Genomic DNA, 57,671 nt, shown 5'->3' with positions numbered 1-57,671 from the left:
GAGTACTGGCGATATTTTTTATACCTCTGCATTAGCAAATTTAGAATTAAGCAGTCAAATTTATGGCATTGACTATCACGCTCATGCGATCAGTCAAATTCTTAGTTATGTAATCGACAGTCGCCCAATGTTGCATAGTTGGGGAGATATAGGAGAGTACACATGGATATTTGTTTGGGGTTTTATGCCGATAATTATCGGACGGATTACCCAATCTGTTTGGAAAAATATACTTAGTGTTGCTGTAGCTGGAGTTACTTTGTTTAGCTGCGGGTATGTAATGTTGTGGGTGTGGGGTATATGGATTCCGGTAGCACCTGGTTTGCTGATCTTAGGTGTAAATGGGCTTGGCTTGAGTGCTTTTGCCTTTTACCAGCATGATAAATTCTTGCGATCGCAAATTAACGAACGTCAAAACACAATTCAACACACATTTACCGTAATTCATAATGGCCCTTTGCAAACTCTTGCTTATGGATTAAAGCATCTGCGTGCTAAAGATATCCCTTACGAACAACTGGTTGAGCAATTTGAAAAACTCGATCGCGAAATTCGTGAACTTGGCGATTTTCTTAAACTCGAAGCATTAACCACAGAAGAGAGCTTACGTTTAGGTAGCGGATTAATACTAGAATTAAAACGACCTTTGCACGATTTATTATATGAGGTTTATTCAAGTACATTAGAACGTAAAGATTTTGAACATTTTAAAACCTTAAAAGTTAAAATTCGCAATTTTGAACCGATTGATGATAAATATTTAACTATAGAACACAAACGGGGAATATGTCTGTTTTTAGAAGAAGCTTTATGTAATGTTGGTAAACACGCCCAAGGAGTCAAGCGAGTTCAAGCATCGGGTGTTTATAGTGCAAATAAATACAATTTATCTGTAAGAGATAACGGTTCAGGTATTAAATCAAAACTAGAGAATAAAGGCACAAAATATTTTAAAATGCTTGCTAAACAATTAGGAGGAGAGTTTCGCCGTGAATCGCTTTCTCCACGTGGGACTATATGTGAACTTTGTTGGAAACCTACAAAGGAATTTTAAAAAGGAATAAGGCGTTATATTATGTCTGCTAGATTACTTATTAAACCTGAAAAACCCCACCCCGCCAAAGCTATGCTTTGTCTCCCCTCTCCGGCTTGCAGGGAGAGGCTGGAGGTGGGGTGCAATAGACCTCTTACAAAAATATATTTTTGCACTCTTAGGGAAAAGGGTGCATGTTAAAGGGAAAGGATTTTGAGTTTTTTTACCCTTTTCCCCTGCCCCTTTACCCCGACTTTTGCAAGAAGTCTAATGACTGTGGAAATCATAACTAATTATACGGACATGATATTAGTCGCCAGAATTCTTTAAAAAGTTTTAAATAACCACACAATCAACAGCATTTACCATGAGTCATCAACATTTCGTATTTTGGGAAAATAAGGGCAGATTTACAAGCTTGGTTGTAGGAGTAGTTTTTCTTATGACCGCAGTCCCAGCATTTGCTCAGTTTAAACCACGCGATCGCAAACCAGCCAGCGACAATACCCGTGCAGGTGGTTCGCGTGGATGTTCAGCTAGCGGCATACCACTGACGCAGCTTGCACCTCAGACATTTATCGGTAAAACTGCTTCCATACGTCCAACCTTAGCTTGGTATATGTCAAGTTCTCAAAATGCGCGATTCCAACTATATGAATTTGATTCACCCAAGACAGTTAAAAAAATTGGGCAAGTTAAAGAAATACCCACAACAGTTGGGATTAACAAACTAAAACTTCCCGTTGATTACCCCGAACTCACAGTCGGTAAAACATATTTATGGCAAATTGCAATTGACTGCGAAAACGACACGATTATTAGACGTGCAGAATTTACTGTTATCAATCCTCAATCACTTGCTAAAAATCGATTTACTAGCATTCCAGAAAGTATAAATTATTATACTGAAAATGAACTGTGGTATGAAGCATTAGAAGAAGCATTAAAAGCAACTGGTAATGGTAAACTGGGTCAATCTGGGGCAACTTTAGTTAAAGAACTTGCACAGTCAGAAATGCTTATTGGTAATGACGTAGATCAAAAAAATATTCAACGACGAATTGAATACCTCCAGAAAATTGGCAGCGAAAAAATATAGCAGTTTTCATTTTGATGCAACACACTCTGACCTCACTCCAAACCTCTCTCCTAAAAGGAGAGAGGCTTTGAATCTTACTCCCTTTCCAGCAATAAAAGTTTTTCCGATCCCCTCTCCTAAGAGGCTACGGTGTACACACAAGTCTAAAATAGTTTACTCACTTGGTTTTTCATGTCAGTTTTACCCCACCCTAACCCTCCCCTTAGAAAGGCAGGGCTGTTTCATTCGTTCAGATCGCGATTTTGTCAACAGTATCAGCCAAAAATTTGAGTAAGTTGGTAATCGAAAAATTACGGCTTCAACCGATAAATTTAAGTGCGATCGCCTGGTTTTTGTCTGAATTGGATTGTTAACAACCTGATTTTTTTGACTGATACGCTTGTAAATTAAGGACTTTTAGGGAATGAAACAGCCCTGCCTTAGAAAGGGGAGGGAACTAGATTTCTTATTTCCCCCCTTTATAAGGGGGGATTAAGGGGGGTAATTTGACTTGTGTGTACACGGTAGTTCTTAAGAGGAGAGGGTTAGGGTGAGGTCTTTATTAAACAACTAAGAACCACTATAAAAATAGTAGGCAGAATAGAAATGGTAAAAATTTGGCCGATTGCTGTCACAGGATGGCTGGGATGCGTGGTAGGTATTGCAGTTTCTATTAATCCTGCTTTTGCTCAGTTAACTCCCGATAACAGCCTGGGAACGGAGCGATCGCAAGTCATTCCTATTAATACAAACAATGACCGCATCGAGGGCGGTGCGGCTCGTGGTGCTAACCTATTTCACAGTTTTCAAGATTTTAATATCGGTGAGGGTCAAGGTGTTTATTTCGCTAGTCCACAGGGAATAACAAATATCTTTTCCCGCGTTACTGGTGGTAACTCATCGAATATTTTCGGGACATTAGGAGTATTAGGTAATGCGAATTTATTTTTGCTCAATCCCAATGGCATTTTATTTGGTAAAAATGCCCAGTTAGATATGCAGGGATCATTTGTGGGGACAACGGCAAGTAGTGTAAAATTCGCTGATGGTAGAGAGTTTAGTGCAACTACCCCTCAAAATACACCTTTGCTAACTATTAGCGTTCCTCTGGGCTTACAATTCGGGGTGAATCCTGGAAAAATCACAGTACAAGGATCAGGTCATAATTTAACGTATAATCCATCCACTGCTGGAACCATTAGAACTGATGTTCCCGGATTGCAAGTACAACCAGGGAAAACCCTTGCACTTGTTGGCGGTGACATAAATTTGGAAGGTGGAAATCTGAGGGCTGAGTCTGGACGAATTGAATTAGGAAGCATCGTATCACCGAGTTTAGTTAGCTTGACGCAAAATGATTCAGGTTTATTTTTAGGATATTCAGATGTAAATGCTTTTGGAAATATCCAGCTATCTCAAAAAGCCTCAGCTGATGTCAGTGGAGAAGGTGGAGGTTCTATTCAAGTACAAGCAGGGAAACTATCAGTGCGTGATGGTTCATCGCTTTTCTCTATCACCACTGGTTCAAAACCTGGGGGAGAGTTTAATGTCAACGCTACCGAGTCAATAGAACTGATTGGAGAATCAGCAGACAAAAATTATGCCAGCAGCTTATATACAGAGTCTCAAGGTGCTGGTTCCTCTGGAGAGTTAAACGTTAATACAGGAAAATTAATCGCTACAGATGGAGCTTATATTTCAACTTATACTGTATCTTCCGGTAATGGAGGAAATTTGAATGTCAAAGCTTCTGACTCTATAGAATTGTTTGGCAGGGGTATATTTGGAAGTGGCTTTTATACAGGAACAAGTACCGATAGTAGTGGAAATGCTGGAAATTTGAGTGTCGAAGCTAGAAGTTTGGCTATTAGTGAAGGTGGGGAACTTTTTGCCAGTAGCCCTGGAGAAGGAAATGCTGGAAATATTCAGATAAAAACAGATTCTCTCCAATCAACCAATGGGGCATCTATTGGCAGCAGTATCAATGGTAAAGGCGATGGGGGAAATATTACGATTGATGCTAATGATATTGCTTTTGATAGTGATAGTTCTATTGAGAGCAAAGTGTTTGCTGATGGTGTAGGTAAAGGTGGAAATATCCAGGTTAATACTGGAACCCTTTCATTATTGGGTGGTTCACAAATATCTACCAGAGTTTCTGGGAAAGGTGATGCAGGTAATATCTTTATTAATGCCCGCGACACAATTAAGCTAGATGGGATAGTTGGCTATTCGATTGCTGGTATCACAAGTGATGTGATAGCTGGAGGTGTCGGTAATGGGGGAAATATAGAAATCACAACTGGCTTGCTATCGTTGACAAATGGTGCAATTATTTATACAGGCACAAATGGAATAGGTAATGCAGGTAATATCACCATTAATGCCCGTGAAACTATTAATATAGACGGTTTTGGTAAGGTTTTTATTGAACAACGAGGAGAAAGTAAATTCCCCAGCCGTATTAGTAGTGACGTTAGTTTTGATGGTGTAGGTAAAGGTGGAGATATCCGCATCAATACCAGAGAATTATTCTTAAACAACACAGGTAAAATAAGTTCTGATACCTTTGGGCTGGGTGATGGAGGTAATATTTTTATTCAAGCAGCAGAAAAAATTTCCCTCAGCAATACTAATAATATTGATTTCACTCAAATTAGTTCTACCGTTCTTGATAAAGCCAGAGGTAATGCTGGCAGTATCAACATTCAAGCTAAAGATTTATCATTAGATAATGCTTCAATTAATGGTTACACTTTTGGACAGGGAAATGCTGGTAGTATCTCTATTAAAGTTAAAGATACTTTGTCTTTAAATAATCGAGCATATTTTAGTAGTACAACTTTAGGATTAGTAGGTAATGGTGGAGATATTGATATCCAAACAGGAAAGCTTTCTTTAGATAATGGCTCTTATTTTGTCGCTGGCACTTCTGGTAAAGGAAACGCTGGTAATATCTCAATACAAGCAACAGACACAGTTTCTCTGGCGAATAACAGTAACATAGTTAGCGCCATTTCCGAAACAGGTACAGGTAATGCAGGAAATATTAATATCTTCGCAAAATCATTTTCTCTAAGCGGAGAATCTGCCATTTTTAACAGCAATCTTGATGGTAAAGGTAATGCTGGCAATATCTCAATCAATACAAAAGAGGATGTTTCTTTCACAGGTGGTTCTTCCCTGAGTGCTAGTACGTCAGGTATAGGTAATGCCGGAAATATTAATATCTTCGCTAAGTCATTTTCTATAAGTGGAGGATCTGCCATTTTTAACAGCAATCTTGATGGTAAAGGTAATGCTGGCAATATCTCAATCAATACAAAAGAGGATGTTTCTTTCACAGGTGGTTCTTCCCTGAGTGCTAGTACGTCAGGTGAAGGTAATGCCGGGAATATCAAAATTCAAGCAGATGGTGCTGTGATATTTTCTGGACGCAGTGAAAGACTTAGTAGCGGAATATCTAGCGGCGTGTTGGAAACTGGTGTAGGTAACAGTGGTGATATTGAGATTGTAGCCCGTAATTTAGAGCTATCTGATGGCGCTAATTTGTTTACATTGTCTAATGGTAAAGGCAACGCGGGTAATGTCTTGATAACTACATTGGGTGACACAAAAATCAAAGATAGTAATATAGCAACATTTATTGCCACAGATGGAAACGCTGGTAAAATTGCAATTAAAGCAGGTGGTGATGTTTCTATTTCAGGAAAAAGTTCTTTATTCTCCATTCTTGGGCTAAATGCAGTAGGTAAGGGTGGAGATATTGAAATTCAGGGGCGTAATTTTTCTTTATCCGATGGTGCTGCTCTAAATTCTACTACTATTGGTAGACGCGATGCTGGGAATGTGCTAATAAATACCACTGGTGACATTTCTTTCACAAATGGTTCTAAAATCAATGCTGCAACAATTGGACAAGGAAATGCAGGTAACGTCACCGTTAATGCTGGCGGAAAATTCTCTCTTCAGGGGACAACTCCCAATGGTTTTAACTTTGACACTGGCATCTTTAGCATAGTCGCAATAGATGCAGGATTCACAGGTAAAGGTGAAGGCGGCAATATTAACGTTACATCTCGTGATTTATCTCTCAATGGTGCAGCTTTATCTGCTAGTAGCTTTGGAGATGGAATTGCTGGGAATATTAACATTAATTCAGGTAGTGTAGTACTAGATAATAAAGCGGCTATTAGTGCTGTAACTAACTCTAGTGATGGTGGAAATATTAGCTTAACCGCTACAGATTTATTACTATTGCGTCGTAACAGCAATATCACCACAACTGCGGGGTTAGCCAAATCAGGTGGCGATGGCGGTAACATCAATATAGACTCAAAATTCATCGTCGCCAGCCCTGAAGAAAACAGCGACATCAGCGCCAACGCATACACTGGTTCCGGTGGAAGAGTCCAAATCAATTCGCAAGGAATCTTCGGTATCGAAGCGCGGACAAAACCGACCGAAAAAAGCGATATTACTGCAAGTTCTGAATTAGGTGTATCAGGTATAACAAATATTAACGCACCCGATACCAGTTACATTCAAAACAGCTTTACCGGATTATCCCCAAATGTCATCAATACTAATGCACTGATCGCTAATAGTTGCATTGTTCGCAGTTCCAAACAAGGGGGTACTTTCTTTATCACGGGTTCTGGTGCTTTACGTAGTAGTCCGGGAGATGGATTAATTTCAATCTATTCTACTGGTGAAGTGCGTAATGTTGAACCAACATCGCAGACTTGGAAAAAAGGCGATGCAATAGTTGAACCACAAGGGCTTTATCGACTTGCTGATGGCCGCTTGGTACTCAGTCGAGAATGTCACTAAAGGTTACTGAGGACTGGAAGTGAGGCTTCCGCTACTAAATAAAAGCACAGAGGTTATGGTGAAAATTTTGCGGTTTGCTGTCACAGGATGGCTGGGATGCGTCGCAGGTATTGCATTTTCTATTCATCCTACTTTTGCTCAGTTAACTCCCGATAATAGCCAGGGAAACGAGCGATCGCAAGTCATTCCTTTTGATCAAAAAAATGACATTATCGATGGTGGCGCGGCTCGTGGCACTAACCTATTTCACAGTTTTCAAGATTTTAACGTCGGTGTTGGTCGAGGCGTTTATTTCGCTAATCCAGAAGGGATAACAAACATCTTTTCTCGCGTTACTGGTGGTAACTCATCGAATATTTTCGGGAGATTGGGTGTATTAGGTGATGCAAATTTGTTTTTGCTAAATCCCAATGGCATTGTGTTTGGTAAAAATGCCAGTTTAGATATACAAGGTTCTTTTTTGGGGACAACAGCAAATAGCTTAATTTTTCCCAATGGGGTAGAGTTTAGCGCTATAAATCCCCAAGTACCGCCGTTATTGACTATCAATGTACCAATTGGTTTGCAGTTTGGTTCGCAACCAGGAGGCATTACTAGCCAAGCAGTGATTCAGAATTCTCAAGGAAATGCTGTTGGTGGTTTGAGTGTTGGATCTGGTAGCACCTTAGCATTGATAGGCAGTGAAATTACCTTAGATGGTAGTTTTTTGTTTACTCAAAATGGACAAGTGAAATTGGAAGCAGTCACTGGAGATACAACTGTTGGGTTGAATGTTAATAACTCCTCGTTGGGTTTTAACTTCGCGGAAAATCTAGGACGCACACCCATTAACTTAACGAATGCAACAATTTTAGCTACAGGTGGAAATAGTGCAATTGAGCTATTTGGCGGAAAAATTGGGCTAAACGATTCCTTTCTTTATAGTAGCAATAGCAGATCAATTGTTGTTGATGCGACTCAATTTAGTTTGGATGGCTCTGTAATTCAGAGCACTACTTTTGGTGCAGTGAGGGGGGGGTGATATTCAAATTCGAGCCAGCGATGCAGTGACTCTCGCTAACAGCAGTCGGATTTTTTCTAGTAGCGACAATTCAGTCACAGGTTTGGGTGGTGATGTTACTATTAATGCCGCGAAAATCACAATTGCCGGAGATGGAAATACACAAAATAGCAGTGTTATTTTGGTAAATACAAGTGGTGCAGGTAATGGGGGAAACCTCACTCTTGATGCAACAGAGTTTGTCAACGTCAATGGCGGCTTTGTCTCTGTTATATCTGGAGGTGCAGGTAATGCGGGAAACTTAACAGTGCGAGCTACAAATGATGTCAATATCACTAACCAAGCTTCTTTACAACTTGGAAGCTTGAGTTCTGGTTCAACAGGTAATCTGCGGATTGAAACTGGCACTTTGCGACTTCAAAATAATTTCTCACGGGGGGGAGTAGCAGCAATTACATCTGGTGGTGGAAATGTTGGTTCTATTTCCATTCAGGCTCGGAATGCGATTGAGGTGACTCAAAGTAATATATCTACAAGTGTTTTTCTACCACTAGGAAGTGCAACTCAAGCAACAGCAGGGGATATCACCATTGAAACCCAGCAACTCAATCTCAAAGATGGAGGTTATGTCAGTACGAATACTTTTAGCAGTGCAAATGCAGCTAACATTTTTATTAAAGCTAGTGAATACGTACAGATTAGCGGTTTCTCTAGTGGGGTATTAAGTGGCACCGACTTTGGCTCAGGAAATGGAAGTAATGTAACGATAGAAACGCCTCGACTCTCCCTAACTCAAGGAGGATATATAAGTACCGCATCCAGTAGAGGCAGTGGTAATGCTGGAAATATTACTATCCGGGCCAAAGATGTAGAATTGGATGGGTTTGTTTTCGTACCTAAAGAACAGTTAAATATATTAAATAACCCTCGTGTAGAAGAAATTTTGTCTGAGCCTCTAGCACAAAAAGTTCTGTCTCGGTTCGGGGGTTTTTCTTATATTAGTAACATAACCTCGGATGTGGGTGGAAGTAATGCAGATGTAAGAGGTGGCACGATAACTATTGATACGGAACGGTTGCGGTTGAGTAATGGTGGAAACATATCAGCCTCAGTGTTGCTAGGAAAGGGGCAAGGGGGTAATTTGGTGGTTCGTGCCACTGATTCTATTGATATTACTGGGGCTGGGCCAGAACGAGTAGATGGTTCATTTGCACCATCAGGTTTATTTGCAGAATTGCAAACTGGAGCAATTGGTTCTGGGGGCAGTATTGACGTTACAACAGAACGCTTAAACCTCAGCAATAACGGACAAATTTCTGCCACCACATTAAGTCAAGGTAATGCGGGAAATATTACGATTAATGCCGAGAAAATTGATTTACGAGGAAGTAGCAGCATCAGAACTCAGGTTGACGATGAAGCTAATGGTAACGCAGGCAATATCAGCATCAAAACTCAACTATTAAATGTACAAGAAAAATCACAAATATCATCAGCAACTCAGGGAAATGGAAACGCGGGGAATTTAACGGTAAAAGCTGATAACATTATCCTCACTGGTTCAGACAGTGAGTCTGCAACTGGTTTGCTATCATCAGTTGACGAAGAGGCTAATGGTCAAGGCGGTGATATAGATATTGCTACTAATCGCCTTAGTGTACGCGATCATGCTGAAATTTTCTCCGGCAGCATCGGTACGGGTGAGGCTGGAAATATTAGAATTAAGGCTAATTTTCTGGAAATTCTTGGTAAAGCCAGCGGAATCGCTTCTTTAACAAATGCAGGTAATGGTGGTGATATCACCCTCGATATCGCTGATTTATTACTGCTGCGCGGTGGCGGTTTAATTTCAACCACCGCAGGTAGAAGCCAAGCTGGTGGCAATGGCGGTAATATCAATATCAACTCTAAATTTATTGTCGCCATTCCCAAAGAAAACAGCGATATCAGCGCAAATGCATATACTGGTTCCGGTGGAAACTTCAAAATCAACTCGCAAGGTATCTTCGGTATCGAGTCTCGCCCACAACCAACCGACAAAAGCGATATTACTGCAAGCTCGGAATTAGGCGTTTCAGGTATAACAAATATTAACGCACCCGATACCAGTTCCATTCAAAACAGCTTCACTGGAGCATTTCCCAACGTCATAGACACCAATGCACTCATTGCCAATAGTTGCATTTCACGCAGTTCCAAGCAAGGGGGTACATTCTTCATTACTGGTTCTGGCGCTTTACGTAATAGTCCAGGAAATGGATTAATTTCAGTATATTCGACTGGTGAGGTGCGTAATGTTGAACTAACATCGCAGACTTGGAAAAAAGGCGATGCAATAGTTGAACCACAAGGGCTTTATCGACTCGCTGATGGCCGCTTGGTACTCAGTCGAGAATGTCAGTGAAGCAATTTTTAGATGAAAGGGCGGTTAGAATCCACATTTTACAGAAGTGAAGTTGTTTTACCAAGATATAGCGATCGCCATGACAACATTACTGATAAAATATGCAAAATGCGAGAACTTTACCCAGCGATCGAGCCTTACTTAGAAGGTAGTTTACAAGTTTCCGACCTTCATACTATCCATTTTGAAGAGTCAGGAAACCCCCAAGGTCAACCCATCGTTTTGCTGCATGGAGGCCCTGGTGGTGGATGTCCAGCTTTTTATCGGCAATATTTCCACCCAGAAAAATGGCGGTTAGTCATGTTTGACCAACGCGGTTGTGGTCAAAGTACACCTCATGCAGAATTACGAGAAAACACCACTTGGGATTTAGTCAGTGATATCGAAAAACTGCGCCAACATTTAGGTATAGAAAAGTGGGCGGTTTTCGGTGGTAGTTGGGGTAGCACTTTATCATTAGCCTACAGTCAAACCCATCCCTCTCGGTGCAAGGCATTAATTCTGCGTGGAATCTTCATGCTGAGGCAAAAAGAATTGCGCTGGTTCTACCAAGAGGGAGCTAGCTATATTTTTCCTGATGCTTGGGAAGAATATCTCAAACCAATTCCTGTAGATGAACGTGATGATTTAATCGCAGCATATTACAAACGCTTGACCAATCCAGATTTAGAAATTCAATTAACAGCAGCGCGTGCTTGGTCAATTTGGGAAGGTAGCACCAGTAGACTTTTTTTCGACCCAGAACTCATGCAAAAGTTTGGCGAGAGTAAATTTGCTTCAGCTTTCGCTCGGATTGAATGCCATTACTTTATGAATAAGGGATTTTTGGAAACAGAAGATCAATTACTCTTAAATGTAGACCGTATTCGCCATATTCCGGCTGTAATTGTTCAGGGACGCTATGATGTAGTCTGCCCAATGATATCAGCCTGGGAATTACATCGGGCTTGGCCAGAAGCGGAATTTATAGTGGTTCCTGATGCAGGGCATTCGATGAGCGAACCAGGAATTCGTAGTGCTTTGATTGAAGCAACAGATAATATTTAATTCGGTTGAATATTTAGTTTAGATGTTTTTCTGAGCCAGTTAAGAATGCAATTGTTACTTTCTAAATATCTAAGAAATTGCAGGCTAATGCAATACTGCACGCTTTGTGCATTTTCAACTCGGCATTGGGTTTGGGGAAAAGGTTAAAGGGTAAAGGTTAAAGGTTTTTTCTTTCCCCCCGCCCCTTATACCCAGAGGGGGCCCCACCTTTCCCTTTTCCCCAAAACCCGACAAGTATTGCAGGCTGATGGAATTTTCGGTATAAAAACTTTGATAGCTTTACTATAGATTTAAGTAAGTGGGCGTGAATAAACAAAGTTTTGTAGTAAGGCTTGGAGTGGTTGACTACAAACATTTAATTTATTTTATATTGCATAATATAGTTTGATTTATTCCTGCCACTAATTAACATCGTAATGAACAAAATTGGGATTTTACCTGGAAAAAACCTTTAAGGATTCGTTTGAGTGAATTAAATTTAATCCGCCTAATAGCTTTATTTACTTCTACCCACTGCCGTTTTCTTTTACTTGCTTCTGGATAATCTTCACTCAGCATATCGACTGATAGTAAATACATCTTGACGCAGTAAATTTTGCCTTGTTTGCGGTACTTGTAAGTTCCCAGTTCATTTGCATCTACTTGCCCAATTATTCCTGCTTCTTCCCACGCCTCTTTGGCAGCTGAAGCAGGCGGACTCATGCCATTAGGAATATCTCCTTTCGGAATCACCCAGTGTTGAAAGTCACGGGTTGTTATGAGCAAGATTTCAACTTTACCATTGTTCACTCTGTAAGGAATTACCCCAGACTGTTTAAACACTTTACTGGCTTTTCGACTCATGTAATTTACATCCTGTACGTCCTAGCTTTTTTGTACAATGTTTACTTCAGAAATTCTAGAGCTGATACCGGATAAATTTCGGTTAATCTTAAGTTATGAAAAGGTTAAAAAATAATTTTTACTTATAACAGTTAATTATCGAAACAGAATAAAGGCGTCCACCAGAATTCAGAATGAATTTTGTGCAACTAGCATTAGCGAGTCCGCGATACCGTAGCCTTAGCGTTCGTGCAGCGTTCTCGTAGAAAGGAACAAGCGTCGCATCTGAATCAAGGAGGTTAATGGGACTTAGACAAAAAGTAGCCAGAAAAAGCCTCAAATTTTTTATATGCACAGAGACTTTGACATCGTTAAGCCTAGTTTCTTGATATATCTGGGTTTCAAGCATTTTTGAGTATTTGGTGTATTTTCCTTGCTTTATATAGCTTTGAGTCTTTTTTATGCCTTAAAAATATTTAAGTCCCGATAGTAGAAATCTTCTGGCAACACATTGTGTAGTATAAAGGTAATATAGTTAAACCTTTTATTCTTTCGGGACAAGCTTGTGCCAAATTTGACTTAATTGCACTAAAAGGGCACTAAAAGGAGAGTGGCGATGAAAAAAGTAGCGGTGTTTGGCAATGCTGGAGGCGGGAAATCAACTCTAAGCAAGAGATTATCTGAAATCACTGGTTTGCCACTTTACGTCTTGGACAAGATTAAATATCAATCAGCAGGAACAGAGGTTCCACATGAAGACTATAAGCACGCCCATCAGCAAATTTTAGTTAGTGACCAATGGATTATTGATGGGTTTGGTTGCATGGAAACTCTCTGGCTACGACTTGACGAGGCAGATACTCTGGTTTTTGTCGATTTACCGCTATATGTGCATGGATGGTGGGTAACTAAACGACTAATCACAGGTTACTTTAAACCGCCAGTAGGCTGGCCCTCCAATAGTCCCATATTAAGGAGTTCACTTATGAGTTACCGTGTGCTTTGGTTGTGTTACAAATATTTAACCCCAAAATATCGTGAGTATATCGAGCAGGCTCAAAGCATCAAAAATGTTTATCACATTCGCTCGACTCAACAAATTTCACAATTTTTTGAATTAATTGATGCAGGACACTAACTTTGTTGCTTCTTTCCTGCCTGAATACTTTGACTGCGGAGTTTAAGGCCCATTTCGTAACATTAAGATGTACGTCCCTGGCGGTTTCTCAACAATCTACGTTCCGAACTACTGGCTGTCAACCAAAATTTTGAAAAGGAATCACGATTGTTGATGATGGTTTTAATGCCGCAGTCACACTATTATTACCAGACTGGTTTTATCTTGAAAAGTCAGACTCCTATTCGTCAGTTGCATCCATAAAAGTTGTCAGAAATCTCAGTAATACTGTTGTTCAACTAACTGTAATAACTGTTCCCGCACTCTCGTTGGCTAATCTATCCACTGCACACACGGCATAGGTTCCCGCTTGTTGGACGGTAGCGAAGGTTGTGCCAGCAGACAAAATTCGCTGAATTGTCCAAGTATCGCCACTCAGCCGATAAAGTGTCCACGAACGAACTGGCTGATTATCTCCAGGCTGCCAACTCAGTTTGCGGTTATTGACTTGTAGTCCAATGGGTGGAGATGGTGGTGTTGTATCCTGCCAAGGCAAAGTTGGCGGTAGCGCAGGTTTGTTATAAAGCAGACTTTGGAATTTATCAGCAATGCCCTGACTATTTTCTGTCAAAACACCGACATTAAAAAAGATATTCCCTAGTGATAACTGTGCAGCTTGGCTACGAGTAACTATCACCTGCTTTTCAATCTCATCACTCTCCCGACTCTTATTGCTTGGTTCTGTCAGATTGTTGCCAGCGTAAACGTGTCTTTGTTTTGTGTTTATCTGTGTCCACCACTTTAACAACGCCGAATAACTTTGTTGTGGTTGGTCTGTGCGCCAGTAAAGTTGAGGTGCAATATAATCAATCCAGCCTTCTTCTAACCATTTTTTTGAGTCAGCATATAGGACGTTGTAAGCATCCAACCCAGTAATACCAGCGGGTTGTCCGGGGCGATAAATCCCAAAAGGACTAATACCAAATTTAACGTCGGGTTTGGTTGTTTTAATCCCCTGCCAAAGGCGCTGTACCATTTTGTTAACATTGTCCCGTCGCCAATCGCCAAGGCTGAGTGTACCACCAGCTGCTTTATATGCAGCGTAGGTTTTATCATCGGGGAAAGGTTGTCCTTCAATGGGATATGGATAGAAATAATCATCTAAGTGAATACCATCAACATCGTAACGCTTCACTACATCGAGAATTACGTTATACGCCCTGTCCTGAACTATTTTTAGTCCTGGGTCCATCCAGCGTTGTGTTTTCCACAAATAAACGCTTTCTGGATTGGTAGCTGCGATGTGGGGACGGACTGTTTTAGCTGGGTCGGTGGAGGTGCTAGCGCGGTAAGGGTTAAACCAAGCATGGAGTTCAATATTGCGCTTATGACATTCTGCGATCGCAAACGCTAAAGGATCGTAAAATGGTTCTGGTGCTTTCCCCTGAGTTCCTGTAATCCAAGCACTCCAAGGCTCTAATTGAGATTCATACAAAGCGTCCCCCTCCGGTCGCACCTGGAAAATCAGGGCATTGAAGTTTAGCGCTTGTAATTTAGTAATAATCTCGGTAAGTTCTGCTTTTTGTTGAGCAACAGAAAGTCCCGCTTTGGAAGGCCAATCACCATTCCACACAGATACTACCCATGCTCCCCGGAATTCCCGCCTATGATTTACCCTAACACTACCGACAGGTGTGGGTGTGGGAGTTGGTGTTGGTATCGGCGTGGGTGTTGGTATCGGCGTGGGTGTCGGTGTCGGCGTGGGCGTTAATATCGGCGGCTGCACTAGGTAACTAGAGGCAATTTTTTCTGCCTGACCTAAATACACCAAAGCTTGATAAATAATTGCTGCCACATCTGCACGGGTGGCTGCGAGATTAGGATTGAGTAATTTAATATTTGGGAAACTAACTACTAATCCGGCGCTAGTGGCAATAGCTACGTGATTTCTACCATACTCAGGAATCTGAACAGAATCCTGATAAATTTGTGAGAGTTTTGAGAGTAGGTCAGGTTTTACCTTGGTAGCAATTTCTAAGCCTGCTACCAAGGAAACTAAGACTTCTACTCTAGTAATTCGGTTAGCAGAACGGAAAGTTTTATCAGGAAACCCGCTAATAAATGCTTTTTCGTAAGCTGTTTTGATGGCTGCTGCTGCCCAATAATTTGTGGGTACATCAACAAAGGGAACATACTGCCGCTTCTTGGAAACTGTGCCAAATGAGTTGGCGATAATAGCGGCAAACTCAGCACGGGTAAGTGAGTTATCGGGGCGATAAGTGCCATTAGGCAACCCACTGACAATACCGCGTTGGGCTAAGGCTGTAATAAATGAGCGTGCCCAATGGTTTTGAATATCCGAGAATGGAGTAGCAATAGATACCATTGTTAATTGCAGCTAGCTGGCCTAATTTTGATTTCCTTAGCTAATTTAGCAATTTTGTTGGCGTAGGTGTAGCCCACCTTAGGCATCGCTGCTGCAATTTCTTGTAAACTTTGACTACTCAAGCTTGGGAATGGGGCATCGTGTAAAATAGTTCCGTTAACGGAAGCGGGGCCTTTAACCCGTTCCGAGTGCTGAGTTAGGAGTTATTATTTCTCCCCTGTTCCTCTGCCCCCTACTCCCTGCCCTCATCTCCCCACTCCTTTACTAAGTAGCATTTGCAGCTTCATTAGTAGGATTCGAGGTAGAACGCGCATTGAATGACAGCATTACGCGTGAAACGCCAGTGAAAATAATGCTAACACCAACTAGTGTCCCAAGAAGCCAGGGTGCATTGAAGGGCCACTGGAACCAAATCATTGCGCCTAAGACCAGCGTAATAATCCCATTACCTAGTATCCACGTCCAGTTCTTTTGTGGACGTAACCGGAATGCTAGAATTAACTCGAATGTACCTTCAGCCAGCAAAAAGCTACCAAGCAACAGAGTTAATGTGAGAATACCTGTAAAAGGATAAACAAACAGCATTATACCTGTTGCAATATAGAGTCCGCTCAATAGAAGTTTCCAAATAAAACCTCCTTCGTGGCGGGTTTGAGTGGCATAAACTAGTTTTGTAAATCCAGCAAAAATCAAAATCACCGCAACCCAAGTTTCGGCGAATAAGGTGGTGAAGTTAGGCGCTGCGATCGCAATAACCCCTAAAATACTCAGGAGAACACCACTTATCAGTGACCCATTAACATCCTTTTTAATATCTCTAGAAACATCGGTTGTCATAAAAACTCTTTCCCTATTCTTAGACTAAACTCTACATTTAGGTTAGAAAATTTCTAAGTCACAAAGTATGAACCCTAAGATAGACTAATCAGTATTAACTTCATCGTGATCGTGACTAAAATTCACGACTATTGAGATACTAAATCAATCATCTGATGACAAATGCATTATCTTTAAGTAACCCTTATAAAAGTTCTGCAAGATTGCTTAGGCGTTCATAAACAGAGATGAGACGATCTCCTTCAAGTTCAACAGAAGTGTTTGGATAATTCTCAATGGCTCCAAGTAGTGTAACTTCACCATTTTGTTCAATAGATGCACTTAAAGCACTTCGCAACGCCTGCTGATCTAACTCTCCTCCGGGAGGATGAACTACCTCACCAATTTGGTTAACTAAAATTGGCCCTGCCCAACTACCTAGTAAGCTATTTAAAAAGTCAGCATCAGCTTTTATTGGGGCTTTCAATGCCTTACGAGCTACTGCGGGGTCTTGTTGGGCTGCCTGTAAATAAGCTCTTAAAGTTGGGGTAGTCTTACCTGTTTCTGTAAACTGACTTAATTCTTCAACAGATACTTGCCCTTGAAAAGTACCGTATTTTAAAACAACTTGCTCGGCAGCATTAGCATTAGTAGTTGAAAATAGAACAATAGCGCCTAGGCCTAAAGCTACAGTCTGAGTGAGTAACTTAGTAAATTTCTTATTATTTAATCGATTGAAAAGTTGCGAAATCTGCATTTTGTTAAATTTGATAATGGTATGTAGCAGACATAAGCAAAAAATGCCTATGTCTTAGGATTAAACCTTGTTATTAGGCGAAGCTGCATGAGGTAGTATAGATTGATCTTCGTCTAAGGTTGGTGCAGGTACGCCCAAATGCTTCCTTGTAGTTTCTTCAGCGAGTTTTCGGTCTTGTTCGTTCTCGAACTGACTCTCATCTAACAAATGAGGATTTTTTGCTGCTTCATCTCGGCTTGGTCGATAACCATTTTTCCACCTGTACTTCCAGTCCATAATTTGAAAGGCAGATATACTGCAATTTTATTTCCTAGTTCTTTATCGTAGACGCTGAATGGAAAGTGATACTCCTGCTATGGGTTGAAGAGGCTCATTCAGAGGGTATAAATTTAACATTTTCGAGTAATAATACTTTCTTGCGTAAATTTTAATACTTTAATATGCAAAGAACAAGTCATGAGTGGCGATCGCAAATATAATAACTCTTATCATGATGATCTGCGATCGCTACTGGTGTTATATAAAATTTTACAGTTACAGAATTTGTTTGATTTTATATTTTAATTCAAAAATAGATATGATAAATATTATTTTAGATATTGCCCAAACACATAATCAGACAATTATGCTTAAAGAACAGATTACACAAGAACTAGAAAAATTACCGGAACCTTTGTTGCAGGAGATTTTAGATTTTGTTCAGTTCTTACAAGCAAAGTACCAAAAAGATAAAATTTTAGAAATCACCATTATGAGTGAATCATCACTGCGAAAAGATTGGTTAAAACCAGAGGAAGATACAGCATGGCAGGATTTGTAAAAGGAGATGTTGTTATTGTTCCGTTTCCCTTTTCGGACTTAACTCAGACAAAACGCAGACCTGCTTTAGTTATTGCTAAACTTCAGGGTAATGACCTGATTCTTTGCCAAATTACTAGCCAATCAGTTGGTGATGTCTATGCTATTGAAGTGGACAAGAGTGATTTTAACTTTGGAAGTTTAAATCAGCCAAGTAATATTCGACCAAATCGCATTTTTACTGCCGAGCAAGAAATTATCTTATATCAAGCAGGTCAAATAAAATCTGAAAAATTAACAGAGGTGATTAATAAAGTTATTGAAATTATACAGTACTAAAGCCTGTAGTTATATCGATTATTTGATTAAGTTGGACTAGTGTCAGATGGTTCGGTAACTGGCGGTTGCGTGACAGTTCTACATGGATTTGGTGCGTCTGATTGTAAAACAACGCCAAAACGGTTGACTTGGGAGGAGTTTAGCAATACTGTTGCTGGCAAAGGTTTTGAATTTGGTGTAACTAAAGTAGTTACGGCTGTGTTATTAGTATTAGCTGGAGTTTGGGTACTTTTATTAGTACAGACTCGCATAGACACTAAAAAACTCCCAGAAGTAGGATTTGGATTTGATTTTTTCTCAATAACTTCTAAAAAAGTCCCACGGGGAAGTGATTGGTTGTTTCCCAAGGATATGTCATTGTTGGTTTTAATTACCCAACCTGGAGAGAGATTAGCCAGCGATCGCGGTCGTATAGGTGTCGTTTCAATGCCAGGGTTTTGAGTTTGTAGGGGATTGGAAAAAATTGGAGAGGTTCCTGATGGCGATCGCAGTTGCTTCACAAATAATCCTAGAGAACCTGTTGCTACCAAAAATATTAGCGGAACTATCAACTGTAGCGGTAATTTAGGAGTTTTGACTGGCTTAGTCTCTGGAATTACCTGAGTTACTCGCCTTGATAAAAACTGAGTTGGTAATTCATCTGCTTTTACCTCTTCTAAAAAATTATCTACATCAAACGTATTTACATCAATTGAATGTGATTGAGCTACTTGTGGTTCATAAGTATTTGATTGCTGAATTTGAGGTTGATTTGTGTTTATTTGTCGAACAACTTTTTCTTTTATTCGTGCTACTTCTTCATCCTTAATTTCCAAAACTTGCTGATATCGCCTTAACTCTTCACGAATCTCTTCCGTGAATGGGTACTGATGCTCAATTGCTTGAGTTATTACTTGCTCATACTGCTGCAATTTTTGTTGATATGCCTCTGTTTCTTTTGTAATTCGGGCAGTAATTGGGTGAATATCTTCAGCTTTTAGACCTAAGAGTTGCTGCTGTTGCCACAGTTGGTTATGGTTTGCTTCGCTCAAAGGATATTCCTGCTGCACTGCTCTTATAAATGCCTGCTCAAACTGCTTTAACTTTTGTCGATATGCCTCCACTTCTGCTGTCAGGCTGTTTTCAATTACAGCTAAATCCTCATCCTTAAGTTGCCATTCCTGCTGCATCTGTTGCAATTGATGGCGAGTAGGTCGACTTAGGGGATACTCTTGTCGCATTGCTTTAGTTAACGACTGTCTGTAATGTTGAAGGTGTCGCTTATATGCTTCAATTCTTGCTTTAACTTGCGCCTCAATTGGCATTGTATCCTCATTCCTCAGCCCCAAAATTTGCTGAAGATTCTGTCTTAGTGCATTAAAATCATCTTCACTTAGGGCTACTGTCTGCTGAAGTGCTTCAGTAAAGTCCCGCTCATATTGCTGTAACTTTTGTCTAAATTCCTGACGAGCAACTGCTAACATCTCATCTTCAATTGTAGTTGCTTCCATTTCGGATAGTCCTAAGCGGCTTCTAAGCGCATCCAAAATCTTGCGACCCACAAAAGAAACATCGCCACGGCTACTGTATCGCGCCACTTCTTTGCGATACTTCTGTTTAGGATCACCTTGCGGAACTTTTGTAAGTCGAATCTTAAAGCCCTCTCTAGTTGTGTAGATTTCTGGCTTCATTGTCGGCTGTATTTCTCTAACCTTCCTGCTGGCATAATCATGCAACTCGTCAATGGAGACAACGCCATCCTCATCTAGGTCTGCCGCGCCAGTTGTGATTCCTTCAATCAAATAACGGGTATAAATTGAGAGGTCTGATCCCTGTTGTTCAAAAGAATATTGAGTTGAACTGGATGAAGTGAGAACAGCTCGTCCCTCTCCTCCTAATTGCTCACGGATATTTACAATACCGTCGTCTTTGGCTGATAAACCTTCAGCAAAAGCACCACTAAAGCAACTGTCGAGAATCACCACTTGCCGTTTAGAACGGCTGCGGCTCATGCTTTCATGTACAACACTGGCTGCTACTGACGATGAGCGAATTAAATCTCCTCTTGGAGTTTTGCGTGTGGTGCGAGTTGCTAAGAACAGTCTGCCAGTGTCATCCTTAATGCCATGACCAGAGAAAAAGAGAACTAACAGATCATCTTTTTGACGATGGGCAAATAGATTTTCGATAGCTTCTTCCATATCTTGGCGCTGGGGATTTTTTAGCACCATAATATCTGTCTCGGTAAAGCCGCCCATTTCTGGGTGTAACAGCACTTGCTGCATCGCTTCAACATCTTTTACAGCAGCTGGTAGCGGGTTCAACCCCGGCTCATACTCACTCACCCCAATCAGCAGCGCTACCTTAACCATTTGAAATACTCTATCCTGCTACAAATCTCTGTGCTGCCTCAATTGCTGCTTCTAACTCTTGCCGACTGCTGGCTTTGACTTTGAGTTTCTTGCCATTGACCTCAATTTCTAATTCAATAGTTTTGCTGCCAAGGCGATCGCCTAAAAATCCCATCAGTGCTTTAATATTCTTTGCATTCACCTGGGCTGTTAGCCAACCCACTGCCAGACCTGTAAGTGACTTGCTGTCTGCTGGTGCTTCTGCTTCACGGAAAAGACTAGCATCTTCCACTTCATCCAGTTCCAGCATCTGTTGCAATAGTCTCTGCGTTTCGTTTTGCAGTTCATCGTCATCTAAATCAGGCTCTTGCAAGGCGATGGTAATCTGGACGTTGGATGTACTCGCCATTCTTACACCTCTAATTGTGATTAATGCTTAAATTATCATAACTATCTTATACAATCCAATTAGTGATAATTCCGGTCTAGATTGTCATAAATATAAATTTTGACAAGATGTATAGCGTGCTATGAAGAGGAAGAGTACTATCAAGTAAAAATAGATACTATTACTGCTCAGAGTAAGCTAGGCTTGATTTTGATTTACTTGGTTAATTTAGCAATATGAGAGCGATCGCTATTGCTGTGTTATATTAAAAAACTTTACAGTTGCAGAATATCTAAGCGTCGGCTTTGCACCATTCTCTACAGGACAAGGACGCCAAGGGCGAACGGGAAGTAAGCTATGTACAGCCGTGATTTTTAATCGTCAGGTATATTTACTGCTTGCTTTATCAAAAAGCCTAATTGCTTTATTAAAATACTTTATCAAAATACTGAAATACTTTCTCAGTAAATAAATCGGCGAGAATAAATCAAACTACAAAATTTCAGGTAAAACCCTTTTAAAACCTCATTGCAATTCTGCCGCAAATGAGTGAAGCGGCAGCCCCAAAATAGTTATTACCAACCGGAAGATATAACTTTATTACCCTAAAGTTACAGACGCACTTTGAATTTAGTACAAAATTTATCAAATTTATGTCTAAAGAAATAAGCACCAAATTAACCTCACTATACCTCAAAGTTGTGTATGCACAAAATAGTCACTCTCAACAAATATCTCTATGGATATAACTAAAAAAGCTAATTTTATTATAATTACACCTTTAGGCTCACGCAATTGAAACTAAAAAGGTTAATACTGAAAAATATCTTTATCAGTATTAAATCTGGTTGTAATCAAAAATTACAGCCCAGACAACAAATAGAGAAAAAATTACAGACAATGACAACTTCTACAGACCGCGATCAACAGATTCAAAAACTGCATGAACTAATCAAAGATATTGATTATGGTATGTTTACCACAGTCGATGATGATGGCAGCTTGCATAGTTACCCCATGTCAAAGAGTGGTGAGATTAACTCTGATAGCATACTCTGGTTCTTTACTTATGCTGGTTCCCATAAGGTGACTGAAATTGAACACCATGAGCAGGTCAATATTAGTTTCTCTTCACCCGAACAGCAGCGATACGTTTCTATCTCAGGTACAGCACAACTTGTGAAAGAGCGCAACAAAATGCGAGAGTTATGGAAGCCGGAACTTCAAACCTGGTTTCCTAAAGGACTAGACGAACCAGATATTGCTTTGCTAAAGGTAAATATTAACCAGGTTAATTATTGGGAGAGTGTATCGAGTTTCAAACCACAAACAATTAGTTTTTTGACAACATCACGTCTTTAAGTAATTAATAATTCGTAATTCCTAATTCGTAGTTAAGAATTCAATGAGGAATTATTAAAGATGTGTAATTATTGGGCAAAATTGTGGCAGTTATTAGCGGTATTGAGTAACTGAAACTACTGCCTTCAAATTCAGCGTAGGCGTAGCCCGCCACAGGCATCGCACCTGGCTTTTAACCAATGCAGGCGGTGTGCATTAGCGTAGCTCACCGCAGGTATCGCTGTCACCAATATACTGCTGATGAAGATATTTAAACTCTTCAAAACTTCCAAAGTTTGATACTGATGAAGGTAGAATAAAACTATGAGACTGGGGAAATAAAAGTTATGCCTTACAAACAAATTGCAGACTTACCAGATTCAGTCAAAGAAAACTTACCCAAGCACGCCCAAGAAATTTTCCGGGCTACATTTAACAGCGCTCAAGAACAATATGGTGGAGAAGAACGTGCCTTTCGAGTCGCTTGGAGTGCGGTAAAGCGCGATTACGAAAAAGGCGATGATGGGCATTGGCACAAAAAACCAGAATAAAACTCAATACGGTTCGGTTAAGGTTTTTTGATGAAAATTATAAATCGTAAAGACGCGAAAAATCACCGTCAAGACAAAAGACTGATTATTGTAGAGTAGAGGCGGCGATTCATCGCGTCTCTTAACTGAACAGTATTGGAGGTAAACTAACCCCCAAAATATCAATTATGGAGCGATCGCCTCAAAAAAGCGATTTGTTTTCATGAAAATATGATGACTAATAAGGAATCACTTTTGCTTTATTAGGATATAGTACAGCGACTTTGTATTTGTCACTGTACACTTGTGGTGAGCAGATCCACCTTTGATAGAAACAGCGTTAAAAATCTTACAGCCAGTGCTTGGGATAAGTTCTCTCTTGTGCCAAATTATTAAAAACCACAGCACAAAGCACCAAAATAATAGAACCTTGTAAAGCAGGTGTTAATAGAAATTGCCAAGGAGCTTTTGTCATCATTACGACTAAGGCAACTGCTCCTGAAGGTGGGTGTAGAGTTCCAGTCAGCTGCATCATCCCAATGGCTGTTGCTACTGCCATTCCCATTGTCCAAGGTGACGAACCGAAAAGATGTAATATAATTAGGCTGACTAAGGCAGCTACAAGATTACCACCAATCACATTACGGGGTTGAGCCAAAGGGCTGTCTGGTACACCAAATATCAATACACTAGTAGCACCAAACGGAGCCATAAGCAGAGGAGAATGTGTTTTCATAGACAAGTAAGCCGTTGCTGCGATTGCTAAGAAACTACCAAGCCAACTCCAAAAAATATGTCTGTGATGAGGTTTCTCTATAGGACATGTTAGAGGACACGACCGCCAGGTTCCAGTTATCTTAAACCAGTAATTCTTCCATTTCAAGTGAAGATTTTTGTAATTAAATAATTTTAAATAGACAGAATTAGTTCGCTTTTTTGAGGAAATTCTCTTCATAAACTCCACAATAATAAATAAGCATCAACTTAGAAAATATGAGTTATGACATTATGCTGTAGCTAGTTATCAATACCGAAATAAACAAACACATCTATCTCAAGTTTGTTAGCAAAAATACTATCTTAAATCGGTTTATAAACTAAAGATAACAATGCACACAGTAGTACCTTTCCAGATTGTAGATAAGGCATCGACTAGATTATTTATTCAAGACATTAAGAGCAACATTTACATAGACCTGTTAACGCTAAATTAACAAGTCCTATAGAATATTGCTTAATGTCATGATTTTATAACATTTTACCATTAAAGGATCTTGGAAATTTTTCAAGAAAGTGTATATTACGTAGAAAAAAATCTATCATAACTATAATATTTACTTATAAATGCCTAGATTCGTTCCATATTTAAAGATATCGTTACTAACTTCAAGGTGCTAGCAGAGAATGACACTAAGAAAAGCCCAAAGGCTTATGTCATCTTGTTCCCAGCCTCCAGGCTGGGAATGTATTTAAAAGAGGCTCTGCGTCTTGTCAAGCTACTGGAGGCGGAGCCTCCAAGAATAAGTTCCCAGCCTACAGGCTGGGAACTAGTCAGATCAAGGGCTGTATCTTTTCTTAGTACCATTCGTGCTAGCAGAGTTGATAATATTTCCTTGCCGTTGGTGAATTGAATGAATTCTTGGCCAAAGGCAATAAAATACATGCGCAACAAGGTGATTGGTACATCATACTTTCACTTGGAAACTGCGGCATTCAACCGTTCATTGGCAATTCTTCTTTGCTTTGCTGATAATAGTTTTAGAGCTAATTATTTAAGAGGTTGATTGTGGTCTTTGCTCAAACCAGCCCCCCAGATGTAATAACAACTCGCCTGACGTTAGACGAGTATCGGGCTATGGAAGAAACCAACCCAGAACGCCATGATGCAATGGAGAGATTATTACTATGTCGGGAGGCTCGGAATCTCATAGTGCGTAGACGCGTTAGCGTAACCTCTCGTAGAGAAGCGGCTTGTCGTGAGACATCGCTAGCAACTTCTTAATTTACTTGGGATTTTTACTGAGAGACACCAATTTTCGTTTGTATAACAGCGACTTGCGAGTTTGGATTCCTGAATCTCAATGTGTACTTATACCCATTTGATGGCTGTTAATGGTCAACCAAAGTTCAATAGCGATCGCTTGACCATTCTTTCACTATTCATTGATTAAAAGCTGTAATCTCTATCTGGCAAGCATTTTCGCTTTTCTTCGTGCCATTCGATTATGGATAACACACATAACACATATTTAATTTTACTCATATCTCTTTTATTTAAAATCGTAGTGTTTTTAAACGCAAAGTATTTTGGAAGCAATGTTGTATTTAGGAAGTATCAGATGTCACACAAACAATTGATTTATTGCTGGCAAAAATGGTTACGTCCCATCTTGATGCCTGCCACTGTGCAAATAGTGGTTCTAACATTAGGGGTGTTAAGCATCTTGGGAAGCACTGCTCCTATGAGTCATGCTCAAACTGTTTTTAGCAGTAGTCACATCCAAGAGCAACAGACACCATCAAAATCAACAGTGCTAAATGCCACTGTATATCACAGTCCAGATTGTAACTGTTGTGGCGGGTGGATTAAGCACTTAAAAGCACAGGGTTTTAAAATCACAGATTTTTCTACGCCTGACATCGAAACAGTCAAACAAAAGTACAACGTGCCGGATAACTTGTCATCTTGCCACACAGCAATTGTTAATGGATATGTTATCGAAGGACACGTCCCCGCAGACGACATCAAACGTCTGCTTCAAGAAAAGCCAAATGTTGTTGGTTTATCTGTTCCTCAAATGCCTGTAGGCACTCCTGGGATGGAAATGGGGGATCGAAAAGATCCGTTTTCTGTGGTTTCCTTCGATCGCAATAACTCAATTGCAGTTTTCAATCAGTATCGTGGTGAGTCCTGAGTGAATTAAAGGGGTCTTTTAACTCGGAACTCAGCACTTTTTATTTAGAACCAGTTTTGATCAACTGCGACAAATGACTTAACCATCTTCTAAACCAGAAGGCAGATGTTGAGCTTGCAATATTTTGAGAAAGAAACTCAATGGCATGGTTACAATCTTGCAGGTTGGCATCGAGTCCCATTGCATGATAAATTTCACGAGCATTGCAAAAGGCATCCATCGCTTCTGATTCTCGATTGATTTTTTCTAATACCAAACCCAAATTAAACCAAGCGTTTGCTTCCCCATTTGGGTCATTAAGATCCCTTCTGATCTCTAATGAATGGTGATAAAACTCAAACGCCCTTTGGTACTTTCCTAAAGCCTTATAAGCACCGCCCAATCCACTCAAGGCCATGCTTTGACCATTGCGATCGCTAATGAACTTTGCCAGCCCTAACCATTGTTGGTAAAACTCAATTGCTAGTTGGTAAGATCCTAATGATTCATAAGTATTGCCCAAACTTCCCAGGCAAATACCTTCCCCAGTCCAATCACCTGTTTTCTTGGTTATACTCAACCATTGTTGGAAAAATTCTATCGCTTGCTCATACTTACCCAGGTATTCATAAGTATTACCCAAACTTCCCAAGCAAATGCCTTCCCCAGTGCGATCGCCTATTTTCCTGGTAATACTCAACCACTGGTGATAAAATTCAATCGCTCGCTGGTATTTGCCCAGTGATTGGTAAGCGTTACCCAGCCCAGATAAAGATTTGGCTTCTTCTAAGCGATCGCCTATTTCTTTAGCTATATCTAACCACTGCTGATAAAACTCAATTGCTAGGTGGTATTCGCCTAGTGAATGGTAAGCATTACCCAAACTTGCCAAAGAAACGACTTCTCCATTGCGATCGCCTGTTTCTCTGGCTTTTTCTAAGCACTGCTCTTCAAACTCAATGGACTGAATATTATTTAGGCCCCCGGATCGTATTACTTCTGTCATTCTCTATAGAAAAGGAAATTTTTGATCGATAAGCTGTCGATTATACAATTTTCTATGGCTTTAGCACAGGATAAATACAACTTATGTCAAAATTTAGAAATTATTCTTCAATATCAAGCTTTCTTATATACTTTTAATACACTGCGATCGCTATGTACTAAAGACTTTTATTTATCCTTAGTAACAAGCATACAAATATACCATACTGAAAAACTTAGCTTTCTCAAAAGATATAAGAAAAACCAAATTAATCAGCAGCTGCATAATCTGGCAATACGTTGAGTTCTAAATTAACAGCACTTAGATAATTTTGATCGTTTAAAACTTGTGATGGTAATTTATTTGCATTCACAGCAGCTTTAACCAAATCTTTCGCAGCAATATTTCTATTTAGAGTTTTAAGTACTAGCGCTTCTCCGCTAGGAATACCATGTTGTTGCAGACCTCCTTGATAAGCAAAAGTGACTAGATTTAAAGGCTGGAGGTAGTTCGCAGAAGTCGAATTAGTGGATAAATTGTTAGAGTTAAAAACTATTGTTTCGCTATTATTGGTAGTAGCTGTTTGAGCGCCAGCAATTCCGGGTACAAGTGTAATAGAAGCCAAAATAAGTGCAGAATTTATTAAGGTAGCAAGTTTCATAAGTTATACTTAGGTAAAATGCGATTGGTGTTCTTTAGTAATAGAGTCCTCTTTATTATTAATCTCAACTTCCTTCAGTCAGGTCATCTGATCGGTTGATCTATGACTCACCCAAAAGGGTGAGCTAATTGAGTCATACAAACAGCAACGGAGACTCAGTTGAGTCCAGACACAACAAAGATTGGTTGAAATTTTCAAGTACTTAGCTGAGGCAAGTTGAACATTTATGCAATTTTTTAGTTCGCCTCTTGAGTTCCCCTCACAAAGCAGAGATTTCTACAGCAGCTGACTCAAATACGCCCATTCACCCAAGCCTAATCAAGAGTATTTCCGCGGATGTCAGAGAAAAACACTGCGTGCTGCTTTGCTAAAGCGTCTCTACACACCTAAAATTCTCTCTTAGGAGAAAAACTTGACACCTAAGTATTTTTTTAGTATAAATGTACTATATAGCGCTTGATATTGCATAAAACTTTACCACTCCCGACTACGCTAATAGGAGAGTAGAAAATAAATGAAGCTATCTAAGGTAGACTTGAGCAGTTTAGTAGCGATCGCTCACTCTGATGGATATTTGCAGTTGTTGCTCGACCGAGGCAACGAACTAGAGTTTTTGGAAATTCCGGCACCGATACAAGCTTATGAAGGATTGCAAGAACTGAACGAAGCAATTGCCGAAACGACTGCATTACCCTTTGAAGAAGAACCAATTGTCATGCTACCAGTTGTCTCATCAATGGCTATGGCTGTAGGCTATGATCGCAACGAACAGATTTTGCAAGTTGAGTTTCAAAGTGGAGCTGTTTATCAGTACTTAGGCGTAGATGAGGATACTTGGGAAGATTTACATTCCTCAGACTCAATTGGCAGCTTTTTCAATCAAGAGATTAAAGGCAGATATGACTGCGATCGTCTAGATAATGCAGATTAATGACTAATACTTGATCCAGTGATAAAACCATCATGTTCTTTAATAATTGCCATTATTGTTGATAGCCCAATTCCTGAACCTTTACCCAATTCTTTTGTGGTAAAAAATGGTTCCAATCTTTTATCTAATATTTCTTTGCTAATTCCAAACCTTATATGAGCAACTGTCATGACAATATAAGCACCAACTCTAGCGCCTATACGCATACTCGCATAAATTTCATCATTGCTAACAGATAAAATTACTTTGACTATGGGAAAATAATTTTAACCCTTGATTGCTGTCCTGCTCGGCAACAAAATTTATTAACTTCAAAAATCCTTTTTTGCCCAAAAGCATTAACAATAGCTAGTGAACATAGGCCAGCAACGCTTTCTTCAGAGACAATAGAAAAAACCCACATAATATCAATGCAATTATGACAACCACACTTACCTCTGCTGTTAAACCAAGAGCCGAAGATAGTTTTGCCGTTACCTTTGCACCATTGTCTCTGGAAGAAATCTACGCCAAATCCGACGATCCAGCCAACGGTGCTGTGGTTGTGATGAGTGGCATGGTTCGCAATCAAACCGATGGTAAACCTGTGATTGCTCTAGAGTATCAAGCTTATGAACCAATGGCGTTGCGGATATTTTATCAAATTGCTGCTGATATTCGCTTATCTATGTCTGATGTGAATCGAGTCGCCATTTATCATCGCGTTGGACGTTTGCAAGTTGGGGAAATTAGCGTTTTAGTAGCTGTGGGTTCTCCCCATAGGAGTGAGGCCTTTGAAGCTTGCCAATATGCTATTGATACGCTCAAACACAATGCCCCTATATGGAAGAAAGAACATTGGCAAGATGGTTCTAGCACCTGGGTGAGTATTGGTGCATGTGAAACATCAGGAGAAAATTGTTGATTTGAAGAAGAATTCAGAAATCAGAATTCAGGAGTTAGATTGACAAAATCTTGACAAGTACAGGTAATACTATTTTTTTGTTAGAGGTTGTTTAAAAAGTGTTTCGCTGTGACTTTACGCAGTTTTAGATCACCCCTAATCCCCCTTAAAAACGGGGATTTAGGGGATCTAAAACTTTTTGTTATCAAGAAGAGGACTTTTCAAACAACCTCTAAGGGTTTCAGACTACAAAATCAACTGCTTATTGAGAATTGATTGATAGTTGTTGAGAATTTGAAAAGTGGTGTCGATTTTGTCGCTGTGCAAAAGTACTCTTAACAAACTCTGCAATCTCTATACGATTCCCACCGGGATCTCGGAGAAAAAACCGCACGCATCCTGGAAGTGGTCGTTGATCGGGAATAATTTCTATTCCATGCTCTTTTAGGTGTTCTTCAAAGGCGTTCAAGTTATCGACTTGGAAACAAAAATGCCGTCTAGATGCTTGGTTATTAGCGTTTTTCTCACTACTTACGTGCAGTTCAATATCTCCCAACTTGTACCACGCTCCTGAATCATTTTTCATGACATCAGGTCTGACAATTTCAGTCAGTCCCAAAACTTTGCTGTAGAAAGATAGCATTGCTTCCTCCACTTCAAGAGGATAGGTTACTTGAATATGATGAACTGCATTAAGCTTCATAAATTTTTCTCCTAATTTGGGTTAAATTTAGTAACACTACAATCACCTTTTGCCGTAATACTGGCGTATTTCTAAAGTTTTTCTGTTCCAACGACAAGCTTTCCCATACTGATGCGTTCTTCAATGAGATAGCCAAGTTTTCTATAAAACTCAACTACTTCTGCGTTGGAGACACGAACTTGGAGATTGATTTTGAGGCATCCCATCGCTATCAATACCCTCTCTGCGTGCTGCACTAGCTTGCTACCAATACCCTGCCGTTGATACTGAGGACTGACCGCAACTGTGTATAGCCAACCGCGATGCCCGTCATATCCTGCCATGATAGTGCCTACAATTACAGAGTTCATCTCAGTAACGAAAAACAACTCAGGCTGTACAGCAAGCTTCTGACTGATTACCAAGTTTGGGCTGCTGTGCGATGGGTTATTAGGAAACACCTCATCCCACAAAGCACTGACTAATTCAGCATCAGATTCTTGGTATGGTCTTATATTCATCTACATCTCTAAATCAAAGGACTTGCCTTTGCACATTCTTTGTGAAATACTACTTTTAAACTACGGCAAATTGATATATTTTAAGTAGTATTTCACAAAAATTACGATAAAACATCGTGTCCTGAAAGCAATTACAGGCTAACCCCAAGATGACAAACACAGAAATTCGCACTGCTCAAGTTAAAGTCCCTAACGGAGATTTGCAAATTGATGCTTACTTAGCTGAACCAGCAAAAAAGGGAACCTTCCCAGCCGTGATCGTGATTCAGGAAATTTTTGGGGTTAATATTCACATTCGGGAAGTTGCTGAGAAATTTGCCAAAGAGGGGTATGTGGCGATCGCGCCGACGTTATTTCAACGCACCGCCCCAGGTTTTGAAGGTGGCTACACCCCTGAAGATGTCCAGCAAGGGAGGGGTTATAAGGAGCAGACAACAGCAGAGGAAATATTGAGTGATATTAAAGCTGCGATCGCTTATCTAAGAACCTTACCAAATGTGCAAGGAGATGCGATCGGCTCTATTGGTTTTTGTTTTGGTGGCCATGTTGTTTATCTAGCTGCCACCTTACCAGATATTAAAGTTACAGCTTCCTTCTATGGTGGCGGTATTCCCAACTCAACTCCCGGCGGTGGAGAACCAACCATCACCCGCACTCCAGAGATTAAAGGGCCCATTTACGCCTTCTTTGGTCTTGACGATCAGGGAATCCCCTTAGAACATACAGAACAGATTGAGGCTGAATTGAAGAAAAATCAGATTACTCATGCTATCTTCCGTTATCCCGGTGCAGGGCATGGCTTTTTCTGCAATCATCGCGCCAGCTACAATGCCGAAGCTGCCGCCGATGCTTGGAAAAATGTTCAAGAACTGTTCCAAAAAAACCTTCAGCTTCAAAAAGTTTAAATTTTTAAGTTAGAAGCAATACAACACTAGAGGCGCACATCTATCTGTGTGCATTGGTGTTAACTTAACGTGAAAGCCAACCGAGAAAAAGCTTTTAGATATTGTCTCGTTTGTCTCGTTCCCCTGCTTTGACCGGGAATGCTGTCAATGAGGCTCCGCCTCCCTTGCTGGCGGCAGCAGCCCAATTGAAGTGCATTTCCAGCCCAGAGGCTGGAAACGAGATTTGACAAAGCTTTTAACTTAAGTTGACACCTATGAGATATGCGCCTCTACGACTGAGCATAGGCATAGCCAAATAAATCCAAAAGCAAATAAAAAACAAAGTATCACGTCCATGATTTCCGCCTTCAAACAACCACAAGTTAAGATTTTCCAACGTTTTTCACTATTCCTTTTACCTGGATTATTAACAATCTCAACAACCTTAATCAGTTGCTCAGTCCAAACCCCAAATTCAGCAAATCAAACCACTGGTTTGAAAACCAAAGTTGTCCGAATGGGATATCAAAGTTCTGGGGATATTTTCAGACTTAAAGGATTGATCGAAAAACGTCTCAAGCCTTTAGGTATTTCCGTGGAATGGGCGCAATTTGCCGCCGGGCCACAACTGATGGAAGCGATGAATGTGGGCAGGGTTGATATTGGCTCTGTAGGCGAGACTCCGCCGATATTTGCCCAAGCGGCTGGCACATCTTTAGTTTATGTTGCTAGTAATAAACCCAGTACTGGTAAAGGAAGCGGAATTATCGTTCAAAATAATTCACAGATTCGCACTTTAGCCGATCTCAAAGGGAAAAAAGTAGTTTTTCAAAAGGGTTCTGCTTCCCATTATTTATTAATAAAAGCTTTAGAAGAGGCTGGTTTAAAATATAATGATATTCAAGCTATTAGCCTCCCTCCTTCAGAAGCTCGTGATGCTTTTATTCAAGGCAAAATAGATGCTTGGGTAACTTGGGACCCTTATTTAGCCGTGGCCCAAAAAAAAGCAAATGCTCGTGTTTTGCGAGATGCTAGTGGCATTTCTACTCAGGGCGGATATTACATGGCGGCGCGAAAATTTGCCACAGAAAATCCGAAATTAGTGCGATTAGTTCTTGAGGAGATAGATAACACAGGGCAATGGGCTGAAAAAAACCGATCGGAAGTTGTAAAACTGACTATTCCTCATCTCAAAATTGATGAAGATATTTTAACAACAATGGTTGGAAGGCGAACTTACGGTATAAGACCCATTACGCCTGAAATTATGGAAAAACAACAGAAAATTGCAGATTTATTTGCCAAAGAAAAAGTGATTCCTAAACCCATCAATATTAAGGAAGCGATGCTGACTAGCGAACAATATGCAGCTATAACACCGGAAACCATTAGCCAGAAATAGCGCCAGGAGATAAGAAAATGGAAGTTTTTTGGTATTTGCCGACACAGGGAGATGAGCGTTATTTAGGTAGTACAATCGGCAGGCGACCAGCCACTTATCCCTATATGCAGCAAATCGCCCAAGCTGTTGATAAATTGGGCTATGGCGGGATGTTGATTGGTACCGGACAAAAACAAGATACTTGGATTGTCGCTACTTCATTAATTTCAGTTACGGAACGCTTACGGTTTCTTGTAGCCTTTCGTCCGGCAATTATGTCGCCTTCTTTGGCAGTTAGAATGGCTGCTACTTTTGACCAGATTTCTAATGGTCGAATTATTCTGAATGTTGTCACTGGCGGCGACACAAAAGAACTTGCTAAAGATGGGATTTTCTTAGATCACGATCAGCGTTATGAACTTACAGATGAGTTTTTGACAATTTGGCGATCGCTCATGCAAGGTGAAGAAGTAACCTATAGTGGTCGCCATTTGCAAGTTCAAGGCGCTAAACTCCAATTTCCTCCCGTACAAAAGCCTTATCCCACCTTATATTTTGGCGGTTCTTCAGATGCGGCGCTCCAAGTTGCTGCCAAACACATTGATGTGTATTTAAGTTGGGGTGAACCACCAGATCAAGTTGCCCAAAAGATTACAAAAGTACGGCGATTAGCAGCAGAACAAGGTAGAACAGTCCGCTTTGGGATTCGGATGCACGTTATAGTCCGCGAAACTACGCAAAAAGCTTGGGATGCGGCCAATGAACTGATTCAGTATGTGGATGATGAAACCATAGCAACTGCACATCAGCGGTTTGCTCAATCGGAATCAGAAGGACAACGCCGGATGGCTCAACTGCATAAGGGTAATCGCAAAAACCTAGAAATTAGCCCCAACTTATGGGCTGGTGTTGGCTTAGTGCGTGGAGGTGCTGGGACTGCCTTAGTCGGAGATCCAGACACAGTTGCAGCGCGAATGCTGGAATATGCCGATTTAGGAATTGATACCTTCGTTTTCTCAGGGTATCCCCATCTGGAAGAAGCCTATAGAGTTGCAGAATTACTCTTTCCTCGCTTACCAGTGCAAACTCCAGGCATCGCATTACCACAGCAGGTTGCAAGTACATTTAGTGAATTTGTTACCAAAACAGATTTACTCAAACCCCAGCCTGTTTAAGTAATTCAAAATTCAAAAAACTAGCGTGATTTAACTCATAACACCCCAGTACAACATTGCATAAATTCGGCAAAACTCTGCGTTCCTCTGCGCTACGCCAGTTGCTACAACGCGGGGAACCCGCGCAACGCACTGGCTTAACTTTGCGTGCCTCTGCATTTAAAAACACAACGATTTTACAGAAAAAAGCATGAGTACGAAAAAACCTCAACTTAGACTCGGTGCATTCTTGCCCAGCACTGGTCATCACGTAGCGTCATGGCGACACCCCGAAGCCCAAGCTAATGCTGGTTTGAACTTTCAGCATTATAAAAAGCTGGCACAGACAGCAGAACGCGGCAAATTTGACATGATCTTCTTTGCAGATGGTGTGGCTGTGCGCGATCGCAATCAAAGCGCCGAACTTTTGAGCCGGAATGGTAAACTCGTCCACTTTGAACCTCTTACCCTGTTGTCGGCTTTGTCTGTGGTGACGGAAAACATCGGTTTGACGGCCACAGTATCAACCACCTACAACGAGCCTTATCATCTTGCCCGCAAATTTGCATCATTAGATTATCTTAGCGGTGGCCGTGCCGGTTGGAATCTCGTAACTTCTGCTACCGAAGCTGAAGCGTTGAATTTCAATCGGGAAAAGCACATGGAGCATACCCTACGTTATCAGCGTGCCAAAGAGTTTGTGGATGTAGTCACGAAACTCTGGGATAGTTGGGAGGACGACGCCTTCTTACATGATAAGGAATCGGGTATTTACTTCGATCCAAATAAACTGCACGTTCCCAACCACAAAGGCGAACATTTTTCAGTACGCGGCCCGCTGAATGTGGCGCGTCCCATCCAAGGTTATCCGGTGATCATTCAAGCTGGATCTTCCGAGGATGGTAAGGAGCTAGCTGCACAAACGGCGGAGGTAATTTTCACTGCCCAACAGACCTTGGCAGAAGCTCAGGCATTTTATACAGATGTGAAGGGGAGACTGGCTCAATACGGGCGCTCACCTGACCATCTTAAGATTATGCCAGGTGTATTCCCAGTTATCGGTAAAACTGAGCAAGAAGCTAAGGACAAATTCGATCGAATTCAGGAGTTGATCGATCCGGTGGTCGGCTTAAATTTGCTTGGCTCAATGATCGGTGGATTTGACCTATCTGGCTATCCATTGGACGGGCCGTTGCCGGAGTTACCAGAGACTAACGGGGGTAAAAGCCGTCAGCAACTTCTGACTGACCTAGCCAAGAGAGAGAATTTAACGATTCGACAACTGTATTTATGGATAGCTGGAGCGCGTGGGCATCGTCAGATTCTAGGCACACCAGAACAAATTGCCGACCAGCTAGAAGATTGGTTTGTCAATGGCGGGGCAGATGGCTTTAATATTATGCCGCCCTGGTTGCCCGGAGGATTGGATGAGTTTGTAGACTTGGTAATTCCTGAATTGCAACGTCGCGGTCTGTTCCGTACAGAGTATGAAGCACAAACCCTGCGGGAAAATCTTGGTTTACCTCGTCCAGTAAATCAGTTTAGCAAAGTTGCTACTCGTGAAGCGGCGATCGCCTAACTTTTTCTAAAGCAAGTTTTGCAGCAAAAAGGCTCAAGCATTCCTGCCTGAGCCATAACTAAATTTAATTTATAGATTAGACTTCTTGGCAAAAGTCGGGAAAAGGGTAAAGGTTAAAGGGGAAAGGGAAAATAACAAACCTTTCCCCCTTCCCCCTTCCCCTTTTCCCCTCTCTTGCAAAAAGCACTTTTGCAAGAGGTCTATTAGCTTCAAGAACTATATCTTTTGATCGGCAGTGGATAAGCTCAGGTAAAATTTATCGCAATAGTAATGTAAAATAATTATCTGGATGATGTCTGGTTTAAATCTATAGCCTAAACAAAATCTAAATTACTAAAGCTGGGAGTTGGGAAACTCCGGTGAAATTCCGGGACTGTGCCGCAGCTGTAATGGGATGACCCAAGTCAGAATGCCAACTCTCAGGATGTCCTCAAGACACACTCACCGTCTACTCCCTGCGTTGCACGGGGAAGGAGTTATAAGTATTGGTTTCTAGATTTGCCACTTGTCCTGGCTTGTTTTATGCTACTCCCGCCGCCGATGGTATATTATCTCGCGTTAGAATACCAGGTGGAATTATTAGTAGTCAGCAGTGCCGTGCGATCGCAGATATAGCAGAACAGCACGGTGGCGGTTATATAGATGTGACTAACCGAGCTAACCTGCAAGTTCGTGAAATCCGCACGGGGATAAATGCTGAGGTTCTGAAGTACCTCCAAAATATGGGATTGGGTTCTGGCAATACTGTTGTAGACCAAATCCGCAATATTATGACCAGTCCAACTGCTGGTATCGATCCTCAAGAATTAATCGACACTCGCCCTTTTGTCCAAGGTTGGGATGATTATATTGCAGCACATCCGGCGCTTTCGGGACTGTCGGCAAAATTTAGCGTTTGCTTTGATGGTGGTGGGATAATTCGGGTGTGCGATCGCTTGAATGATATCGCCTTTGCAGCTGTCTTACTTAACGATAATGTTTACTTTCGTCTCTATCTCAGTGTTGGCGAGAAAAGTCAACCCCCCAGCGATACGGGAATTTTGTTATCACCAGAGGACTGTTTGCCCGTCTTAGCAGCTTTAGCGGATGTCTATCTAGCTTATAGTCATACTACGAGTAAGCGGCGGCTACGTCTAAGAGAGTTATTGAATAGTTTGGGTTGTGAAAATTATCTCCAAGAAGTTGAACAGCGTTTACCTTTTTCTCTTTTATGCAGTGAAATAAGAAAAGACGTACTCTCCGACCAAGGCAAGCTACGGTGTACACACAAGTCTGAAACAGTTCACTCATCAGAGTTTAAGCGTAAGTTTTACCCCTCCCTAACCCTCCCCTTGGAAAGGGGAGGGAACTGTATTTCTAGTTTCCCCCCAATGCATGGGGGGATTATGGGGGGTAATTCGACTTGTGTGTACACTGTAGAGGAAGGCAAAGGGGAAAAATATCAGCATATTGGCATCCATCCCCAACGTCAGCAAGGCTTATTTTACATTGGTGTTGTCTTGCCCTTGGGCCGATTGCAAAGTAGACAGATGCGGGGTTTAGCAGATTTAGCAGCAAAATACGGCAGTGGAACTCTCAGGCTAACCCCTTGGCAAAATTTGCTTCTTACAGATATTCCTCAGCAATGGGTTGCTGATGTCCAAGGTGAAATTGCTTTATTAGGATTAGATTCCTCTGCAAACAACATCAAGGGTGGATTAGTTGCCTGTTCTGGAAAAAAAGGTTGCGCCGCTTCTGCCACAGACACTAAAAGTCATGCGTTGGCATTGGCAGAGTATCTTGAAACTCGCGTTACTCTCGATTATCCAGTTAATATCCACTTTACTGGCTGCGAAAAATCTTGTGCCCAGCATAGCAAAAGTGATATTACTTTCCTTGGCGTCAGCATTGAGGCTGAAAATAGAACTGTGGAAGGCTATCACGTTTATGTTGGTGACAGCAAGCAGAAATTCGGACGCGAACTATATCAATATGTAACTTTTGCCGAACTACCTGCATTAATAGAGCGGATGCTATATGTATATAAAATTCAACGCTTAAATTCTGATGAGTCCTTTGGAGAATTTGCTAATCGATTTGCACTGGAACAATTACAGCAATTATTTAATATAATCCCTCAATCAATTGCGAACAACAAAATTGCCACCTTTTTAGAGAAGTCGGCAATCTGAGCCTGTTGATTTTTATATGTCAATCCCAAATTTAAAATCCCAAATTTAATGCCCGACTATATCCGAGATGCCAACGAAATTTACCGTAATTCTTTTGCAATCATCCGGTCAGAAGCGAACTTAGATGTCTTGCCACCAGATGTAGCAAAAGTTGCTGTACGTCTCATTCATGCCTGTGGGATGACGGATATTGTTACTGACTTAGGATATTCACCAACAGCAGTACAATCCGCAAGGGCAGCACTGGCAGCAGGAGCGCCAATTCTGTGCGATTGTCGAATGGTTGCCGATGGCGTTACTAGACGGCGGTTGTCTGCAAACAATCAAGTTATCTGTACTCTTAACGAGCCGGAAGTGCCAGAACTTGCCCAGCGTATGGGTACTACAAGGTCGGCAGCGGCCCTAGAATTATGGCGATCGCGCCTAGAAGGCTCAGTAATCGCAATTGGCAATGCACCCACAGCCCTGTTCAGGCTTTTAGAAATACTCGATGAAGGAGCTACTAAACCTGCAATTATCTTGGGCTTTCCAGTGGGGTTTGTCGGTGCAGCCGAATCAAAAGCCGCATTGGCAGCAGATAGCAGAAATGTACCATTTTTAACCTTACATGGTCGGCGCGGTGGAAGTGCGATCGCGGCAGCAGCAGTTAACGCCCTGGCAACGGAGGAAGAATGAATATGCAACCCAAAGGTCGTCTCTATGGAATTGGTGTCGGCCCAGGCGATCCCGAACTATTAACTCTGAAAGCGCTGCGGCTATTACGTGCGGCTCCTGTGGTAGCTTATCAATCAGCCACAGATAAAGAAAGTATCGCTAGAGCGATCGTGGCGCAGTATCTTCCTGGCAATCAAATTGAGGTATTATTTCACCTCCCCCGCGCTTTGGAACCAGAAAAGGCCAAGTCTATTTATGACAAGGAAATTGAACCAATCGCCGACCATTTAGCAGCCGGTCGAGATGTCGTAGTGTTATGTGAGGGCGATCCATTTTTCTATGGTTCCTTCATGTACCTGTTCACGCGGTTATGTGACCAATACGAAACAGAAGTTGTCCCCGGAGTTTCCTCGCTAATGGCTTGTCCGGTAGCCTTGGGTGTACCTTTCACCTACTACACCGATATCCTCACCGTCTTACCTGCGCCATTACCAGCAGAAGAACTGACTACACATCTGCTGATGACCGACGCAGCTGCAATTATGAAACTAGGCCGTCACTTTACCAAAGTACGAGATATCCTGCATAAATTGGGGCTAGCGTCACGAGCAAGATATATTGAGCGGGCATCAACATCACAGCAACGCATCATTCCCCTAGATGAAGTCGATCCAGCCGAAGTACCCTATTTTTCAATGATTGTGATTCCCACCAAGAATCGACTATAGACTGACCTTTTCTTTTCGGTAAAGGCATTGTTTAGGTGAATTCTAGTAATAAATTTACCATAGCCGTTGGTTTCGACTACTTCGACTTCGCTCAGTACAAGTTCGCTCAACCAACTGAGTAGTCGAGAGTTGAGCGTACCCCTGCGGGGAAGCAAGCTACGCGTAGCGTCTTCAAGAGTTGTCGAAACTTGTCAACATAGGTATTTTTTCATCAGAAATCACCCTAACCTATAATTTAGACTTTACCATAAAGAAATACTTCAAGAAAAGTTGATGGCTTCTAATAGCACCTTCACTCCTGAGACGATCGCTGCTGGCTTTCATGCCCTGTCTGACCCACTACGGATTAAGGTATTAGAACTTCTGCGTTCTCAAGAACTATGCGTGTGTGACCTGTGTGAACACCTGGGAACCACTCAGTCTAAACTGTCTTTTCACCTCAAAACCTTGAAAGAAGCTGGCTTAGTTCGTGCTCGTCAAGAAGGGCGCTGGATTTACTACAGCCTCAATCTGCCGCAGTTTGTTGCCTTAGAGCAGTATTTAGCAGAATTCCGCCGCTTTAGCCCAATATTACCTATTCGTCCCCCGTGCGAGAGTTAAAAATACATCAATTTTTTTTGTAATATTTTGTTTACTTCTACTTGTTTACGGATTGACAAATCAACTTTTTTTGAAATGATAGAGATATACTCTTGATATAACTCACGAATTTTAGATTTTCAATTTTGGATGTTGGATTGAATAATCTGAAATTCCTGCTCGAAGCTCCTGCATTCATGTATGGGGTTAATTGTAATGAACAAAAATACTTCAAAACGCCTCTCCTTTATTGACCGCTTCCTAACCTTATGGATTTTTTTAGCAATGGCGATCGGTGTAGGTATTGGCTATTTCTTTCCTGGAGTAGAAGCCTTTATCAACCAGTTCCAGGTGGGAGCAACCAATATACCAATTGCCATCGGGTTAATTCTGATGATGTATCCGCCCTTAGCCAAGGTGCGGTATGAAGAATTAGGCGATGTATTTCGCAACGGAAAAATTCTTGGTGTTTCACTAATTCAGAATTGGATCATTGGGCCAATTTTGATGTTTGCTCTGGCAGCTATCTTCTTACATAATTACCCAGAATACATGACGGGATTGATTTTGATTGGATTAGCCCGGTGTATTGCAATGGTAGTTGTGTGGAGCGACTTGGCACGAGGCAATACAGAATACACGGCTGGATTGGTTGCCTTCAACAGTATCTTTCAGGTTATCTTTTATAGCCCTTATGCCTGGTTTTTCATCACTGTACTGCCGCCACTATTCGGGTTACAAGGCAGTGTTGTTAATGTCAGCATTGCTGAGATTGCTGAAAGTGTGTTTATCTATCTCGGTATTCCCTTTTTGGCTGGATTTTTCACTCGTTACTTCTTAGTAAAACTGAAAAGCAAGCAGTGGTATCACGAAGAATTTGTACCTAAAATCAGCCCGATCACGCTGATTGCTCTGTTATTTACAATCGTGGTTATGTTCAGCTTGAAAGGGAATTTGATTGTTCAGATCCCCTTAGATGTGGTGAAGATTGCAATTCCGTTGATCGTCTACTTCATCATCATGTTTTTAGTCAGCTTTTACATGGCTTGGCGCGTTAAAACAGACTATTCTAGAGCCGCAAGTGTAGCGTTTACATCGGCAGGAAATAATTTTGAACTAGCGATCGCAGTTGCGATCGCAGTATTTGGCATTAATTCGGGTGTTGCTTTTGCCGCTGTCGTCGGGCCTTTGGTGGAAGTGCCTGTATTAATTGGTCTTGTGAACGTTGCTTTCTGGTTTGAGAAACGTTATTTTTCACCATCAGAATCGAGAACCTAATAAATTTAGTCAAATTATTCAGAGGATTTGAACCATGAAACGTGTGATGTTTGTCTGCAAAAAGAATTCTGCCCGTTCCCAAATGGCGGAAGGTTTTGCTAAAACTCTTGGTAAGGGAAAGATTGCAGTGATTAGCTCTGGATTAGAAGCAAGTCAGGTTAGACCAGAAGCGATCGCAACCATGAAAGAAATTGGTATCGACATTACCGATCAACACTCCAAACCCCTGAGTGATTTCCAAGCACAAGACTTTGATGTAGTGATTTCTTTGTGTGGCTGTGGGGTGAATTTGCCGCCTGAATGGGTTGTGCGGGAAGTATTTGAAGACTGGCAGTTAGATGATCCAGCAGAACAACCAGAAATTTTTCCGAGAGTCCGCGATGAAATCAAAGAACGGGTGACTCAATTAATTGAGTCTGTGAATAAAGAATTTACAACTGCTCGATAAATATTACTTGTAGTACTGGAATTAAACTAAGGCTCAAACCAATGGAGCAAGAAACAATTCAACCAATTTCAGAGAACCTCTGGTGGGTGATTTTTGCAAGAGTTGGAAAAGAATAAGCAATTACCATGACGACATTTGACCATCCCCCCAGAATTTTATTTTTGTATGGCTCCCTGCGTGAGCGTTCCTATAGCCGCCTCTTGGCAGAAGAAGCCGCACGCATCATTGAAGAATTTGGGGCAGAGGTAAAGTTTTTCGATCCCCGTGAACTGCCGATTTACGGTAGCGTACCTGACAGCCACCCAAAGGTGCAGGAGTTGCGTCAATTAAGCTTGTGGTCAGAAGGACAGGTATGGTCTAGCCCAGAGTTGCACGGTCAAATTTCTGGCATTATGAAAAACCAAATTGACTGGATTCCCCTCAGTATTGGAGCCGTTCGCCCGACTCAAGGGAGAACTTTGGCTGTGATGCAAGTAAGTGGTGGATCTCAGTCTTTCAACGCTGTCAACACATTAAGAATTCTTGGGCGCTGGATGCGGATGTTTACGATCCCGAATCAATCTTCAGTGGCTAAAGCATATCAGGAGTTTAACGAAGACGGGACTATGAAGGATTCGCTCTACCGCGATCGCGTGGTCGATGTGATGGAAGAACTTTACAAATTTACCTTGCTATTGCGTGACAAAGTTGATTATCTCACAGACCGCTATAGTGAACGTAAAGAAAAAGCTGCCAAAGAGACAATCAAGATAGCCTCTCAATCTCTTGAAGTTAACTCTAAAACAAATTGACTATTGAGTATCCAAAAAAAGATAACCTCCTGGCAGATTGAACCAGGAGATTGAAAAAAATTGATTCATCTTTACAAGCGTTGTAGCAGGCTCAAACCGTGGCTATCAGTACCACAGGTATTGAAAAGAAAGTATTCATCAGCCAACTTTTGCACTTGTTCTGATTCCAATACGCTGGGTTTCCAAGGGTTAGGGTTATTGTAGGCGTAGAAAGTTTCCACACCATCGATGCCCTTTTCGGACGCAGCTGGAATTAAGTCAAAAAGCGATCGCTTGTAACGAGCTGGATGAGCCAAAACTGCCAATCCCCCAGCTTCATGAATAGCGGCAATCACGTTACTTGCCTGATATTCTTGCCCTGTAGTCGCCCTTCTTTGCAGATAGGGTTTCATACTAGGGTGTTCTGTCGCAAAAGCATAAGCCAAAATGTGAACTTCTATATTCAAAAGGTTGGCATTGATTTCTACGCCACTCCACAGGTGAGGAGTTATTGCATGAGGATTATTCCACTTCCAATCTTCTAACCAAGCAAGCGCCGCTTGATAGCCGACAATACCATGATGATCGGTGATGGCTAACCCTTTTAACCCAATAGCGATCGCCTGCTCCATCAATGCACTAGGCTGCAATCTACCATCCGAGTAGACAGTGTGCATGTGAAAGTTGAATAACCTTGGACAACTATGTGCATCAATATTACGGAATACTTGCTTTAAAAGTTCTGCCGAAGTTGTAGTACGGGCCAAATTTACAGCCATAACCCCCTCTGAAGAAAAATATCTATCCTTAACACACTAAAATGCCACATCTCTGGATGAGAAAGAACCAATACTAAAAATTAGTATCAGCTGCTACTTTCTCAGCAAATTTTTCAATATGTTAAGACTACGTTAGCAAATCTTAATCTCAGTAGTCATGGGTAATACAAACTACTTTTCTTTTAAGCAGTAGTAAATATTACATCTAATTTTTCATAAATGCGCCTATAACATCTGTGGTAAATGACTTAGAAAATAAAGGTTTAGTAAAGTAATTACCTCTAATCAGCCTGAAATGCAAATTGATTTTGTGTGTAAAAAGTATAATTTATCTCAGTAATTACAGCTTTTTTTTAACCAATAATGGCTTTAGCTACCGCATAAGAGAGTCTAAAATAGCTTCGAGAAAACTAGCGATGTCTACGATGGTCACTGAGCGACTTGCCTTGAGCGAAGTCGAAAGGAGCCGAAGTGCGGGCTATGCCTACGCTTGGGTTGCATTATACTCCTCGCGCAATTCCAAAAGAATCTCCTTTCAAGGTGACTCCCAAGGGTTCTATCACTACCTCGCGGGAAACAGACGTTTCAACTCTTCCAGCAATCACAGCCGAAAGTTGATGTTCTCTTGCAAGCAGGACAATTCTTTCTGCATCCTGTTCCGACTCTGTATAGAATGCGAATCCTGCACCGTAATTGAACACCGAAAGCATCGTCTCGGCTCCGCCCTCAAGATGACTCTCAACAAATGTAAATATTTCTGGTACTGGGAGCATTGTTTTGATAACGTACCGAAGCGGCTTCACCGACCGCATCAGCTTTTGCCAGCCATGACCAGTGATATTCTCCATCGCTGTGGGACGAATTCCTTCGCCAAGCACCGCCTGTACAAGGGGCGTATAGAGATACGACGCAGCATTCATCGCTTCCCAGAACTCCTGCCCACTCGGAAGTTTTGTTCTGTAGCCATCAGGAAGCGACTCAGCAAGCTTTCGCAGTGGGGTAAAACCGTTCTCATGGGGGCCCGAACTTTCGACCAGAACAATAGTATTTCCGGCATCCAGACGCGAGCTATCAATGGGAGCGACACCAGCCGGCATAACCCCAAAAACCGAGCCGGCGATATCGAGCCGCCCTGGAATCATCTTAGTTTTTAGTTGAGGAGTTTCCCCTGAGAGATAGACACACCCGACTCGTTTGCACCCCTCAACTACTCCATCAAGAAACCCATCAAGGAAAGCAGGGGTAAAGATTGTTTCAGGAGTACTCGACGGCAGATAAAGACCCAGAAGTATAGTCTGCATACCTGAAGTTGCAGCATCGTTAGTCAGACAGGAGATGATCTTGATGCCAATATTCCACCAGAATCGTCGAAGTTCTTCTTCGGAAAGGTCATCAGGGCGGGTATCGTCTGCGGTGCCCAGTCCTTCGGGGACAAGTGTCATCGAAAGTTCTCTAGCCCCCGCCTCTAGAAATGGAGCGAGGTTGAAGCTGAAAGCGTTAGCACTTGCTCCCAGACCTGACGCGGGGACGATGCCATAAGCGCTTGCAAAGCCAAGTGTGCGTTTTGCTGCATCGATGAAGCGTCGTTTTGCAGCATCGAGAGTATCGTAATCGACTTGATCGAGAGCTTGAGCCATCAGGTTGCGTTTTAAGTTAGAAGTTAGGAGCTAGGAGTTAAAAGTTAGCAAAACTCATAACTCATAACTCCTCACTTTAAAATACCTCAAAATACCTCATCTTCAATACCACGCCACCATTCACCCAATTTCATCAAGTCTTGGTAAATATCTTCTAATTCTTTGGTATAAACATCGTTTGTCAGGGTGGCTCGACGCTCTTGCAATTTTTTGAGGCGCAGTTGTACCAATACCCAAGGTTTGGATATGCTATTCGTTGCTTCAATGTATTGCGCTAGTTCTTTGCTATCCATATATTTTGATTTACACACCATCCCCCTCAAGGCCTAACCAAAAACAGTCACGATACTAGTAGGTCGCCAAGTGAACTTGGTGGGGTAAAGGGTAAGGGGGAAGGTGGGGTCCCCTCTGGGGATAAGGGGCAGGGGGAAAGGTTTTAAATCCCTTACCCTTTCCCCTTTCCCCTTTCCCCAGCCCCCACCCAGCATTTTTTGGTTGGCAGACTACTAGTACAATGTCTAAGCTAGTTTTCAGGGTTTGTAGTAAGCACTTTAGTGCTTAGACAATAAGGACTAAAGTCCTTACTACGAACTCGCTTACCCATCAATTTAAACTTAACTGACTACTGTCGTGACTGCTGATAAGGGTGTTAAATGAATTATTTCTACTTTACATATCTGGCACAAGCTACATAGCTGCAAAGTAGCTGACTAAAAGACATCGCAGCCAGTTCAAAACTGCCAATTAATTAAGCTTTAGCCAAGTTTTCAGCAGCAAAGTCCCAGTTAACCAAGTTTTCTAGGAAATTCTTGATGAACGCTGGACGAGCGTTTTTATAGTCAATGTAGTAGGCGTGTTCCCAAACATCCAAGGTTAGGAGTGCCTTCTTACCATGAGCTAGGGGATTTTCTGCATTTGGTGTTTTGATCACCTTTAGCGTACCACCATCATCGATCAGCCAAGACCACCCGCTGCCGAATTGAGTCGCAGCCGCGTTAGAGAACTCTTCCTTGAATTTGTCGAAGCTACCAAAATCTTTATCAATTTTGGCTGCGAGTTCACCAGTGGGTGTGCCACCACCTTGTGGTTTCAAAGAATTCCAGAAGAAAGTGTGGTTCCAAACTTGAGCAGCGTTGTTGAAGATTCCCACCTTAGAGGAGTCTTGGAAGGAAATTTTGATCACTTCTTCTAGGGACTTATCAGCAAGTTCTGTACCTTCAGTGAGCTTGTTGAGGTTGTCTACATAAGCTTTGTGATGCTTGCCGTAGTGATACTCAAAAGTTTCAGCTTTCATGCCAAAAGGCTCTAGAGCATCCTTTTCAAAGGGTAGTGGGGGCTGTACAAATGCCATTGTGTCAAATCCTCTCTTTACCGGTTTCCAGTTTTAAGCTATTGCAAAAGTTGGGGAAATTAATAGCTTTTATTTGTAGGGGTTTTATGTCTTTGATTAGCGAAACATAAAACTTAACATCGTCATTCTACTACCAAAGTGAAGATAAAGTGAAGACGGAAACAAAGTACTTTGGTGATAAGTCAAATCACCAGCTATTCCTGACTATAAATAAAAATGACTAATATTTCATAGCGAAGGGTCAATAACTAATTAGCATTTAGCAATTAAAGCTTTCATACTTCTATCTTTAGTAAGATTAATTACGATCTAAAAAATCAGTCGAAAGCCAGATGATTTAATTTTAAATAAATAGTAATATTTATTAACACTTAGTAAGTGTTAATTTTTCAATAAGATAGCCAATATTCAAATTATCTATTTGATTTTTAAATATAGTTTTGGGGATGGTAAGTGAATAATCACTTACCCACCACCCTTTGAAACTAATAGCAACTAGCAGCAATTAATACTAAGATAAACGCTGTTGGTAATAGTTAACGATTTGTGCAGTGACTTCAGACACTTCCAAACCATCAGTTTGAAGTTCGATCGCATCTGCTGCTTTCTGCAAAGGAGAAACCTTGCGTGTACTATCTTTCCAGTCACGTTCGGCGATGTCGTGTTCCAGCTGTTCTAAACTCACTTCAGGTTGACCTTGGGTGTTAAAGTCTTGCTGGCGGCGACGGGCACGTTCACTGACAGAAGCGGTTAAGAAGATTTTAACTTCGGCATCGGGAAATACGTGAGTACCAATATCCCGACCTTCAGCAACTAAACCACCTCTTTTACCCCAGCTTTGCTGTTGTTTAACTAGTGCTTGACGGACAGCGCCTTGTGCAGCGATCGCAGATACAAGAGATGTTACCTCAATGGTGCGAATTACCTGGGTAACATCAGTACCATCAATCCAAACCTGCACGGATGATTGTAAATCCTGGGTGGGAGTAAGTTCAATTTTACACAGATTAGTTAATTCCGCGATCGCACACTCATCGTCAATAGCAATTCCCTTTTGCAGTACTAACCAAGTGACAGCACGGTACATTGCTCCTGTATCTAAATACACTAAATTCAGGTTTGCTGCCACTTGCCGCGCCACTGTAGATTTTCCAGCACCAGCTGGGCCATCAATGGCGATAATAGGTTGACGATCGCGCAATATCGTATTGTCAATCAAACGTGTAGTACCAAAACGAGCTGCGATCGCCAACATTCCTTCCTCCTCAACTTTTTCTAAAGACATCAACGTAGTCGGTTCAACCAATTCAATATATTCCACTGAGACCGTGCTGACCATTGCCACTTCTTGCTGTACCACTGCTATCAACTTGTTGCTATTGCGATCGCCTGCAATGAATGCAGCTTCCGCTCGTTGCAAGCCACGATATAAGACTGCTGCTTGCTCTTTTGCCGTTGCAGTCAAATATTGATTGCGAGAACTGAACGCCAGACCCGACGCTTCCCGTACTGTTGGACAAGCAACAATTTCTACTGGCAAATTCAAGTCAGCCACTAAGCGTTTAATAATTGCTAGTTGCTGACCATCCTTTTGACCAAAGTAGGCACGGTCAGGCTGTACCAAATTGAAAAGTTTAGTAACAATCGTAGCGACACCCTGAAAGTGACCTTGCCGAGTACGACCACACAAGCCTGTCATCATAGCAGATGGAGGGATAACTTGTGTAACCTTTGATTCTTGTATACTCTTCTGGGGAACTGCCATTTCTTCCGGAGTCGGTGCAAAAATGGCATCTACGCCAGCTTGTTCGCAAAGTTGTTGGTCTTGCTCTAAAGTGCGAGGATAGCGTTGATAATCCTCGTTAGGAGCAAATTGCAGGGGATTGACGAAAATACTCACAATCACCGTAGAATTTTCGTGCCGCGCCCGTTGGATCAAGCTTAAATGACCTTGATGCAAATTTCCCATCGTTGGCACCAGACCGACTGCCGTCTTATACCAGCCAGTCATTTCATCTAGTCTGAGATCCTCAGCAACCGCAATTAGCTTGTTTTCTGAGCAGCGTTTAGTTAAATAGCAGCGTAAAGCTGCGACTGTTGTCAGCAGGCGCACAAAAATACCCCTAGTTCTTATCGATCCCTCCCCCGTTAGTTTATATCTGAAATAGAGGGAAGAGATGATTGAACTAGGGGAATTAAGTGATACGGAACTGGGATTGGGCTTAGGGTAAAGGTTATAGGTGACAGGTGATAGGGAACAATCTTTCCCCTGTAACCTGTAACCTGTAACCTACTGGATTATTTCCCTAAGACTTCAATCTGTACTGGTGCTATGCCACTGCCCATCATTCCCAAAATTCGAGCCGCGCCGGTAGATACGTCAATGACTCGACCTCGAATGAATGGGCCTCGGTCATTAATCCGCAGCACTACGGAACGACCATTGCGGGTGTTGGTTACACGAACTTTTGTACCAAAGGGTAAGCTGCGATGAGCAGCAGTCATGCCTTCAGGGTTGAATCTCTGGCCGCTAGCAGTGCGATTACCAGCAAAGTCATAGCCATAAAAAGAAGCTACACCTCTCAAAGTGGATCGCACTACTCCAACGGCAACCTGTTGAGGCAGCTTTGGTATTGATATTTGTTGACGGACTGGTAAATTCGCAATTTCTTTTATAGGAGATGCATTGCCTAGTAGTCTCCGCAAGCGATTGGTTGCTTGCAATGCATCTTGCGCCAAATTGTTAGTACTATCTGCTAGTCGCGTACCTTCGTTGATTTCGACCAGTTCTTCGCCATTAATTTTGATTACATAGCGATCGCCATCTTGTTGCGCAGGGACGCTTTTGTTTTGCGCTTGATTGGCAGTAGACTTTTCGCCCGCTTTCCAACTGACGGTAATTTTACTCCCGTCCACGTTTTCTCGATTCAACTGGTTGATCTTAGCTGCTATTACACCAGCTATCTGAACCGGGTCATTCTCAGCGGAGCTAATCTGGTTACTCGCATCTGTTAGGTTCCCAGTATTTAATGCATTTGATGAATTGCTAGCAATAAGGGCGTACCCTTGTACGCCCCCAGTATTGCCAATTGCACCAACTTTTTTAGTCTCAAGATTCGTATTTGATACAGAACTCAAAAAGGTGAGAACAGGTATATTTTTGATAAAAAGGGTTGCCGCCTTACGTCCTCTAATTTCGTGAGGATGAATTTCTGTAATCACAGCATCCAAGGTTTGTTTCCCTGCTGTTGATTGGTACTCTCCCACCTTAACCACATCAGGGGTGGGTGATTTTTGGGATGCTAGCGCATTTCCTTTGGTGGTTTGAGTGCAACCGACTGAGGGTATTCCCAAAACAGCCATAAACAGGGCAACAATAGTCCACAAATGTCTTTGATTCATGCGTCCGTTTTTGAAAGCGACTGTAGAACTTAAAGTTTTATAACTTGCGGGATTTATCACTAATGAAAGTGATTTCCCTTTTGAAAAACTCGAACTCGTTCCGTTTTCACTTTGTTCTTTATAACTGCAACAGACTAACACGAACCTTTTGGCTTGGGGATCAGGGTTTTAGCGTAACTCTCGTCCACTTTCTCAAATTTCCATTCCAATTTGAAGGTCGAAACCTTTCTCAAAAGCGGACTTTGGCTATGTAACGCTTTTTTCCGTAAGTCAAAAAATTCTTAAAAAAACTTTACGCTTATTTCACACTAAAGTAGCGATACCTTATTCACATCACTTCTAAAGGCTCGCAACTATCCGTGTATTCTAGATCACATACTTTTTGGCTATTTCCTCTAAGAAGGTAATATAACTTTAATTAAATAGCAACGGCATAAATGCTTAAAATCATTTATTTAATGAAATCTTTAGATTTAACTATGAATAAGTGGTGATATGAGTTACATCTTAAATAATTATGCAAATTAGTTTGAGTTTAATATCTTTTTTGAAAGTTTTTTCTACTTACATCAATCACTACTTTTATTCTCCACAACTAGACTGATATTAGTAACAAATAAAACTTTGTCTTACCGTATTACTGAGTATAAAAAAAAGGACAATACCCAAACTAATATTTTTCAGGATTAATGACTTAAAAATTAAGAAAACTTTGCGATCGCTTAAACAACAGATATGGCTTGTAACAAAAAATACATCTTATTTCGTATAATTTCAGTAATTGCTCAAGTATGATTTTTTAGAGCAAGCTATTTTTGACAAAATCTTTGTAACAGTAGGGATGTACAGCTGTACCTCTTCTATATATAGTAGGTATTTTGGAAAATGCCATCAGCCTAATGACAAACCAAGTGCATCCAGGAGATTTAGAAATAGAACCATCGCCATTAAAAGCTTTTCTCTACGAGTTACATTCCCAGTACAAGTCACTGCGGGAGGGTACTGTAGCGAAATACATTCCCGAACTAGCAAAGGCAAACCCGGATTTGTTCAGCATTTGTATTGTGACAGTAGATGGTCAGATTTACAAAGTTGGGGACTACGAGCAACTTTTTACCATTCAGTCAATTTCCAAGGTGTTTGCTTATGGACTTGCCTTAGAAGATCATGGACTGGATTATGTTTTAACTAGAGTTGGCGTGGAACCGACAGGAGATGCATTCAACGCGATTGTTTTGGATGAGCAATCGAAACGACCTTATAATCCAATGGTAAACGCTGGAGCGATCGCCACCACTAGCTTAATTAAAGGTTCCGGCCCTACCGAACGCCTGAACCGAATGCTGGATATGTTTCGGCGATATATTGGGCGCGACGTATTCGTTGACATTTCAGTTTTTACTTCAGAACGGAGTACAGGGCATCGTAACCGCGCAATGGCGCATTTGATGCTCAACTTTGGCATGATTGACCGAAACATTGAAGAGGCGCTGGATCTTTATTTCCAGCAGTGTGCTGTGATGGTGAATTGTCAAGACTTGGCGGTGATGGCGGCTACTCTTGCGAACAGAGGTATTAACCCCATCACCAAAGAAGGGGCGATAGATAAGCGTTACATCAAAGATATTTTGAGTGTTATGTATACCTGTGGGATGTACAACTTTGCAGGTGAATGGGCTTATAAAATTGGGATTCCGGCAAAAAGTGGGATTTGTGGTGGGATTATTGCCGTTGTACCCAATAAAATGGGCATTGGAGTTTTTTCGCCGTTGTTGGATGTGCGTGGTAATAGTGTACGGGGGGTAAAGGTGTGTGAAGAACTTTCCCAACGTTTAGGTTTACATCTATTTGATTGTTCAGGCGAAGAGGCGAAATTTCAATAAATAAGGGTATTGCTGAATTAAGGGATGATTCTTGTGGGGTGGGCATCCTGCCCGCCCGGAAATACAAGGGACGGGCAAGATGCCCATCCTACAAAAATAGTAAAATCATCCCGCAAATATGCAACCCCTAAATAAGAATTCAGAAGTCAGAAGTCAGAAGGAATTACTCCCTTCTTGCGCCAGCAGCATACCTGAATTTTTTGACGTAGGCGCAAAGCGTCTGCCGTAGGCTAGCGTCATCGCGCAGCGTCTCGCAGATAAGGACACCAAGGAAGAGAGAGAAAAACCTTTCATGGGTAGAGTATTCTGAATTCTGACTCCTATTTATTAGACTTCTTGCAGAAGTGGGGTAAGGGGTAAGGGGCAAAGGGGAAAGCAGCGATAGAATTACCCTTTCCCTTTAACCTTTACCCTTTCCCCCTCTTGCAAAACTAGTTTTGCAAGAGGTCTATTAGCTCTGTTTAAAACCATCTATTACTTTTTCCAAATACTTTGTGGAGGCAGTTTCTGTTTGAGAACGGATAATTAACTCTGGCATTGTTAATTTAGAGCGAAGCTGGCAGTACAAGTTAATGGTATGTTGAAGCGATCGCGCAATTTCTTTTTGATCGTGTTTAGCGGGAATAGTCTGGCGAAAATCGCTCAAATAAGACGGAATTTCCCTTTCCAAATTTCTCACGCCGCGTGGAAGTAGTCCAGCTTGCACTTTGGCTAATGGAGCCAGAACTTGCCCACGCAGAAAAGAAAGAAAATCAATGACTTCAAAAAGTTCACCTCTTCCTAATTTAGTTGCACCATAATGTACCCAGACCCAGAAGCGGTCTTCAATCCACTGCGGGTCAAAGGGTGGATAGTTCCGTGGGTTCTCTGAGACAGCTAAAGTTAGTAGATTTCCTCGCTCCCATAGAATAATCGGATTTTCTACGCGGTCTGTTTGAAAATCTTGTAAAAGCAAAAACTTCAAATCGACGTGTATAAGAGGACTGTCATAGAGACAGATTAACAATCTAGGTTCGCCGACGTGTTCACCGGTAAAAGCTGCTAGCAGTTTCCCTAGTTTGCTGGCTAGAAGCTGACGCTCGTTTAAAACTTGCTCATAGTGAACATCATCCACAACAATAATCAAGTCGAGGTCAGAATACTCATCCATTTCTCCACTCAAATAGGAACCACCGACCGCTACACCCAGTAAACGGTCATCCGTCTTCAACTTTGCCAGAATTTGTTCTAAAAGCTCTTGTTGTGGTTCAGGAACAGGCATACTATCTCAAATTACAGCAGCGATCGCAAAATACCAAATAACACTATATATAGTTGCCAAATTTTAAATTATCCCTTTTCGCATGTCCGTCCAACCGTATGCAACCTCAATTAGGAGCTATATCCGCCAGAGGCATCGCCCTTGATAAAAAACTTTTTGGCTTAATCTTATAATTTAAGATAATATCTCAATCAAGTATCATCTAAACAAGATTAAATCAAGAGAGTCACAGATGGTTTCTTCCAACAGCAAGATAGGTATTATCGGCGCAGGGACATCAGGGGCTTATCTTGCAACTTTACTTATTCAAGAAGGGTTTCAAGTTGACTTGTTTGAAAAAGCACCTGTAGTCCGTACCGATGGATGTGGCATTCTTATTGTCCAATCAGGTATGGAAGCACTTCATCAAGGAAACCCTCAAATCAGCCAAAAAATTATTAGCTCAAGCGATCCTGTAAAATACTTTGAGTTTCGCAACCTTAAAGGTGGATTTATCAATTCAGAAACCGTCACCTATGCTGAAGATGAACTACCAGGAATGCTTGTACACCGTAAGGCAATTTTAGAAGCAATCCTCGATACTTTACCTCCTAATATTATTCATTTTAATGCTCAATTAGCTTCGATAACCCAGACTGAGAATAGTGCGATCGCACACTTTAAAGATGGAAGTCACTGGGAAGGGGATCTGATAGTGGGTGCTGATGGCATTCTTTCTAAGGTTCGGCAGTTTGTAGTTCCGAATGTAAAACTATGCTATTTAGGCGATCTAGTTTGGCGAGGGATTGTGACAGATAATAGCTTCTGTCCAGAAGGAAACTTTTTTGTTTATGTACGCGGTCGAGGAATTTATGCAAATTTCTTTCATATTGGTGGAAATCTGACTCATTGGGGTTTCTTTATAGAAAAAGAGCAGACGGGTTCTGAAATAGGCGCACTACAACCAACTGATATATCTATTCCTCCCGAAGAATTAGCCAAACTCCCAGAGGATGCACGAAATGTAATTGAGTCTACCCCTGCGGAAAATATTATCTGTCGTTATTCCTATGACATCGATCCCCTGCCTCAACTGTATGATGGTCGCGTTATTTTAATTGGTGATGCGGCTCACGCAAAAAGTCCGACTCGCGCTAGAGGTATGACTTCGGGTTGGGAAGATGGTTTGGCTTTAACGCAACATCTCGCGTCTAGTGGTAGTATTCCCGAAGCTCTCGAAAATTATCAGACAGAAAGATTACCCATTGTCCACGAATATCAACGCACGAGTCGTGAAATGAGCCAGAAAATTGGTCGTCGTTAGCCAAGGTGAAATTCAAAGTAAAATTAGTTTTTATCTAAAATAAATGAGTAACGATCCTGTAATGAGCGAAAATATCATCACCCCGGCGATATCTGTCGATCTGGAGAAAGTTCCAGAGATTTTTACACGTCATATTGGCACTTGGAAAGGTGAGTTTATTAAAACTGATAAACGCGGACATTTTTCTCGCAGCTTTTTCGGTACTTTTACCATCTTGATTGAGGGGAGTCAGTACCGACAGGTTAACAATTATGAATACTCAGATGGCTCTCGCCTCCAGCTGAATTTTGAAGGATACTTTGAAGATAGAATTGTGAAATTTGTTTCTAGCAGTTATTCTGATTTTTCCGCCATCGCTTGGGATGCTGGTCAGGACACGATTTGCTTTCGGATAACGAAAACTCAAGATAACGCCCTGATTACATTTATAGAAACAATGACTTTACTCGATGAAAATCACCGAGTTCGTAGTACGCAAGCTTTTAAAGATGGCATTTTTGATGGTATCTCCTTTATTGAAGAAATTCGTCTTTCCTAAATAGATTAGATAGTCCCAGATTTGAGCAAGGAAGGTTGCAATTGAGCAAAATTGGGTGATTTGACCTTTATTTTTAATAAAATTAAACTGGTTCTGAAAGTTGCTTATCCAGACGGCGAAACAAAAACAGCCAAAGCGGTAGAGAACTATTAATCGCAATTAGTCGTACTAAATGACCAGTTGTGACAATTTCAACATTATGATTCAATGCCAGGGAAACCAGGATCATTTCTGCCGATCCTCCTGGTGCTGTGACTAAAAGACAGGTTAACCAGTCCCAAGAGGTTAATTGCATCGCAAGTACAGCAGCGATCGCTCCGGCTATAAGAGTCATTCCTACAGACATCAAGGCATAGGCAACAGTCCGCTTTCTAAAGTTGGGTTTGTCTCCCCAATATTCACCAATCGTAATTCCCAACAGCATTTGGCCCAATAAGTTAATTAAAGGCGGCGGACTAAAGCTAATATCACCCACAAAAGGCAGCCAATGTAGCAAAGGATTAAACCCAATACCAATCAGCAATGCACCAAAGAAATCGCCAGCAGGTATTTTAAATAATATAGCTGGATAAACTACTAATCCAGTGATTAGGAGTACTAACAAGAGTAATTCTAATTGAGATGGATCGAGATTGAGCCAAGCAGCGTTGATTGGAAGTGTTTGCGGATAGTAATTACCAGTTGATGTTTTCGCGACGAGGGGAATTAGAATAACTACACAGGTGACGCGAATCGCCTGAACTAGGGCAACCAAGCTAACATTTTTATTGTAATCGGCTGCGATCGCTGCCATAATTCCTACACCACCAGGAACTGTAGCCAGCATTGCTGTAAATAGGTTGGTTTTGCTGACGCGGGAGTAAATGTAACCGATACAGGTTCCACTTAGTAGCAGAAACAAGGTAAGAAAAATAAATATGGGAATACCGGAAGCAACACTAGCTAGATTAGCGTGGGCATTGGAAGCGCCGACAGTTAAGCCGACAAGTGCCATTCCCACTTTTCTAGCAGTGCGATTAGGTGGGGGGGAATATTGATAAAAAATTCGACACCCTTGGAGAATCACTGTACCTGCGGCAATCCCGCCAAATATCCAGGCAATCCTGCCAATTTGGAACTTTGTGAGCAGTAAACCCAGAGGTAATGCCAGAAGCATCTCCAAGACAAGGACAATTAGTTGCTTCCTAAATAGCTGCTGTTTGGTAGCAACAGGATTTTGATGAGTGTGTTCTTCCAGGCTGGGAGTAGCACTTAGACTTTGATTCATCGATACTAAGCTTTTTTTTAAGTCTAAGCTATAGGTGCAAAAGTGGATCTCCGGTGATGCGATCGCACATTACCAGCAACAAGCAAAAAGATATCAACCCTGGAAACATAGTCCTTAATCTGGATACTGGCGTTGGCTGCATTCGATCCGCGAGTGAAAGCGAGGGTTACTTTACTGCGCTGCTCAACTTGAAACCTTACTCCAAAGTTGACGTGACTATTTTTTGCGGGAAGTAGGTAAATAGAATTAAATGTAAAGCTTGTGTAGATTGCTTAAGGCATGAAACCTAACTAAAAAAGGAGAGTAGTTGCAATGACAATTCATCAAAACGGACTTTTTGTTCAACCAAATCAAGGTCGTTCTTATTACTTTGGTCAAGACCTCTATACATTCAAAGCAATTGGTGAAGAGACAGGAGAAGCCTATGCGCTTTGTGAGGTAATCGTTGCACCTGGTGGTGGTACGCCTCCCCATCGGCACAGCAGAGAAAATGAATCATTTTATGTTCAAGATGGAGAAATTGAATTCCAGCTTGACGATCGCATCCTTGTTGCAACGGCTGGAACGTTCCTCCATTCGCCCAAAGGTCAGCTTCATCGATTTACTAATACCACCTCTGTACCTGCCAAACTTTTAGTTTGGGTGACACCTGCTGGATTTGAGAAATTTATTGCCGAAGTTGGAAAGGCGGTGAATGGTCAAATTACATCTGCCCCACCATTGAGTCCTGAAGACTTAGATAAAATTCTCACCACTTCACCTAAGTACGGCATCGAGATTATTCCTCCCCCTCCTGGGCAATGACAACACGAGGCACGAAGACTCACCATAAAGCATAACAACGAGTTTTAACTAGGGGCAATTGGTAAGGGATTTCTAAATAAAAAATGGATATTGGGACAGGTTGTATCCTATGGTGTTGTATTATGTTCAATGAAATACCTAATTATTAAGACCACAGGGGCAAAGAGCACACTTCGATTCCGTTTCCTACGGGACGCTACGCGTAGCTTGCTTCCACAAAATGGTACGACTACGCTACCTTGGCTTTGCTCGGCACAAGTCAGGGCAAGTCGCTCAGTGACCGGGAGAAAAGAGTTTTAGATTTTTGCATAGATATCTCGAATAATCGTTAATTAACTGGACTTGATGTAACAGAGCGCCTTCTAGATTCAAAGTCATTGGAACAGTTATGAAACTAAAAGATAAGATTGCACTAGTTACAGGCAGTAGCCAAGGAATTGGACAGGCGATCGCAATTCGTCTAGCGCAGGAAGGAGCAAGTATTGTCATCAACTACCGCTCTCATCCTGAAGGGGCAGAAGAAACCTTATCGAAGATAAAGGCGGCTGGTGGCCAGTGCCATATAGTAGACGGGTTTACAATTCAGGCAGATACAGGTACGGTTGCCGATGTGCAGCGCATGATTGCAGACAGTATTTCCCACTTTGGCAATCTGGATATTTTGGTTAACAATGCAGGCATTGAAAAAAACGCCAACTTTTGGGATGTGACTGAAGCAGATTACGATGCTGTCATGAATGTGAATCTCAAAGGAATATTTTTTGCCACACAGGCATTTGTGCAACACCGATTAGAAACAAAGCAACCTGGCAAGATAATTAATATTAGTTCCGTACATGAAGAATTACCCTTTCCGCACTTTGCTGCCTACTGTGCTAGCAAAGGTGGCTTGAAAATGCTCACCCGTAATTTAGCTGTGGAACTGGCTCCTCATGGCATTACTATTAATAATGTTGCACCGGGGGCAATTGAAACTCCAATCAATACTAAACTATTGAATGATCCACAGAAGTTAGAAGCACTCCTCAAAAACATTCCCTTGGGACGATTAGGACAACCAAGAGATGTTGCCTCTATAGTGGCATTTCTCGCATCTTCTGAGTCAGATTATGTGACAGGCACAACATTTTTTGTTGACGGTGGATTGCTCTGGAATTATCAAGAGCAGTAGAGAGGCAGGGGAGCAGAGGAGCAGGGGAGCAGGGGAGCAGGGGAGCAGAGGAGCGGAGTTCAAAGACTCATTA

General features: G+C 41.5%; 52 protein-coding genes and 1 riboswitch (1 of these 53 cut by a window edge). Of the genes, 31 read left to right on the top strand and 21 right to left on the bottom strand.

Annotated features, from left to right (window positions below; translation table 11 throughout):
• The 6 genes from RMY27_RS08535 to pip form a co-directional block, all read left to right on the top strand.
• Positions 1–1,054 carry the 3' portion of a CHASE2 domain-containing protein gene (locus RMY27_RS08535; protein WP_322662199.1) on the top strand. The gene continues 842 nt to the left of window position 1, outside the view, so 1,054 of the gene's 1,896 nt are visible here — the last part of the coding sequence; the start codon falls outside the window, past its left edge; its stop codon occupies positions 1,052–1,054.
• A gap of 346 nt (positions 1,055–1,400) precedes the next feature.
• On the top strand, positions 1,401–2,132 hold the full coding sequence (locus RMY27_RS08530) for a DUF928 domain-containing protein (protein ID WP_322662197.1): 732 nt from the start codon (positions 1,401–1,403) through the stop codon (positions 2,130–2,132).
• 585 nt (positions 2,133–2,717) lie between these two features.
• Complete coding sequence (locus RMY27_RS08525; RefSeq protein ID WP_322662195.1) at positions 2,718–6,944, top strand: S-layer family protein; 4,227 nt, start codon at positions 2,718–2,720, stop codon at positions 6,942–6,944.
• Between the two features lie 55 nt (positions 6,945–6,999).
• Positions 7,000–7,965: a filamentous hemagglutinin N-terminal domain-containing protein gene (locus RMY27_RS08520; protein WP_322662194.1), complete on the top strand. Its 966-nt coding sequence runs from the start codon at positions 7,000–7,002 to the stop codon at positions 7,963–7,965.
• 25 nt (positions 7,966–7,990) lie between these two features.
• A complete protein-coding gene (locus tag RMY27_RS08515; RefSeq protein WP_322662193.1) occupies positions 7,991–10,348 on the top strand; it encodes an S-layer family protein in 2,358 nt (785 codons plus the stop codon).
• A gap of 108 nt (positions 10,349–10,456) precedes the next feature.
• On the top strand, positions 10,457–11,395 hold the full coding sequence (gene pip / locus RMY27_RS08510; protein WP_322662265.1) for a prolyl aminopeptidase: 939 nt from the start codon (positions 10,457–10,459) through the stop codon (positions 11,393–11,395).
• Positions 11,396–11,800: 405 nt separating this feature from the next.
• On the opposite strand, the gene RMY27_RS08505 is transcribed toward pip, so the two are convergent.
• Positions 11,801–12,238 carry an NUDIX hydrolase gene (locus RMY27_RS08505; protein WP_322662192.1) on the bottom strand — a complete coding sequence of 146 codons (438 nt, stop codon included), beginning with the start codon at positions 12,236–12,238 and terminating at the stop codon, positions 11,801–11,803.
• 595 nt (positions 12,239–12,833) lie between these two features.
• Here RMY27_RS08505 and RMY27_RS08500 point away from each other — a divergent pair.
• Entirely contained in the window at positions 12,834–13,355 is a 522-nt protein-coding gene (locus RMY27_RS08500; protein WP_322662191.1) for an adenylate kinase, read from the top strand.
• Positions 13,356–13,629: 274 nt separating this feature from the next.
• Here RMY27_RS08500 and RMY27_RS08495 read toward each other — a convergent pair whose 3' ends face one another.
• The 4 genes from RMY27_RS08495 to RMY27_RS08480 all read right to left on the bottom strand — a co-directional run bounded on the left by RMY27_RS08495 (position 13,630) and on the right by RMY27_RS08480 (position 17,569).
• The gene (locus tag RMY27_RS08495; RefSeq protein WP_322662189.1) at positions 13,630–15,720 is read right to left on the bottom strand and encodes a glycoside hydrolase family 10 protein; all 2,091 of its coding nucleotides are present in this window, start codon (positions 15,718–15,720) and stop codon (positions 13,630–13,632) included.
• Positions 15,721–15,984: 264 nt separating this feature from the next.
• Complete coding sequence (locus RMY27_RS08490) at positions 15,985–16,557, bottom strand: HdeD family acid-resistance protein (protein WP_322662187.1); 573 nt, start codon at positions 16,555–16,557, stop codon at positions 15,985–15,987.
• A gap of 184 nt (positions 16,558–16,741) precedes the next feature.
• Positions 16,742–17,293 (bottom strand): alpha/beta hydrolase, encoded by a 552-nt coding sequence (locus RMY27_RS08485; protein ID WP_322662185.1) that lies wholly within the window; start codon positions 17,291–17,293, stop codon positions 16,742–16,744.
• Between the two features lie 60 nt (positions 17,294–17,353).
• On the bottom strand, positions 17,354–17,569 hold the full coding sequence (locus tag RMY27_RS08480; RefSeq protein WP_322662184.1) for a bromodomain-containing protein: 216 nt from the start codon (positions 17,567–17,569) through the stop codon (positions 17,354–17,356).
• 301 nt (positions 17,570–17,870) lie between these two features.
• On the opposite strand from RMY27_RS08480, the gene RMY27_RS08475 reads away from it, so the two are divergent.
• Together RMY27_RS08475 and RMY27_RS08470 are read left to right on the top strand one after the other, a co-directional pair.
• The gene (locus RMY27_RS08475) at positions 17,871–18,113 is read left to right on the top strand and encodes a DUF2281 domain-containing protein (RefSeq protein WP_322662182.1); all 243 of its coding nucleotides are present in this window, start codon (positions 17,871–17,873) and stop codon (positions 18,111–18,113) included.
• The gene (locus tag RMY27_RS08470; protein WP_322662180.1) at positions 18,098–18,430 is read left to right on the top strand and encodes a type II toxin-antitoxin system PemK/MazF family toxin; all 333 of its coding nucleotides are present in this window, start codon (positions 18,098–18,100) and stop codon (positions 18,428–18,430) included. The genes RMY27_RS08475 and RMY27_RS08470 overlap by 16 nt, the downstream gene beginning before the upstream one ends.
• 26 nt (positions 18,431–18,456) lie before the next feature.
• Here RMY27_RS08470 and RMY27_RS08465 read toward each other — a convergent pair whose 3' ends face one another.
• The gene (locus RMY27_RS08465; protein ID WP_322662178.1) at positions 18,457–20,781 is read right to left on the bottom strand and encodes a caspase family protein; all 2,325 of its coding nucleotides are present in this window, start codon (positions 20,779–20,781) and stop codon (positions 18,457–18,459) included.
• A 10-nt stretch (positions 20,782–20,791) separates the two neighbouring features.
• Positions 20,792–21,169, bottom strand: a complete 378-nt coding sequence (locus tag RMY27_RS08460; RefSeq protein ID WP_322662176.1) for a hypothetical protein — start codon at positions 21,167–21,169, stop codon at positions 20,792–20,794.
• 879 nt (positions 21,170–22,048) lie between these two features.
• On the opposite strand from RMY27_RS08460, the gene RMY27_RS08455 reads away from it, so the two are divergent.
• Together RMY27_RS08455 and RMY27_RS08450 are read left to right on the top strand one after the other, a co-directional pair.
• Positions 22,049–22,510, top strand: a complete 462-nt coding sequence (locus RMY27_RS08455; RefSeq protein ID WP_322662174.1) for a pyridoxamine 5'-phosphate oxidase family protein — start codon at positions 22,049–22,051, stop codon at positions 22,508–22,510.
• A 326-nt stretch (positions 22,511–22,836) separates the two neighbouring features.
• A complete protein-coding gene (locus RMY27_RS08450; RefSeq protein WP_322662173.1) occupies positions 22,837–23,040 on the top strand; it encodes a ChaB family protein in 204 nt (67 codons plus the stop codon).
• Between the two features lie 328 nt (positions 23,041–23,368).
• Here the strand turns inward: RMY27_RS08450 and RMY27_RS08445 are convergent, their stop codons facing one another.
• Positions 23,369–23,755, bottom strand: a complete 387-nt coding sequence (locus RMY27_RS08445; RefSeq protein WP_322662171.1) for an HPP family protein — start codon at positions 23,753–23,755, stop codon at positions 23,369–23,371.
• 1,050 nt (positions 23,756–24,805) lie between these two features.
• Between RMY27_RS08445 and RMY27_RS08440 the strand changes: the two genes are divergently transcribed.
• Positions 24,806–25,021, top strand: a complete 216-nt coding sequence (locus RMY27_RS08440) for a hypothetical protein (protein WP_322662169.1) — start codon at positions 24,806–24,808, stop codon at positions 25,019–25,021.
• 337 nt (positions 25,022–25,358) lie between these two features.
• Complete coding sequence (locus RMY27_RS08435; RefSeq protein WP_322662167.1) at positions 25,359–25,934, top strand: DUF411 domain-containing protein; 576 nt, start codon at positions 25,359–25,361, stop codon at positions 25,932–25,934.
• Between the two features lie 40 nt (positions 25,935–25,974).
• Here RMY27_RS08435 and RMY27_RS08430 read toward each other — a convergent pair whose 3' ends face one another.
• The gene (locus RMY27_RS08430; protein ID WP_322662165.1) at positions 25,975–26,919 is read right to left on the bottom strand and encodes a tetratricopeptide repeat protein; all 945 of its coding nucleotides are present in this window, start codon (positions 26,917–26,919) and stop codon (positions 25,975–25,977) included.
• Between the two features lie 247 nt (positions 26,920–27,166).
• Positions 27,167–27,559, bottom strand: a complete 393-nt coding sequence (locus RMY27_RS08425; protein WP_322662163.1) for a hypothetical protein — start codon at positions 27,557–27,559, stop codon at positions 27,167–27,169.
• Between the two features lie 514 nt (positions 27,560–28,073).
• Here RMY27_RS08425 and RMY27_RS08420 point away from each other — a divergent pair.
• On the top strand, positions 28,074–28,490 hold the full coding sequence (locus tag RMY27_RS08420) for a KTSC domain-containing protein (RefSeq protein ID WP_322662161.1): 417 nt from the start codon (positions 28,074–28,076) through the stop codon (positions 28,488–28,490).
• On the opposite strand, the gene RMY27_RS08415 is transcribed toward RMY27_RS08420, so the two are convergent.
• Entirely contained in the window at positions 28,487–28,696 is a 210-nt protein-coding gene (locus RMY27_RS08415) for a hypothetical protein (RefSeq protein ID WP_322662160.1), read from the bottom strand. The genes RMY27_RS08420 and RMY27_RS08415 overlap by 4 nt on opposite strands.
• A gap of 212 nt (positions 28,697–28,908) precedes the next feature.
• Between RMY27_RS08415 and RMY27_RS08410 the strand changes: the two genes are divergently transcribed.
• A complete protein-coding gene (locus RMY27_RS08410; RefSeq protein ID WP_322662158.1) occupies positions 28,909–29,394 on the top strand; it encodes a molybdenum cofactor biosynthesis protein MoaE in 486 nt (161 codons plus the stop codon).
• A gap of 241 nt (positions 29,395–29,635) precedes the next feature.
• On the opposite strand, the gene RMY27_RS08405 is transcribed toward RMY27_RS08410, so the two are convergent.
• Both RMY27_RS08405 and RMY27_RS08400 read right to left on the bottom strand, forming a co-directional pair.
• Positions 29,636–30,076 carry a VOC family protein gene (locus RMY27_RS08405; protein WP_322662156.1) on the bottom strand — a complete coding sequence of 147 codons (441 nt, stop codon included), beginning with the start codon at positions 30,074–30,076 and terminating at the stop codon, positions 29,636–29,638.
• Between the two features lie 71 nt (positions 30,077–30,147).
• Positions 30,148–30,576 carry a GNAT family acetyltransferase gene (locus tag RMY27_RS08400; protein ID WP_322662154.1) on the bottom strand — a complete coding sequence of 143 codons (429 nt, stop codon included), beginning with the start codon at positions 30,574–30,576 and terminating at the stop codon, positions 30,148–30,150.
• Positions 30,577–30,725: 149 nt separating this feature from the next.
• Between RMY27_RS08400 and RMY27_RS08395 the strand changes: the two genes are divergently transcribed.
• The 11 genes from RMY27_RS08395 (at position 30,726) to arsH (ending at position 42,223) form a co-directional block, all read left to right on the top strand.
• Positions 30,726–31,481 carry a dienelactone hydrolase family protein gene (locus RMY27_RS08395; protein WP_322662152.1) on the top strand — a complete coding sequence of 252 codons (756 nt, stop codon included), beginning with the start codon at positions 30,726–30,728 and terminating at the stop codon, positions 31,479–31,481.
• Between the two features lie 334 nt (positions 31,482–31,815).
• On the top strand, positions 31,816–32,862 hold the full coding sequence (locus RMY27_RS08390) for a sulfonate ABC transporter substrate-binding protein (RefSeq protein WP_322662150.1): 1,047 nt from the start codon (positions 31,816–31,818) through the stop codon (positions 32,860–32,862).
• 17 nt (positions 32,863–32,879) lie between these two features.
• Positions 32,880–34,016, top strand: coding sequence for an FMNH2-dependent alkanesulfonate monooxygenase (gene ssuD / locus RMY27_RS08385; RefSeq protein WP_322662149.1), 1,137 nt, complete (start codon positions 32,880–32,882; stop codon positions 34,014–34,016).
• A gap of 190 nt (positions 34,017–34,206) precedes the next feature.
• Positions 34,207–35,574, top strand: coding sequence for an LLM class flavin-dependent oxidoreductase (locus RMY27_RS08380; RefSeq protein WP_322662147.1), 1,368 nt, complete (start codon positions 34,207–34,209; stop codon positions 35,572–35,574).
• A gap of 326 nt (positions 35,575–35,900) precedes the next feature.
• Positions 35,901–36,010: riboswitch (cobalamin riboswitch) on the top strand.
• 49 nt (positions 36,011–36,059) lie between these two features.
• Positions 36,060–37,745 carry a precorrin-3B synthase gene (gene cobG, locus RMY27_RS08375; protein ID WP_322662145.1) on the top strand — a complete coding sequence of 562 codons (1,686 nt, stop codon included), beginning with the start codon at positions 36,060–36,062 and terminating at the stop codon, positions 37,743–37,745.
• Between the two features lie 48 nt (positions 37,746–37,793).
• The gene (locus RMY27_RS08370; RefSeq protein ID WP_322662143.1) at positions 37,794–38,420 is read left to right on the top strand and encodes a precorrin-8X methylmutase; all 627 of its coding nucleotides are present in this window, start codon (positions 37,794–37,796) and stop codon (positions 38,418–38,420) included.
• Positions 38,421–38,422: 2 nt separating this feature from the next.
• Positions 38,423–39,127, top strand: coding sequence for a precorrin-2 C(20)-methyltransferase (locus RMY27_RS08365; RefSeq protein ID WP_322662141.1), 705 nt, complete (start codon positions 38,423–38,425; stop codon positions 39,125–39,127).
• A gap of 273 nt (positions 39,128–39,400) precedes the next feature.
• Positions 39,401–39,727, top strand: a complete 327-nt coding sequence (locus RMY27_RS08360) for a metalloregulator ArsR/SmtB family transcription factor (protein WP_322662139.1) — start codon at positions 39,401–39,403, stop codon at positions 39,725–39,727.
• Between the two features lie 195 nt (positions 39,728–39,922).
• The gene (arsB, locus tag RMY27_RS08355; RefSeq protein WP_322662137.1) at positions 39,923–40,984 is read left to right on the top strand and encodes an ACR3 family arsenite efflux transporter; all 1,062 of its coding nucleotides are present in this window, start codon (positions 39,923–39,925) and stop codon (positions 40,982–40,984) included.
• A 34-nt stretch (positions 40,985–41,018) separates the two neighbouring features.
• Positions 41,019–41,432: an arsenate reductase, glutathione/glutaredoxin type gene (gene arsC / locus RMY27_RS08350; RefSeq protein WP_322662136.1), complete on the top strand. Its 414-nt coding sequence runs from the start codon at positions 41,019–41,021 to the stop codon at positions 41,430–41,432.
• Between the two features lie 125 nt (positions 41,433–41,557).
• On the top strand, positions 41,558–42,223 hold the full coding sequence (gene arsH / locus RMY27_RS08345) for an arsenical resistance protein ArsH (protein ID WP_322662134.1): 666 nt from the start codon (positions 41,558–41,560) through the stop codon (positions 42,221–42,223).
• 71 nt (positions 42,224–42,294) lie between these two features.
• On the opposite strand, the gene RMY27_RS08340 is transcribed toward arsH, so the two are convergent.
• The 6 genes from RMY27_RS08340 to RMY27_RS08315 form a co-directional block, all read right to left on the bottom strand.
• Entirely contained in the window at positions 42,295–42,981 is a 687-nt protein-coding gene (locus RMY27_RS08340; protein ID WP_322662133.1) for a PHP domain-containing protein, read from the bottom strand.
• 500 nt (positions 42,982–43,481) lie between these two features.
• Positions 43,482–44,618, bottom strand: a complete 1,137-nt coding sequence (locus tag RMY27_RS08335; RefSeq protein WP_322662131.1) for an AIR synthase related protein — start codon at positions 44,616–44,618, stop codon at positions 43,482–43,484.
• Positions 44,619–44,704: 86 nt separating this feature from the next.
• Positions 44,705–44,911 carry a hypothetical protein gene (locus RMY27_RS08330; protein ID WP_099099470.1) on the bottom strand — a complete coding sequence of 69 codons (207 nt, stop codon included), beginning with the start codon at positions 44,909–44,911 and terminating at the stop codon, positions 44,705–44,707.
• Positions 44,912–45,366: 455 nt separating this feature from the next.
• Positions 45,367–45,969 carry a superoxide dismutase gene (locus tag RMY27_RS08325; RefSeq protein ID WP_094350617.1) on the bottom strand — a complete coding sequence of 201 codons (603 nt, stop codon included), beginning with the start codon at positions 45,967–45,969 and terminating at the stop codon, positions 45,367–45,369.
• 511 nt (positions 45,970–46,480) lie between these two features.
• Entirely contained in the window at positions 46,481–48,082 is a 1,602-nt protein-coding gene (locus RMY27_RS08320) for a bifunctional pantoate--beta-alanine ligase/(d)CMP kinase (protein WP_322662129.1), read from the bottom strand.
• 185 nt (positions 48,083–48,267) lie between these two features.
• Positions 48,268–49,371, bottom strand: a complete 1,104-nt coding sequence (locus tag RMY27_RS08315) for a septal ring lytic transglycosylase RlpA family protein (RefSeq protein WP_322662127.1) — start codon at positions 49,369–49,371, stop codon at positions 48,268–48,270.
• A gap of 899 nt (positions 49,372–50,270) precedes the next feature.
• On the opposite strand from RMY27_RS08315, the gene glsA reads away from it, so the two are divergent.
• Positions 50,271–51,254, top strand: a complete 984-nt coding sequence (gene glsA / locus RMY27_RS08310) for a glutaminase A (RefSeq protein ID WP_322662125.1) — start codon at positions 50,271–50,273, stop codon at positions 51,252–51,254.
• 451 nt (positions 51,255–51,705) lie between these two features.
• Here glsA and RMY27_RS08305 read toward each other — a convergent pair whose 3' ends face one another.
• Positions 51,706–52,515: a nucleotidyltransferase domain-containing protein gene (locus RMY27_RS08305; protein ID WP_322662123.1), complete on the bottom strand. Its 810-nt coding sequence runs from the start codon at positions 52,513–52,515 to the stop codon at positions 51,706–51,708.
• Positions 52,516–52,747: 232 nt separating this feature from the next.
• On the opposite strand from RMY27_RS08305, the gene RMY27_RS08300 reads away from it, so the two are divergent.
• A complete protein-coding gene (locus tag RMY27_RS08300) occupies positions 52,748–53,818 on the top strand; it encodes an FAD-dependent monooxygenase (RefSeq protein WP_322662121.1) in 1,071 nt (356 codons plus the stop codon).
• Positions 53,819–53,861: 43 nt separating this feature from the next.
• Positions 53,862–54,356, top strand: a complete 495-nt coding sequence (locus RMY27_RS08295; protein ID WP_322662119.1) for a DUF3598 family protein — start codon at positions 53,862–53,864, stop codon at positions 54,354–54,356.
• Between the two features lie 82 nt (positions 54,357–54,438).
• On the opposite strand, the gene RMY27_RS08290 is transcribed toward RMY27_RS08295, so the two are convergent.
• Positions 54,439–55,623, bottom strand: a complete 1,185-nt coding sequence (locus RMY27_RS08290) for an AbrB family transcriptional regulator (protein WP_322662117.1) — start codon at positions 55,621–55,623, stop codon at positions 54,439–54,441.
• 312 nt (positions 55,624–55,935) lie between these two features.
• Here RMY27_RS08290 and RMY27_RS08285 point away from each other — a divergent pair, with 312 nt between their 5' ends.
• Both RMY27_RS08285 and RMY27_RS08280 read left to right on the top strand, forming a co-directional pair.
• Complete coding sequence (locus tag RMY27_RS08285) at positions 55,936–56,427, top strand: cupin domain-containing protein (RefSeq protein ID WP_322662115.1); 492 nt, start codon at positions 55,936–55,938, stop codon at positions 56,425–56,427.
• A gap of 388 nt (positions 56,428–56,815) precedes the next feature.
• Positions 56,816–57,598 (top strand): glucose 1-dehydrogenase, encoded by a 783-nt coding sequence (locus tag RMY27_RS08280; RefSeq protein ID WP_322662113.1) that lies wholly within the window; start codon positions 56,816–56,818, stop codon positions 57,596–57,598.
• The last annotated feature ends 73 nt before the right edge of the window (positions 57,599–57,671 follow it).

It is taken from the genome of Nostoc sp. DedQUE09, from assembly GCF_034530915.1.
Lineage (GTDB): Bacteria > Cyanobacteriota > Cyanobacteriia > Cyanobacteriales > Nostocaceae > Nostoc.
The sequence above is the reverse complement of the archived record's forward strand: the minus strand, read 5'-3'. Positions and strand labels throughout refer to the sequence as shown.

What these genes read in the sequence shown, in the direction of transcription:
- RMY27_RS08370 (WP_322662143.1), top strand. Translation starts at nt 37,794, where the DNA reads ATGCCCGACTATATCCGAGATGCCAACGAAATTTACCGTAATTCTTTT.
- RMY27_RS08490 (WP_322662187.1), bottom strand. Translation starts at nt 16,557, where the DNA reads ATGACAACCGATGTTTCTAGAGATATTAAAAAGGATGTTAATGGGTCA.
- RMY27_RS08290 (WP_322662117.1), bottom strand. Translation starts at nt 55,623, where the DNA reads ATGAATCAAAGTCTAAGTGCTACTCCCAGCCTGGAAGAACACACTCAT.
- RMY27_RS08435 (WP_322662167.1), top strand. Translation starts at nt 25,359, where the DNA reads ATGTCACACAAACAATTGATTTATTGCTGGCAAAAATGGTTACGTCCC.
- RMY27_RS08505 (WP_322662192.1), bottom strand. Translation starts at nt 12,238, where the DNA reads ATGAGTCGAAAAGCCAGTAAAGTGTTTAAACAGTCTGGGGTAATTCCT.
- RMY27_RS08405 (WP_322662156.1), bottom strand. Translation starts at nt 30,076, where the DNA reads ATGAAGCTTAATGCAGTTCATCATATTCAAGTAACCTATCCTCTTGAA.
- RMY27_RS08315 (WP_322662127.1), bottom strand. Translation starts at nt 49,371, where the DNA reads ATGAATCAAAGACATTTGTGGACTATTGTTGCCCTGTTTATGGCTGTT.
- pip (WP_322662265.1), top strand. Translation starts at nt 10,457, where the DNA reads ATGCGAGAACTTTACCCAGCGATCGAGCCTTACTTAGAAGGTAGTTTA.
- RMY27_RS08425 (WP_322662163.1), bottom strand. Translation starts at nt 27,559, where the DNA reads ATGAAACTTGCTACCTTAATAAATTCTGCACTTATTTTGGCTTCTATT.
- RMY27_RS08495 (WP_322662189.1), bottom strand. Translation starts at nt 15,720, where the DNA reads ATGGTATCTATTGCTACTCCATTCTCGGATATTCAAAACCATTGGGCA.
- RMY27_RS08340 (WP_322662133.1), bottom strand. Translation starts at nt 42,981, where the DNA reads ATGGCTGTAAATTTGGCCCGTACTACAACTTCGGCAGAACTTTTAAAG.
- RMY27_RS08335 (WP_322662131.1), bottom strand. Translation starts at nt 44,618, where the DNA reads ATGGCTCAAGCTCTCGATCAAGTCGATTACGATACTCTCGATGCTGCA.
- glsA (WP_322662125.1), top strand. Translation starts at nt 50,271, where the DNA reads ATGACAAACCAAGTGCATCCAGGAGATTTAGAAATAGAACCATCGCCA.
- RMY27_RS08525 (WP_322662195.1), top strand. Translation starts at nt 2,718, where the DNA reads ATGGTAAAAATTTGGCCGATTGCTGTCACAGGATGGCTGGGATGCGTG.
- RMY27_RS08420 (WP_322662161.1), top strand. Translation starts at nt 28,074, where the DNA reads ATGAAGCTATCTAAGGTAGACTTGAGCAGTTTAGTAGCGATCGCTCAC.
- RMY27_RS08325 (WP_094350617.1), bottom strand. Translation starts at nt 45,969, where the DNA reads ATGGCATTTGTACAGCCCCCACTACCCTTTGAAAAGGATGCTCTAGAG.
- RMY27_RS08485 (WP_322662185.1), bottom strand. Translation starts at nt 17,293, where the DNA reads ATGCAGATTTCGCAACTTTTCAATCGATTAAATAATAAGAAATTTACT.
- arsC (WP_322662136.1), top strand. Translation starts at nt 41,019, where the DNA reads ATGAAACGTGTGATGTTTGTCTGCAAAAAGAATTCTGCCCGTTCCCAA.
- RMY27_RS08300 (WP_322662121.1), top strand. Translation starts at nt 52,748, where the DNA reads ATGGTTTCTTCCAACAGCAAGATAGGTATTATCGGCGCAGGGACATCA.
- RMY27_RS08445 (WP_322662171.1), bottom strand. Translation starts at nt 23,755, where the DNA reads ATGAAAACACATTCTCCTCTGCTTATGGCTCCGTTTGGTGCTACTAGT.
- RMY27_RS08330 (WP_099099470.1), bottom strand. Translation starts at nt 44,911, where the DNA reads ATGGATAGCAAAGAACTAGCGCAATACATTGAAGCAACGAATAGCATA.
- RMY27_RS08390 (WP_322662150.1), top strand. Translation starts at nt 31,816, where the DNA reads ATGATTTCCGCCTTCAAACAACCACAAGTTAAGATTTTCCAACGTTTT.
- arsH (WP_322662134.1), top strand. Translation starts at nt 41,558, where the DNA reads ATGACGACATTTGACCATCCCCCCAGAATTTTATTTTTGTATGGCTCC.
- RMY27_RS08530 (WP_322662197.1), top strand. Translation starts at nt 1,401, where the DNA reads ATGAGTCATCAACATTTCGTATTTTGGGAAAATAAGGGCAGATTTACA.
- RMY27_RS08500 (WP_322662191.1), top strand. Translation starts at nt 12,834, where the DNA reads ATGAAAAAAGTAGCGGTGTTTGGCAATGCTGGAGGCGGGAAATCAACT.
- RMY27_RS08295 (WP_322662119.1), top strand. Translation starts at nt 53,862, where the DNA reads ATGAGTAACGATCCTGTAATGAGCGAAAATATCATCACCCCGGCGATA.
- RMY27_RS08455 (WP_322662174.1), top strand. Translation starts at nt 22,049, where the DNA reads ATGACAACTTCTACAGACCGCGATCAACAGATTCAAAAACTGCATGAA.
- RMY27_RS08450 (WP_322662173.1), top strand. Translation starts at nt 22,837, where the DNA reads ATGCCTTACAAACAAATTGCAGACTTACCAGATTCAGTCAAAGAAAAC.
- RMY27_RS08475 (WP_322662182.1), top strand. Translation starts at nt 17,871, where the DNA reads ATGATAAATATTATTTTAGATATTGCCCAAACACATAATCAGACAATT.
- RMY27_RS08520 (WP_322662194.1), top strand. Translation starts at nt 7,000, where the DNA reads ATGGTGAAAATTTTGCGGTTTGCTGTCACAGGATGGCTGGGATGCGTC.
- RMY27_RS08400 (WP_322662154.1), bottom strand. Translation starts at nt 30,576, where the DNA reads ATGAATATAAGACCATACCAAGAATCTGATGCTGAATTAGTCAGTGCT.
- RMY27_RS08480 (WP_322662184.1), bottom strand. Translation starts at nt 17,569, where the DNA reads ATGGACTGGAAGTACAGGTGGAAAAATGGTTATCGACCAAGCCGAGAT.
- ssuD (WP_322662149.1), top strand. Translation starts at nt 32,880, where the DNA reads ATGGAAGTTTTTTGGTATTTGCCGACACAGGGAGATGAGCGTTATTTA.
- RMY27_RS08415 (WP_322662160.1), bottom strand. Translation starts at nt 28,696, where the DNA reads ATGCGTATAGGCGCTAGAGTTGGTGCTTATATTGTCATGACAGTTGCT.
- RMY27_RS08285 (WP_322662115.1), top strand. Translation starts at nt 55,936, where the DNA reads ATGACAATTCATCAAAACGGACTTTTTGTTCAACCAAATCAAGGTCGT.
- RMY27_RS08470 (WP_322662180.1), top strand. Translation starts at nt 18,098, where the DNA reads ATGGCAGGATTTGTAAAAGGAGATGTTGTTATTGTTCCGTTTCCCTTT.
- RMY27_RS08380 (WP_322662147.1), top strand. Translation starts at nt 34,207, where the DNA reads ATGAGTACGAAAAAACCTCAACTTAGACTCGGTGCATTCTTGCCCAGC.
- RMY27_RS08280 (WP_322662113.1), top strand. Translation starts at nt 56,816, where the DNA reads ATGAAACTAAAAGATAAGATTGCACTAGTTACAGGCAGTAGCCAAGGA.
- RMY27_RS08305 (WP_322662123.1), bottom strand. Translation starts at nt 52,515, where the DNA reads ATGCCTGTTCCTGAACCACAACAAGAGCTTTTAGAACAAATTCTGGCA.
- RMY27_RS08360 (WP_322662139.1), top strand. Translation starts at nt 39,401, where the DNA reads ATGGCTTCTAATAGCACCTTCACTCCTGAGACGATCGCTGCTGGCTTT.
- RMY27_RS08395 (WP_322662152.1), top strand. Translation starts at nt 30,726, where the DNA reads ATGACAAACACAGAAATTCGCACTGCTCAAGTTAAAGTCCCTAACGGA.
- RMY27_RS08460 (WP_322662176.1), bottom strand. Translation starts at nt 21,169, where the DNA reads ATGGCGAGTACATCCAACGTCCAGATTACCATCGCCTTGCAAGAGCCT.
- RMY27_RS08430 (WP_322662165.1), bottom strand. Translation starts at nt 26,919, where the DNA reads ATGACAGAAGTAATACGATCCGGGGGCCTAAATAATATTCAGTCCATT.
- RMY27_RS08465 (WP_322662178.1), bottom strand. Translation starts at nt 20,781, where the DNA reads ATGGTTAAGGTAGCGCTGCTGATTGGGGTGAGTGAGTATGAGCCGGGG.
- RMY27_RS08410 (WP_322662158.1), top strand. Translation starts at nt 28,909, where the DNA reads ATGACAACCACACTTACCTCTGCTGTTAAACCAAGAGCCGAAGATAGT.
- RMY27_RS08365 (WP_322662141.1), top strand. Translation starts at nt 38,423, where the DNA reads ATGCAACCCAAAGGTCGTCTCTATGGAATTGGTGTCGGCCCAGGCGAT.
- arsB (WP_322662137.1), top strand. Translation starts at nt 39,923, where the DNA reads ATGAACAAAAATACTTCAAAACGCCTCTCCTTTATTGACCGCTTCCTA.